Here is a 56,779-nt window from a genome sequence, read left to right as displayed (position 1 = left end):
CAAGCAGGCAGTCCACCAGAAGTACAACCGGAAAGGCAGGGGCCGCTGATGTTCGAACGGTTCAGCAGGTCGGCGCGTACGGCGATCGTCGTAGCCCAGGAGGACGCACGCGAGCTCGGAGCGTCGAATATCGAGGTGGAGCACGTGCTGCTCGGCTTGCTCGGGCAGACCGAGCCGGAGCTGACGGCGCTGCTGGCGGAGGTGGGGCTCACTCGCGAGGGCGTCCGCCGCGCGCTGGCCGAGCAGGGCAAGGGGGAACCGCTCGGCCCCGAGGACGCCGAGGCATTGCGATCCATCGGCATCGATCTGGACGCCGTCCGCGAGTCGCTGGAGGCGCACTTCGGCGAGGACGCCCTCGACCGCGCGGCGCCGGACCGTCGGCGCGGGCCGTTCCCGTGGGGTCGCGGCGGGTACTACGGGCACATCCCGTTCACCAAGCAGGCGAAGAAGGTGCTCGAGCTCTCGCTGCGTGAGGCGCTCGCGCGCAAGGACAAGACCATCGAATCCGGGCATATCCTGCTCGGCATCCTGCGCGCGCCGAACGAGACCACCGAGCGCCTGTTCGGCGGCTCGGCCGCGATCCATGACTTGCGCCCCAAGGTGCACGCCCTGCTGGACCGTGCGGCCTGAGCGAGCGGGCATGCGCCACCGTGGATCACGTTGTAAGTCGGCGCATGTCCGCCCATCCGGCCTAGCATTGGCCCATGCAGCTCGTGATTCGGTTGGTCATCAACGCGGTCGCCATCTGGCTGGCCGCCTTCTGGGTCGACAAGATCGACATCCTCGCTCCCGAAGGGGGCACCGCCGCGAAGATCGGCGTCGTGCTCGCCGTGGCCGCGGTGTTCACGGTGGTGAACGCGCTGGTCAAGCCGATCGTCAAGCTGCTGTCGTTGCCACTGGTGATCGTGACGCTCGGCCTGTTCCTGCTCCTGATCAACGCCCTCATGCTTTGGTTGACCGCCGAGATCACCGACGCGTTCACCGATTACGGCCTGCGCGTGGAGGGTTTCTGGGCCGCGGTGTTCGGCGGCATCATCGTCTCGATCGTGAACTGGGTGCTCGGCATCCTCGTTCCGGACGAGGACTAACCCAGCCCGACCGCGAGGGCGGTGACCGCCGACCAGACGAGCAGGGCGAGGCCGGAATCGCGCAGCGCCGGAATCAGTTCCAGGCCGCCCTTGCCGCCGCGCACCGGCGCGTTGGCGCGAACGGCCAGCGGAATGGCGACCAGCCCGGCCAGCGCCCACGGGGTGCGGGCGAGCAGGATCAGCGTCGCGACGAAGGGGACTGTGAGCAGCGCGAGATGCAGGGTGCGGGTGCGGGGGTCGCCGAGTTTCACAGCGAGAGTGACCTTCCCGGACTCGGTGTCGGTCGGGATGTCGCGCAGATTGTTCGCGACGAGCACGGCGCTGGAGAACGCGCCCACCGAGATGGCCAGCAGCGCTCCCACCCAGTCGATCCGGTTCGCCTGCACGAACTGGGTGCCGAGCACGCCGATCAGGCCGAAGAAGACGAACACCGCCAGCTCGCCGAATCCGCGGTAGCCGTAGGGCGTGCTGCCTCCGGTGTAGTACCAGGCACCGGCCAGGCAGGCCGCGCCGATCAGCAGCAGCCACCACGCGCTGGTGGCGACGAGCACCAGGCCGAATATCGCGCCGAGGGCAAGGCTGGCGATCGCGGCGTTCTTCACCGCGGCGGGGGAGGCCAGTTTCTGCCCGACCAGGCGCACGGGACCGACCCGGACGTCGTCGGTGCCGCGGATACCGTCGGAGTAGTCGTTGGCGTAGTTGACGCCGATGATCAGCGCCAGCGAAACCAGCAGCGCGAGAATCGCTTTCCACCACACCGCGCCGTCGATGGACGCGGCGGCGCCGGTCCCGGCGAGCACGGGGGCGATCGCGTTCGGCAGGGTACGCGGTCGCGCGCCCTCGATCCATTGCGCAGCAGTAGCCATGTCCGCAGCATAATGCGCGCAGTCGGACGGAGTCCGTCTTCAGCCCGCGCACGGCTGGAGCGAAGGCGGTGGTGCCGCCTGGTGCGCGCGCGGCGATCAGGGCGTTCGGGCCGTGGCCGCCTGCTGCAATCCGGCAAGTCCCTTCTCGAAGTCCCGGCCGACGAATTTGTCCATCGGGATGAGTTTGCCGATCAATCCCATCAGGCCGGTCTGCTGTCCGGTCATCCGCCAGGTCACCTCGGTGCCGGTCTCCACCGGGTCCAGGATGAAGGTCACCTGGTTGGTGGCCTTCATCGGCTTCAGGAATTCCAGGCGCACCCCGATCTGGCGCTCGGTGCTGCTGACGATCTCCATGCTGCCCGCTCCCGCCTTGCGGTTGCCGCTCCAGGCGTAGCGTGCGCCGACGCCGGAGTCCGCGCCGGAATAACTGCGCTGCAACTGGGGGTCGAGGTCCTCCCACGGCGACCACTTGACCCATTCGTGAAAGTCGTTGATCAGCGCGTGCACTCGCGCGGGTTCGGCCGTGATCACGGCCGACCGGACCACCTCGAACTCAGCCATGCGGCCAGCCTATGCGACCGACCACTCGGAATCGCGGCAAAAGAATCGTGTCGGCCCGGTCGGCCGTGCTCGCCTACGATGACCGCGGGATGTTTCCGGAGCACAACGGCCCGCACGGCCACAGTCGAGCAGTGACGACGCCCGCAGGCGAATCGGTCGTGGTGGCCTTGCTGGGCGAGGTGGCGCTGCGCCGCGACGGTGCGCTGACGCCGGTGCCCGGTGCGCGCTCCCGGCTCCTGCTCGCGGCGCTGGCCCTGCGGCCGGGGCGCAGCCGCAGCGCACAGGCCCTGATCGACGACGTCTGGGGCGAACAGCCGCCGCGGTCACCGATGAACGCGCTGCACACGCAGGTCTCCCGGCTGCGAGCCGCCCTGCCGGTCGGCGCGCTGGAGATCGGGCCCGCGGGCTACCGGCTGACGCTCGGTGCCGAGCAAGTCGACGTGGCCTTGGCCGGAGAAATGATGCGAGAGGCACGCCGGTGCCACACCGCGGGCGATCGAGCCGGGTGTCTCGCGGCGATCCGGCGAGCGCGGGCGCTGTGGCGTGGTGAACCCGGCGCTGATCTGCCGTCCGGCGACGTCGCCGATGACCTGCGCGCCATGGCCGGGCATCTGCTCGCCGAACTCGACGAGCTCGAGCTGACCGCGCGCGAGGACGGCGGTGACATCGATGGCGCACTGCGTCTGGCCCGCCGCCGCGCGGCCGCCGACCCACTGGACGAGACCGCCCAGCAGACCCTGATGCGTCTGCTCGCGGCGGCGGGGCGAACCAACGAGGCGCTGGAGTCTTTCGCGGCCTTCCGTTCCCGGCTGGTCGAGCAGCTGGGCGCGGACCCGGGACCGGCACTCGCCGCGTTGCACACGGCGATCCTGCGAGGGGAGCCCGTAGGCCGCGCCGCAGCGCAGCCCGGCCACACGGGTGTGCCTGGAACCGCTGGCGGCTCCCAGGGCGGTTTCGCGTCGGCCTCGACCGCTGTGCCCGGCATCGCCGCGGAATCACCGTCCGCGGTTGGTCGCGCACCGGCGCAGCCGGGCTCTGCCAGTGTGTCTGGTGTGGCTGTCGGCTCTCAGGACGGTTTCGGGTCGACCTCGGCGGATGGGGCCGGTATCGCTGTCGAGCAGCCGTCCGCAGTGGGTCGCACGTCACTGCCGTCCGCGGTTGGTCGCGCACCGGCGCAGCCGGGCTCTGCCGATGTGTCTGGAGCGACTGTCGGCTCCCAGGGTGGTTTCGCATCGGCCTCGACGGATGGGGCCGGTGTCGCGGCGGACCAATCGTCTGGAACCGGAGTCGCCGTGGAACCGCCACCGGCCGCCATCGGCCTGCGCGCCGCGCCCAACGCGCTGCTCGGCCGTGCGGCCGATCTCGCCGCGCTCGCCGATCTGCTGCGTGAGTCCCGCGTGGTGACCGTGCTCGGTCCGGGCGGCGCGGGCAAGACCAGGGTCGCCAATGAGATCGGCGCACGCGTGGCGGGCTCGCGTCCGGTGGTGCTGGTCGAGCTGGCCTCGGTCCGCGCCGAGGGCGCCGACGCCAGAGTCGAGATCGAGGCGGCGATCGCCGCGACGCTCGGACTCAGCGATGTCACCTTCGATACGGCCGCATTGCGCTCCCGGCAGATCATCGACGCGCGCAGACGGTTGCACGACGCGGTATCGGCCCGCTCGATGCTGCTCATCCTGGACAACTGCGAGCACCTGATCGACGCCGTCGCCGTGGTTGTCGCCGACCTGATCGGCGTCGCGAACCGGCTGACCGTGCTCACCACGAGCCGATCACCGCTGACGATCACCGCGGAGACCGTGTATCCCTTGCCGCCCTTGGCCATCGACGCCTCGGGCTCGCCCGCGACCGAGCTGTTCGCCGCGCGCGCCAAGGCGGTGCGGCCTGCCGTCCGGCTCGACCCGGACGTCGTCGCCCAGCTCTGCCACACTCTGGACGGACTACCGCTGGCCATCGAGCTGGCCGCCGCACGGGTGCGGGTGATGAGCGTCGAGGAGATCAACGAGCGGCTGGCCGACCGGTTCGCGCTGCTGCGCCACGGCGACCGCAGCTCGCCGGAGCGGCACCGCACCCTGCACGCGGTGATCGACTGGAGCTGGAATCTGCTCGACGCCGAACAGCAGGTCGCGCTGCGCCGATTGTGCCGCTTCCCAGCCGGTTTCACGTTGTCGGCCGCCGAGGCGGTCGCGTGCGGAGACGACCTGGACGACGTCGCGGCCGCCGTCGACGGCCTGGTCAGCCAGTCGCTGCTCACCGTGCTGGACGACGAGGTACTCGGCATCCGCTATCGAATGCTGGAGACGGTGCGCGAATTCGGCGAAGAGCGATTGACCGGCATCGCGGGCGAGCCGGAGGCGGTCGACAGCCGAATGATGCGGTGGGCCAGAAACTATGCCGACGACGTGGCGCGCCGGTATATCACCGGCGATCAACTGGAGCTCGCGCTCTCGGTTGCGGCCGAGTTGGACAACCTGCTCGCGGCGTTGCGCTGCGCGATCGAACGGCGTGACGCGGCAACGGCGTACACGGTTTTTCCCGTGGTGGGGACGCTGTGGATGATCCGCGGCTCGCACATGGAGGTGGTCGGCTGGGCCGAGCGGGTGATCGGGATGGATCCGATCGACTTCGGCCCGGACGCACCGCGCCCCGACCTCGTGCTCACCACCTACGAGATGATGTTCGTGCATCTCCTGTACACCGGCGGCGGCGCCCGCGATCTAGCCCGGCTGCGCCTGCGGGCGCGCCGCCTGCTGCGCCAACGCGCCGCCGATCTCACCGAGAACAACCGCTTCGTCGGCCGGGTCATGCTCACCAGGTTCGACGGACGCGGACTCGGCAGGCTGATCGCCAGCGCGCTGCGCTCGACCGATCCGGAGACCAAGGCGACCGCGCTGCTGCTGCGCGCCAATGTCCGGGAGAACCTCGGCGACGTGCGCGGCTCGACCGTCGACGCGATCAGAGCGCTGGAGATCTTCGGGCACAACAACATCTGGAGCGTGGCCATGGTGTGCCGACACCTCGGCCAGGTGTGCGGCCAGATCGCCCAGTACGCCGAATCGGTGACCTACTACCGGCGTTCGCTCGAGCTGCTGCAGCGGCTCGGTGCCTACGAGGACACCGTGGAGACCCGCAGCCTGCTGGTAGCTTCGCTGGTCGGCGCCGGTGAGCTGGCGCGGGCCGAGCGGGAACTCGACCTCGCGTTCGGCACGATGGACCTGGACATCTCGACCGGCGGGCGGAATCGGTTGCTGTCCACGGTCATGCAGAGTTCGGCCGAGTTGGCATTGGCATCAGGCGATATCGCGGAGGGTTTCGCTCGCTACCAGCGCGCATTGGAACTGTTCGGCTGGCCGGACCAGGCGTTCGGACCGGGGCCCGGCGCACTGATGCTCGCCGCGGCGGCGCTCGACGCGAAGGTCCTCTACGGCGCGGCCGATACCGACGCGGTCCTGGCCGCGGAACTGGCCGAGGTCATGGTGCCGATGATGACGCAGTATCAGGACCTGCCGCAGATCGGCGCCGTCGCCTGCGCGATCGGCTCGTATCTCATCGCCGTCGGCCACGACGTTTCGCGCGGTCTCGAACTGCTCGTCCTGGCTCCGAATGTGTTCTGCCGCCAAGACTTTCCCACGATGCGCTGGGACCGGCACCTGGACGCCGCGGTCGCGATGCTCGGCGCCGACCAGGTCGGCGAAGCGCGCGACCGGGTCGGCCGCTTGCGCCGCAGGGACTCCGCCGACCGGATTCTGCGGATGATCCAGGAACTGAACGACGTTCGCTGACCCCTTCGGCTACACGACCGCACGCCGGGCGACTGGTCGTGCCCGGCGTGCGGATCGTCGTGCGGTTCACGCCCGGCGCATGTACGCCTTGACGGTGAGCGGGGCGAAGATCGCGATCACGACCAGCGAGCCGATCAGCGACCAGGCCAGGTCGCTGCCGTAGGCGCCGCCGTTCATCAGCTCGCGGCACGCGTTCACCATGTAGTACACGGGATTGGCGTGGTTGAGTCCCTGCATCCAGCCCGGCATGGTGCTCACCAGCGCGAACGCGCCGGACATGAAGGTCAGCGGGAACATGATCATCATCGAGATGCCCTGCACGCCCGCCGCGCTCTTGCCGGTGACCCCGACCAGCGCCCAGATCCAGCTGATCGCGAACGAGCAGGCCACGATGACCAGACCCGCCGCGACGACGCCGAACACGCCGCCCTCGGGCCGATAGCCGATGCACAGACCGACGGCGATGGTCAGCACGGTCGCGATGACGTAGCGCACCATGTCCGCGATCAACGCTCCGGCCAGGGCCGAGATGCGGGCGATCGGCAGGGATTTGAACCGGTCGAAGACGCCCTTGTCCATGTCCTCGCGCAACTGGGTGCCGGTGACGACCGACGTGAGCACCACGGTCTGCACCAGGATGCCGGGGATCAGGATCGGCAGGTAATCCTGCACGCTGCCGCCGATGGCGCCGCCGAAGATGTAGGCGAACAAGGCGGTGAACAGGATCGGCTGAACCGTGACATCGAACAGCTGCTCGGGCTTGTGCTTGACCTTCAGCAAGCCGCGGTAGGCCATGGTGAACGAGTTCGCCACCGCCTGCCCGATCGGAATTCGGTTGCTCACTTCGGGAATCGGGGTCGGCGAGGCATGGCGCGCCGCGGTCTCGGTCGCGGTGATGGTGGTCATGCTGTGTCCTTTGTCGGCATGTGCGGGCCCTCCGTGGTCACGCAGGCTGCCGCCTGCGGGCCTGACGCTCATGCCGCGCTCCTCTCGGATTCGTCGTTGTTGTCGGCCGGGTGGCCGGTGATGGTGAGGAAGACCTCGTCCAGGCTCGGCTTGCTCACGGTGATCTCGTCGACCCCGATCTCCCACTCGCGCAGGCGGATCAGCAGATCGGCGGTGACACCGGCGTTGGGCAGCGGCGCGGTGAGCCGCCCCGCCTCCGGGGTGATCTGCGTTTCGGTGCCGAGGAAATCACTGATGATCCGGCGCGCCTCGTCCACCTGGTCGCGATCGACCAGGGTCAGGTGCAGGGACGAGCCGCCCACCGAGGCCTTGAGTTCGTCGGCCGTGCCGTCGGCGATGACCTTGCCGCGGTCGATCACCGCGATCCGGTCGGCCAGCTGATCGGCCTCGTCCAGATACTGCGTGGTGAGCAATACCGTCGCGCCCTCGCGGACCAGACGGCGGATCGTCTCCCACATCTGGGCGCGGGTGCGCGGGTCGAGGCCGGTGGTGGGTTCGTCCAGGAACAGCAGCGGCGGCGTCGCGATCAGGCTGGCGGCCAGATCGAGCCTGCGCCGCATGCCTCCGGAGAAGTTCCGCAGCGGCTTGTTCGCCGCCTCGACCAGATCGAATTCCTCCAGCAGTTCGTCCGTCTTACGCCGGGCGTCGATCCGGCTCAGGCCGAGCAGGCGGGAGAAGACGATCAGGTTCTCGGCGGCGGTCAAGTCCTCGTCGACCGAGGCGTACTGCCCGGTGACGCCGAGCAGCGAGCGGACCGCCGTCGGCTCGGCCACCACGTCGTGGCCGAAGATCCGGGCGCTGCCGCCATCCGGGCGCAGCAGGGTCGCCAGCATGCGGATGGTCGTGGTCTTGCCCGCGCCGTTCGGTCCGAGCACGCCGTACACCGAGCCCCGCGGCACCGCCAGGCTCACACCGTCGACGGCGCGCTGTTCCCCGAACACCTTGACCAGGCCGTCCGCCTCCACGGCGAGCGCTGAATATGGTGCGAAAGAAGTCATGCCGACGACTGTGCCGGTCTCTGCTTGCACGGCCCTTGCACGGCTCTGTCGTGCCCGATGGCTCGCTTTCTTCGTGCGGGGCGTCGCTCACACCGCGGGCGGGTTCAGGCGGGCGAAGTCCGGCAGGCGGTAGTACGGGTAGTAGGGGTAGGGCGGGGTGGTGGCGCTGGCCTTGTCCAGGCGGGCGATCTGGTCGGCGTCGAGCTCCCAGCCGATGGCGCCGAGGTTCTGGCGCAACTGGTCCTCGTTGCGGGCGCCGACGATGACGGTGGCGACGGTGGGGCGGCGCAGCAGCCAGTTCAGGGCGATCTGCGGGACCGTCTTACCGGTTTCGGCGGCCAGCTCGTCGAGGACGTCGACCACGTCATAGAGCTTCTCGTCGTCGACCGGCGGACCGGCCTCGGCGGTCCGATGCAGACGGCTGCCCGCCGGAAGCGGTTGGCCGCGACGGATCTTGCCGGTGAGCCTGCCCCAGCCCAGCGGGCTCCAGACGACCGCGCCGACGCCTTGGTCGCGCCCGAGCGGCATGAGCTCCCATTCGTAGTCGCGCCCGACCAGCGAGTAGTAGACCTGGTGCGCGACATACCTGGTGAGGCCACTGCGATCGGCCGCGGCAAGGGATTTCATCAGCTGCCAGCCCGCGAAGTTCGAGGCGCCGACGTAGCGGATCTTGCCCGCGCGCACCAGGTCGTCCAACGCGGCGACGACTTCCTCCACCGGGGTCCCCGCGTCGAAGGCGTGCAGCTGGAACAGATCGATGTAGTCGGTGCCCAGCCTGCGCAGCGACGCTTCGACCGCGCCGATCAACCTGGCCCGTCCGGAACCGGCGTCCAGCGGACCGGGGCCGGTCGGCAACGTCGCCTTGGTGGACAGCAGCACCTGATCGCGCCTGCCCTTGACGGCCGCGCCGAGTACCTCTTCGGAGGCGCCGTCGGAGTACACGTCGGCGGTGTCGAACATCGTGACACCGGCGTCCAGGCTGATGTCGACCAGCCGTCGGGCCTGCTCGGCGTCGGTGTCGCCCCATGCGCTGAACAGCTCGCCCCGTCCGCCGAAGGTGCCCGCGCCGAAGCTCAGGGCCGGGACGAGCAGACCCGATGCGCCGAGCCGCCGGTACTCCATCTGCGTGGCTGCCGTCTGAACGTTCACAGGACCGTCCTCCTACTGCGTGTCATGTCGTCCGGCTGCTCACCTGGTGCGCGTCGCCATGCGCAGGTGCACCGGACGGCTCCCCAAAAGGGTCTATAGTTCCGTTAACAACTCGGACAGTACACCTGCGCGGGCATAAATGAAACTGGAGTACCGTTATGGAGAACGAAGAGGCGGCACCGGGCTCGATTCGCCCTGGTGGACGGACCGCACGGGTCCGTGCGGCCGTGCTGCGCGTCGCGGGCGACATGCTCGCCGAACGTGGCTTCGCGCACCTGGATCTGGCCGAGGTCGCGACGCGCGCCGAGGTCGGCAAGACCACCGTCTACCGCCGCTGGCGCACCCCGGCCGGGCTGGTCGCGGATCTGCTGGCCGACATGGCCGAACAGTCGCTGCCGCATGCGGACACGGGTTCACTGCTCGGGGATCTCACCGCCAACGCTCATCTGGTCGCCTCGACGTTGACCGACCCTCGCCAAGGACGGCTGTTCCAGGCCGTCATCGCCGCCGCCACCGCCGACGAGACCGCGGCCACGGCGCTGAGCCGCTTCTACGACATCCGGCTCACCGAATGGGCTCCGTGTGTCGCCGCCGCCATCGAGCGCGGCGAGGCTCCTGCTGGCACCGACCCCCGCGCCGTCCTGTCGGCGGTATCCGGCCCGCTCTACTACAGGCTGCTCGCCAGTGGTGATCCCATCGACGACAACGCCGTCCGCACAACCGCGGCGGCCGCCGCCAGCGCGGCGCGGGCCGGAATATTCGTCACGCCTGCCGGTCACCCCGACAAGCCTGGCGTGACGCAGGTCAGGGCGTCCAGGCTGGGTCGCGCCCGGTGAGACCGACGACCCGATGCAGGACCGGCGCGTCGGCCGGAACCGGCACTATCGGGCCGAAGAGTCCCGGTGTGCCTTCGGGCGGCGTATCCGCCAGGAATTCGACGAGCGCCGCCAGATCGGCAGGGTCATAACGCGGTTCCTGGCCGGTCGCCTTGGCCAGATCCCAGCCGTGGATGACCAATTCGTCCAGCGCGACCATGGCCATGGCGGGAGCGGGCATCGTGACACCGCCCGCTTCGGTGACACCGTCCCATGCCGCCGGTTCGCGCCATGCGGAGACAAGGGCCTTCAGCTGCGCGGGAATCCTGCTCTGCCAATCCGGAACGAGAGACCGGTCCGGGCTGGTGCTCGGCGCGACCGAACGACCCACGGCCTCCTTGGTGGCGGCCTGCCGGAATGCCTCCGTGAGGTCGACGACGTGCACGAGGAGGCTTCGCACCGTGGTGTCGGCACATGGCGTCGGCAAGGTGAGTTGATCCTCGGTTATCCCGGCGACCACCGTCTCGAGCGCGGTAGCCGCAGGTTCGAAATCGAATTCCGGTTTCATCGAATCTCCTGAGCGTGGGGACGTCTCCATCAGGTGAGACGCGCGAGCCTCCCGGAATTAATCGGTCCTCGCGGGGACTCGTGGGCTGACATCGCGAATCCGCGCGCCGAGGTCAGCCTTTCGCCACGACGCGATCGGTCTGCTCCCGATGGACGGCGAGCGCGGTGTGCAGGAAGTCGAGGATCAGCGCGAGTTGATCGGTGTCGTAGCGGCCGAGCGCCTGCGCGCCCGCGCGGCCGACCGGTTCGAAGATCCGCTGCGCCACCTCGCCCGCGGCGTCGGTGGCGGTCACCAGGACTCGGCGCCGATTCGCCGGATCCTGAGCGCGAGCGACGAACCCGGCCCGTTCCAGGCGATCGATGACCGTAGTCGTTGCCGCGGGACTGAGTTTCAGCGCGGCACTCAGCTCACCGGCGGGCAGCGGACCGCGGCCGAGCACGACATCCAAGCACCGCAGGTCGGTGCGGTTCAACCCCAGATGAGCGGCGGCCGCCTCGTCGAAGAGGTCGAAGCTCTGCTGGAGCAGCCGCAACTGCGTACCGATCTCGCCGATGAGTTCATCTTTCGACATTCGAAACTTTCTGTTATCGTAGACTTCGTTCGCCGAAACGATAGCACGACAGGGGCCAGCGATGAACCAGACCACCGACCGGACCGCCACCGATGCCGCCCAGATCCGGGCGCTGTTCCAGGACCTCATGCGGGCCTGGACCGATAACGACGCCGTCGCCTACGCCGCGCTGTTCACCGAAGACTCCGACTACGTGTCCTACGACGGCACCCGCGCGATCGGCCGCGCCGAGCATCAGCGCAATCACGACAAGCTCTTTCGCGGCGTGCTGGCGGGCTCGGCGCTCGTCGGCGAGGTGGAGTCGATCCGCTTCGTCACTCCGGACGTAGCGATCCTGCACGGCACCGCGTCGGTGCTGATGCCGTGGCGTTCGCGGCTGCCCGAGCGCAGGCTCTCGCGCCAGACGCTGGTGCTGGTGCGCACTTCCGGAAACTGGCGGGTGAGCGCGATCCACAACGGCCGGATTCGCCCGGTCACCATCCCCGAGCCGGATTCCTTTCCGGCCGCGATGTCTCAGCTCATGGGCCGCATCGCGCGCAGGCTCGGACTCGGTCTGCGCCGGGCGGCGGCGTAGCCGTCCGCGCGCGACCGGGCCGTCTCGACCGCCGCTCGACACCGTTCGCGCCGCGCCGCCGTTATCCAGCCGTAGCGGCGAAAAGCGCTGGAAAAGCGGAGAATTGGAGGATGAAGGGTGATCGGGTGGAGATCGTCGTCGATGTCGGCGACGGGTCGCGCAATTACGAGATCGCGGCTACTCGGGCCGGGCGGCGGGTGGAGGTGCGGATCGCGCGCGGCGTGGTCGAAGTCAGTGAGGTGACCCGGTCGGGGACGGCGGTGCGCACCGCGCGGTTCATGGCCGGGCGCACGCTCGCACTGGTGGAGCATCCCGCGAGCGCGGCGGCCCCGCGTGCGGACGAGGCGGGGTGACGCACCTTGCGAGATGGTTGCCCCGCGGCCCGGCCACGGGCATCCTCGATGCTGTCGCCAGTTGTTCGTCCGCCTTGATTGCGGCGTGCCACGACGGGTATGCCGATCGCGAGGCCTACGCGGAGAGGAGCGCACGATGACAGATCCCCTTGCGGACGCGGTCCCCGAGGCCGATCTCGCGGAGCAGTCCATCCCGGCGTATCCGGAGGAGCCGGTCCTACCCGACGACGTACCGGAGGGGGAGGAAACTGCCGAGCGAGCGGTCATCGAGCGCGACGTATTCGACGCCAACCCGGCGGACGTGTTCGAACAGTCCATCCCGGTCCCCCTGGACGATGAAATCGAGGAGGACCTGGACTACTGACCAGGCCGCCTCTCGTTCAGGGCTGGATCTTCGCCCGCACCGTCGCATGCAGTTCACGCAGGCTCGACCGCTCGGTGGCTACCTCGAGCACCCGCATGCCGTGCGCGTGCCCGGTCAACTCGACGGCCAGCTGCTGTGGATCGACCTGCCGGTGCGGGATGCGGTAGGCGGCGCACAGCGCGGCCAGATCCATGCCGTGCGGCGTGCCGAAGACCCGTTCGAACACGCCCGCGTACTGCGGATCGCCCTGCTCGAGCAACTCGAAGATGCCGCCGCCGTCGTCGTTGGCGACCACGATGGTGAGGTCGGCCGGTCGTGGTTCGCCGGGGCCGATGAGCAGGCCGGACGCGTCGTGCAGGAACGTGAGGTCGCCGATCAGCGCGATGGTGCGGCCCGGGTGGTGTAGTGCCGCGCCGACGGCCGTGGACACCGTGCCATCGATACCGGCGACGCCGCGATTGGACAGCACCTTGATCCCCGGCCGGGGGTGGGAGACCAGCGCGGCGTCGCGCACCGGGTTCGACGCGCCGAGTAGCAGCTGGTCGCCGTCGCGCAGTGCGTCCATCACGACCGCGGCGACGTGCAGCCCGGTCGGCTTCGGGTGCCGCGCGAGTTCGGCGCGCACCACCTGGTCGGCTTTCGCGTTCAGTTCGCGGCAGTGATTCAGCCATTCGGCGCTCGGCTCGCCCGAGGTGACCGCGCGCGTTCCGGTGCCGACCACGTTGCCGGACACGTCGGGCCAGCGCGGGCCGGTGGTCAGCGCGTACACGCGGACATCCGGGTCGGCGAGCACCTTCGACACCTGGCGGTGCAGGGTCGGACGGCCGGTGATGATCGCTTGCCGGGGTCGCAGCAGCGGCAGCGCGAGCGGGTGCAGCGGGGGACCGTGCATGGGTGCGGTGGGCTCGGCGACGGTCGGCAGCGCCGCCAGTTCCGGCCGGAGTCCGGCGCCATGTCCGGAGATCACCACCGTGTCGGGGGTCAGATCGAGATCGAGCGGCACGTCCAGCGTCGCGTACTGGGTCTCGGTCCAGGCGCACTCGCCCGCGCGGCCCGCGGGAGCCGCCTCGTTGGGCACCGGGTCGGGGACCAGCGGCTCGCGCAGTGGGACGTCGAAGTGCACCGGGCCCGCGTTGCCGGAACGGGTGCCGCGCGCCGCCGCGAGCACCCGGCAGACCGTCGAGCGCCACTGGCTGTTCTGCTGACCGTAGGGCGGATGGTCGGCGTCGCCCGTCTCCTCTTCGGCGAGGCCGAGCGAGATGGTGGCGCGCACCTGGCTGCCGAACAGGCCGAACTGCTCGATGGTCTGGTTGGCGCCGGAGCCGAGCAGCTCGTAGGGACGATTGGCGCTGAGCACCACCAGGGGAACCCTGGCGTAGTTGGCCTCCAGCACGGCGGGTCCGAGGTTGGCCACCGCGGTGCCCGAGGTCATCACGACCGGAACCGGGAGCCTGCTCGCGACGGCGAGTCCGACGGCGAGGAAGCCCGCCGTTCGCTCGTCGATCCGCATGTGCAGCCGCAACCGCCCGGCCGCGTCGGCGGCCTGCAGGGCGAAGGCCAGCGGAGCGTTCCGGGAGCCGGGGCACAGGACGACATCCCGCACGCCCCCGCGCACGAGCTCGTCGACGACGACCTGCGCTTGTGCTGTAGACGGGTTCACGCCTCCAGACTGGCAGACAGTTCCGCCTGTTCGACGTCCGGGAGGGGCATGTCTCACTGTCTCTTCGGCCACGTACACCGCGTGGCCGGATTCGTGCTGCCCTGGGGCCGGGGCCGGGCGAGGTTGTTCGGCCACGTCCGCGGCGGCGGATTCGTGATGGCCTGGGACCGGCTCAGGCGGAACTGCTAGGCCATGTCCGGTGGTCCGTGCTTGTCACGCTCTGGGGGCGGCTCGAGCGGTGCTTTCGGGTCACATTCGGGGCGCGGTCGAGTTCGTGATGCTTACGGCGGGGCCGGGCGGTGCTGTGGGTCATGCCTGCCGCATGGTCGTGTTCGCCATGCTCTGGGGCGCGGCTCGGGGGTGCCGTTGGGTCACATCCGCACCGAGTTCGTGAAATCGGATCGGGGGGAGTCGGCCAGAGCCGCAGCGAAGGAGCCGCGATGCGTCGCGCTCGGGAAGGCAGTGGCATACATTTCGGCCCTGCGCTCTGCACTGGCCGCGCTCAGCAAAACCACACCGCAATAGCGGTTCGGCGTATCAGTCGATCTCGCTTGGTGCGGGATCGACAAGGTCGCGCGTGCGTCGCACATCGAGGGCCGGGCAGCCGAGACACCCCGATGTGCGACCTCGCAAATCAGTTGGCGTGCTTCTGGATCAGGTCGCCGACCCGCGGGAGCGCCTCGACGACGTTCTTCTTCGCCGACGAGCGCATCGAGGAGTAGACCTTCTTCAGAGCAGGCCGGGTGGAGGCCTCGGCGCGCGCGTCGGTGACCGCGAGCAGCGCCTCGGCGACCTCATCGGACTTGGCGACGAGCAGATCGGCGAACTTGCCGGAGCCCGACGCGGCGTACTCCTGCCAGAACGGCTCCAGCTGCGCGACGAGCTTGGGCGCCAACGACTCCAGCGCGTCGGACACGATGGTCGGGCTGATCTTCTTGACCGCCGCGTAGCCACCCTTCACAGCCAGGCCGGACGCACCACCCTTGTCCGAGACCTCGGCGTCGAGAACCTCGACGGCATCGGCAAGGAAAGCCGGGCGCTTGGCGTCGTCGAGCAGGGATTCAGACAGTGCTGCAACCACTTTCAGGTTCCTCCGGATCGATATCGATGAACGAGCGAGGGCAACTATACGCACCCGCGCCAGCGTTCACCCGGCTACGGCTGCCAGGGCAGCAACTGAACCATCAATCCCTCGCAGTCGGCGAGCAGATTGCCCTGCTCATCGAGCAATTCGGCGGTGATAAAAGTTTTTCGTCCTTCGATCCGGTCGACCCGCCCGCGAACGGTCAGCGCCGTCTCGAGCGGGGTGACCTTGCGATAGTTCACGTGGAGGAACGCCGTGCGGCTGATCGGCCGTCCGGCGTAGTGCACGATCATGCCGAGCAGGTCGTCGAACAGCAGGGGGAGCACGCCGCCGTGCGCGGCCCCGTTGCCGCCGAGGTGGAAGCGGCGGAACACGCCGGTCATCTCGATGCCGTCCGGTCCCGCCTCGACCACCCGCCACGGCAGCAGCAGAAGGCTGCCGCGCCCGGGCAATTCGACGGCCCGGCCCGCGGGACCCTGCAACTCCGGCGCGCGGTACGGCTCGAGCAGATCGATCAGCTCACGGGCTTTGGCCCGCGCCGCCCCGAAGACGTCGTCCGGCGCGTCCACGGAGACCGCGAGATCCTGGAGCGTCCGCATGTCATCGACGAACTCGCCGAAGTTCGGCCCCACCTTCGCCGCGGTGACCTTCGGGAATCCGCCGTGCTTCTCGTACCGGGATTCGTCCACCGCGCTCCGGTCGATAACAGGTTTCACTCGATCGCTCATACCTGCACGGTAACGCGTAGTTTTACACCGTCAAATCGAGACCGTGCGGACACAGCGGACACGCAGTGCGGCAGCCTCCGTCAGGCACCCACTTCGCCACCCGACCACACCGGCCCAGCTCCCGGTTTCGAGCGAAGCGAGACCGAGCATTGCCCATTCGCGGCCCGGCTCGGACGCGAGCCATAAGGGGGCCGCGAACACGCAGTGCCGCAGGCACTGCAAAATCAGACACAGCAATAATCACCGGGGTGACGTTCAATCCGAAGCTGTGGCGCCCCGTTCCGGGGTTCGAGAACCTGACCGACATCACCTACCACCGGCATATCGAGCAGGGCACCGTACGGGTCGCCTTCGACCGGCCGGAGGTGCGCAATGCGTTTCGCCCGCACACGGTCGACGAACTCTACCGGGCACTCGACCACGCCAGGATGACTCCGGACGTCGGCGCGGTGCTGATCACCGGGAACGGCCCGAGCCCCAAGGACGGCGGCTGGGCCTTCTGCTCCGGCGGCGACCAGCGCATCCGCGGACGCAGCGGCTACCAGTACGCCAGCGGCGACACCGCGGACACGGTCGACCAGGCCCGCGCGGGCCGCCTGCACATTCTCGAGGTGCAGCGGCTGATCCGCTTCATGCCGAAGGTGGTGATCGCGCTGGTGAACGGCTGGGCCGCGGGTGGCGGCCACAGTCTGCATGTGGTCTGCGACCTGACCCTGGCCAGTCGCGAGCACGCCCGCTTCAAGCAGACCGACGCCGACGTGGGCAGTTTCGACGGCGGCTACGGCAGCGCGTATCTGGCCAAGATGGTCGGCCAGAAGTTCGCCAGGGAGATCTTCTTTCTCGGCCGCCCCTACACCGCCGAGGAGATGCACCAGATGGGCGCGGTGAACAAGGTCGTCGACCATGCCGAGCTGGAAGACGTGGCGCTGGAGTGGACCGCCGACATCAACGGCAAGTCCCCGCAGGCGCAGCGCATGCTGAAGTACGCGTTCAATTTGGTCGACGACGGTCTGGTGGGCCAGCAACTGTTCGCCGGTGAGGCGACCAGGATGGCGTACATGACCGACGAGGCCGTCGAAGGCCGCGACGCGTTCCTGGAGAAGCGCAAGCCGGACTGGACCCCCTACCCCTGGTACTTCTGACATGGACATCCTCAGCAGCCGGATCATTCTGCGCCCCGCCGACTACGCGGCCACGCTCGCCTTCTACCGGGACGGGCTGGGGCTGGCCATCGCGCGGGAGTATCCCGGCGGCACGGTCTTCTTCGCCGGACAGTCGCTGATCGAGGTGGCGGCGCACGGCGGATCGGGCAGCTCCTCGTCGTTCGAGGGCGCGATCTGGCTCCAGGTCCGCGATGTGTCCGATGTCGCCGCGGAGCTGTCGCTCAAAGGCATCCCGATCGACCGTGCCCCGCTCGAGGAGCCGTGGGGCCTGGTGGAGATGTGGGTGCGCGATCCCGACGGCGTGCCGATCGTCTTCGTCGAGGTGCCGCCCTCGCATCCGATCAGACGGGATTCCCGCTGGTCACCGGCGTGACATCGGTTCCATTCGATAGTTCGGCGGGCCGCGCCGAGTTGCCAACGCGACAACCGGCGAGGACGATAACGCTCAGACGGCCACCCGACCGCCGATGTCCGGGTCGCCGTGTCCGCGTCCCGTCCGACGAGTGAATCGCAGTCCCGATGCCAGTCGTACTCGAGCCCCCATCCGTCCGGGTAGCCGCACCGCTCCCGCGCCACCCCAGCAAACCGACCCGTTCCGCGTGTGGTGACGCGGGCATGACACGATCCCTACTGTGAGGGAGCGCAGCGAGCGAGCCATGGGCACAGCGGCTCTTGGCACCACCGAGCCCGGCAAACGGCGAGGCAGGGCATGAGCGAGCGCAGCGAGCGAATCATCAACGCAGCGCGCATCGCGCATGACGGAGCCGAGCGCCAGCGAGGCGCGGTCATGAGCGGTCAGGCCTGGAGGAGGCAGCGGAGCGTGACCACGGAGGGCCCCGCTCATGCCCGGATGGATACGGCATGAGCAAGACACTGCGAACCTTGCCGATGCCGACCGGATCGGGTCTCGGCGACGTCATGCCGCACCTGCGGCAGGCGCTGGAGGGCAACGGGGCCGCGTGGCTGCCGATTCCCACCAGCGACCGGCGCGAGGCCAGACGACTGAGCGACGCGCTGTCGCCGGGTGAGCCGATCGACGACGAGGTCGCCTTGGTCGTGACCACCTCCGGCACCACCGGTGTGCCGAAAGGCGCGATGCTCAGCGCGGCGGCTCTGCGCGCCAGCGGCACCGCGACGCACGATCGGCTCGGCGGGCCCGGCAGCTGGTTGCTGGCTCTGCCCACCCATCACATCGCGGGCATCCAAGTGCTGCTGCGCAGCATTCTGGCGGGCACCGAACCCACGGTGCTGGACGTGTCGGGCGGATTCCTGCCCGAAGCGCTCGCGGGCGCCATCTCGGGCATGCGCGGCGAACGACGGTATACGGCGCTGGTCCCGACCCAGTTGATCAAGGCGCTCGACTCGCCGGTCGCCGCCGCGGCGCTGGCCGAGCTCGACGGCGTGCTCGTCGGCGGCGCGGCCACTCCGCTTCCGGTGTACGAGCGTGCCCGAGCCGCGGGCATCACCGTGGTCCGCACCTACGGCATGAGCGAAACCTGCGGTGGGTGCGTATACGACGGCGTGCCGCTGGATGGCACGCAGGTGCGCATCGAGGACGGCCGGGTGGTGATCGGCGGCGCCATGATCGCCTCCGGCTATCGCAATCAGCCCGACCATCCGGCCTTCGCCGAACCGGGCTGGTTCCGCACCGATGACGCGGGCAGGTTCGAGAACGGCTTGCTGACCATCACCGGACGGCTGGACCAGGCGATCACGACCGGCGGCCTGCTGGTGATCCCGCAGGTGGTCGAGGCGGTGCTGAGCACCCATCCCGCGATCAGCGAGGTGGTGGTGCTCGGGCTGCCGGACGAACGGCTCGGGGAGCGCGTCGCCGTGGCCGTGGTGCCCGCCCCCGGCGCCGCACCGAGCCTCGACGAACTACGCGAACACGTGATCGCCGAACTGGACACCACCGCCGCGCCACGCGAGCTGGTGGTGCTCGACGAGATCCCACTGCGCGGCCCTGGCAAGCCCGACCGCGCCAAACTCCGCGAATACCTGCTGGCCGACTAGCCACCGACCGGCACCGCGCGAACGGCCGCAGAACCCCGGGTGTTTCGAGGTCAGCCGTCGTGTTCGAAACCGAACTCCTGGTTCGGGCCGCGGTGGCGTCAGCTCAATAGACGTCGCGGACGTAGCGTTTTTCGGCGATCAACTGCTTCTTGAACGCCAGCGCGCCGTCCTCGTCGAGTTTGCCGTGGATGCGGGCGATCCGCAGCAGCGCGTCGTCGACGTCCTTCGCCATGCGGCTGGCGTCGCCGCAGACGTAGAAGTGGGCGCCGTCGCGCAGCCAGGACCACAGCTCGGCGCCGTGCTCGATCATCCGGTGCTGCACGTAGATCCGCTCGCGCTGGTCGCGGGAGAAAGCCAGGTCGAGCCGGGTCAGGAAGCCGGAGCGGAACATGTCCTCCAGTTCGGCGCGGTAGTAGAAGTTGTGCGCCGCGTGCTGATCGCCGAAGAACAACCAGTTGCGTCCGGTGCAGCCGAGGGCCCTGCGCTCCTGGAGGAACCCGCGGAACGGCGCGATGCCGGTGCCGGGTCCCACCATGATCATCGGCGTCGCCGAGTCGGCGGGCGGACGGAAGTGCGGGGCCCGCTGCAGGAAGATCGGCACCGCCGCGTCGGCGAGCTCGGCGCCCGCCCGGTCGGCCAGGAAGGTCGAGCACACCCCGCCGCGCCGCGCCGCCGAACCGATGGCCGAAGGGTCGCCGTAGCGGACGATGCCGACGGTCAGCTCCACCTCATCCGGGCTGACCAGCGGGCTCGACGAGATCGAATACTGTCGCGGTTGCAGCTTCTTCAGCGTGCCGAGCCACTCCACCAGATCGGCCCGCACTGGGAAATCACGCAGCACGTCGACGGCCTGCCGGTCCCACAGGTAGTTGGCCAGCTCGTTGCGATTGTCCCTGCGCAGCAGCTTGGCGAGCCTGCCGCTGGGATTGCGCTCGGCGAGGAAGCCGAGCAGGTCGTTGCTGACCTTGGTGATGTCGTAGTGCGTGCGCAGCGCCTCGGCGAGCGGTAGTTCGCGGTCGTCGACCTCGACCACCCTGCGGCCGTCCAGGCCGGTGGCGGTCAGCCACTCGGTGACCAGCGAGGTGCAGTTCACCGGCCAGACGCCGAGCGAATCGCCCACCTCGTATCCGGCCTCCAGACCGCGCAGATCGAACCCGAACCGGCGCACCTCTTTGGGCGAATCGCCGGTCGAGAGCACCTCGTTGCGCACCAGCGGGGCGCGCAGCGGCACGCTGCGGGTGAACGGCGCGGGAGCGGTGCGGGTGCGGCCGAGCGCGGGCGCGGCGGTCGGCCGCTCCATCGTGGCTACCGCACCGGTGTGCGTCGTCGTGCGCACTGAGCCGATACCGCCGCGTGCCGGCAGATCGACGGGGGAGCCGGGCTCGCCGGAAGGACCGTCGCCGAACGCGGCGAGCACGTCATCGAGCCAGCGCTCACCGGCGTCCTGGTAGTCGGGTTCGCTGTCGACGCGCGAGAGCAGCCTGGTCGCGCCCAGCTCGGCCAGCTTCTGGTCCAGTTTGCGGCCGTAGCCGCAGAAATCGTCGTAGGACGAGTCGCCGAGCGCGAACACCGCGTATCGCACACCGGTCAGCCGCACGGCGCTCTCGGCCAGCCGATCCCAGAAATCGGCTCCGTTGTCCGGCGGTCCTCCGTCGCCGAACGTGCTGCTGATCAGCAACACGTCACCGCTGATCGCGCCGAGATCGCAGGAATCCAGGTCGAGCAGCCGGGGCGCGAAACCGCCCTCGGCCAGGCGCGCGGCGGCTTTGGCGGCGAATTCCTCCGCGGTGCCGGTCTGCGAAGCCCACAGCACGGTGATCGCGCGCGCGGCGGCGCCCGCGCTCGGGGCGGTCACCGGGACCGCCGTGTCGCGCGAGTACATACCGGCGAGCAAGCCGTCGACCCACAGCCTGGCATGCGCGGACATCGGCGCCGACTCCGGAACGACCGGCTGCCCGGTCACCGGAAGCGCTTGCAGCGCGGCCAGATAGCCGCTGAGGTAGATCCGCTCGGTCTCACTGAGCGTGGGTGCGGTGCCGCCGTCCAGGCCGAGCACGGCCGCCAGCGGGTGCGCCGACTCCACCGTCGGCAGTGCCGGGGGAGTCTCCGGTCGCGGCGCGGCGGCGACCCGGCGCAGCGCCACCGCGCACGCTTTGAACTCCGGTTGCAGCGACGCCGGGTCGACCGCGTCGTTGGTGACCGCGTTGATGGTCAGGTATTCACCCTGCTCGTCGTTCCAATGGAACGGCACGAAGCAATCGCCCTGGCGAACCCGGTCGCTGACCTGCACCGGCAGGACGGCCCGGCCCCGGCGCGAGGCGATCTCCAGCTGGTCGCCCTTGCGCAGGCCGAGGCGCTCGGCGTCGGCCGGGTGCACCTCGACGAACGGCGTGCCGTTCAGCTTGGTCAGCTTGTCGATCTTGCCGGTCTTGGTCATGGTGTGCCACTGGTGTTGCAGGCGGCCGGTGTTGAGCAGGAACGGGTAGTCGTCGTCCGGCATCTCCCGCGGCAGCATGTGCGGTCGCGGCCAGAAGACCGCGCGGCGGCTCGGTGTGGCGAAGGCGAGCCGGGGCTGATGGCCGTTCTCGTCGACGAACAACGTCTGGCTGACCCCGTCGTTGAGATACCGGATCGGGTTGCGCCTGCGTTCGGGCTGCGCGCACGGCCACTGCATCGGGCCGTCGCGCAGCGCCTCGTAGCTCACGCCGCGCAGGTCGTAGCCCGTCGCGGGATTCGCGAACCGCTTGATCTCGTCGAAAACCTCGGCGCTGGACGCGAAGTCGAAACCGGGGAACCCCATCGCGGTGGCGACGTCGGCGATCAGCCGCCAGTCCGGCCGCGCGTCGCCGGTGGGCGGGACCGACTGCTGGAGCAGGGTGAGGTTGCGTTCGGAATTCACCATCACCGCATCGGCTTCCGCCCACAGCGTGGCGGGCAGCAGCAGATCGGCGTAGGCGTTGGTCGCGGTTTCGGTGTAGGCGTCCTGCGCGATCACCAGTTCCGCCGCCTCCAGGCCCGCGATCACCGTCTTCCGGTTCGACACGGTGGCAACGGGATTGGTGCAGATGATCCACGCCGCCTTGATCGTGCCCTCGGCCAATGCACGGAACATCTCGACCGTGCCCGGCCCGGCCTCGGTGCGCAGCGTGCCGGGTTCGAGGCCCCACTCGGTTTCCACGAACGCGCGGTCCTCGGCGGAGAGCAGGCTGCGCTGACCGGGCAGACCGGGCCCCATGTAGCCCATCTCGCGCCCGCCCATCGCGTTCGGCTGGCCGGTGAGCGAGAACGGCCCGCTGCCGGGACGGCAGATGGCCCCGGTGGCCAGGTGCAGGTTGCACAGGGCGTTGGTGTTCCACGTGCCGTGCGTGGACTGGTTGAGTCCCATCGTCCACAGCGACATCCACTCACCCGCCGCGCCGATCCACTGCGCGGCGGTGCGGATGTCGGCTTCGGCGAGTCCGGTGATCTCGGCGACCCGCGCGGGCGGGTAGTCGGCCAGGAACTCCGGCATCGCCTCCCAGCCCTCGGTGTGCTCGGCGATGAACTGCGCGTCGATGTCGCCGTTCTCGACCAGCAGGTGCAGCAGCCCGTTCAGCAGCGCGAGATCCGTGCCCGGGGCGATCTGGAGGAACAGGTCGGCACGTGCGGCGGTCTCGGTGCGGCGCGGGTCGACCACGATGAGCTTCGCGCCCGCCTTGAGCCGGTCGGCCATGCGCAGGTGGAGGATCGGGTGGCAGTCGGCCATATTCGCGCCGATCACGAAGAACAGATCCGCGTGCTCGAAGTCGTCGTAGGAGCCGGGCGGCCCGTCCGCGCCGAGCGACTGCTTGTACCCGGTACCCGCGCTGGCCATGCACAGTCGCGAGTTCGCCTCGATGTGCACCGTGCGCAGATAACCCTTGGCGAGCTTGGTCGCGAGGTACTGCGCTTCCAGCGACATCTGCCCCGAGACGTACAGGGCGATCGCGTCCGGACCGTGCTCGTCCAGGATCGCCCGCAGTCGGGTGGCGGCCTCGTGCACGGCCTCGTCGACGGGGAACGGCACCGGGACCTGGCCACGTTCCGAGCGACGGTAGGCGGTCTCCATCCGGCCGGAGGCGCCCATCAACTCCGCGTGCGTGGCGCCTTTGGTGCACAGACGACCCGCGTTCGCCGGGTGCAGCTTGTCGCCGCTGACCTTGGCGATCACCGGTTTGTCCCCCGGGCCGGAGCCGGTCTGCACGGTGATCCCGCAGCCCACGCCGCAGTACGAGCACGCCGTTCGGGCGATGCCGTCGCTGCGGCCGGTCACTGCGTCAGACATGCCTTCGATCATGCGGACCGCCGATTGCGCCGGATTTACCCCGCGTTATCGGCAGGTGACATTCCACCTCACCGCTGCGAAATCCGGCGGTGAGGTGTGATCGGGGTCTCGCGGATCAGCCGAGTTTGTACGCCCGATGCAAGGCGACGACGCCGCCGGTGAGGTTACGCCACTTCACCGACGACCACCCGTTGGCCGCGATCCGCATCGCCAGCCTGCGCTGGTTCGGCCAGTCCGGAATGGATTCGGCCAGGTAGACGTAGGCGTCGGGATTGCTGCTCACCACACGCGCCACCTTGGGCAGCGCCTTCATCAGATACTCCAGATACAGCGTGCGGAACACCGGGACCACCGGTGTGGAGAACTCACACACCACCAGCCTGCCGCCCGGCTTGGCGACCCGCAGCATCTCCCGCAGCGCGAGGTCGGTGTCCGCGACGTTGCGCAGCCCGAACGAGATGCTCACCGCGTCGAAGGAGTCGTCGGCGAACGGCAGCGCCATCGCGTCGGCCGCCACCATCGGCACGTCGCGGAACCGGCCCGCGGCGAGCATGCCCTTGGAGAAGTCGGCCGCCAGGCACCACGCGCCGGATTTGCGCAGCTCCATGGTGGATACGCCGGTCCCGGCCGCCAGATCGAGCAGCCGCTCACCCGGTCGCAGCGCGAGCGCCTTGCGGGTGGCCCAGCGCCAGTAGCGATCCTGCCCCGCGGAGATCACCGTGTTGGTCAGGTCGTATCGCCGGGCGACGCCGTCGAACATCGCCGCGACTTCCCGCGGCTGCTTGTCCAACGACGCCCGGTTCGATTGCGTTTTCGCCACGCCAAGACACTAACTCCAGCTCCGGGACGAACCGAGCATGGCACGACGATACGTCGGTCACGCCCGATCGCGGTTCACGCCGTATGCGGCAAGCGGATCCGCGTCCCGGTCACCTCGGCGTAGTGACCCATCAGTTGACCGCAAATGGCAGGCCAGGTACGCGACAGCACCGATTTCCTGGCCGCGCCCGCGAACCGGGTCCGCAGCGCGGGATCGTGCAGCGCCCCCACGGCGCTGGGCAGCAGTTCGCCGAACCGGTCCACCGGAAGGAGGTAGCCGTTGCGGCAGTGCGCGATCAGATCGCGCGGACCGCCCGCGTCCGGACCGATCACCGGGACGCCCGACGCCAGCGCCTCCTGCACGCCCTGGCAGAACGTCTCGTGCTCGCCCGCGTGCACCATCACGTCCAGGCTGGCGTACGCCCGGGCCAGCTCGTCGCCGCCGAGCTCGCCGGTGAACACCGCCGTCGGCATCATCCGCGCCAGCCGCTGGCGCTCCGGCCCGTCGCCGACGATGACCAGCTGGACGGCCGGGTCGGTGGCCAGCACGGCGAGCCGCTCGACGTGCTTCTCCGGCGCGAGCCGCCCCACGAAACCGACCAGCAGCCGATCCCGTCCGGCGCGCCAGGCGTCGCGCAGCGCCGCGGATCGGGCGCTCGGCGTGAAACGCGCGATGTCGACACCCCGGCCCCATCGGTGTACACGCGGGATACCGTGCCTGGCCAGGTCCTCCGCCGCTGCCCGGGACGGGGCGAGGGTGCGGGTGGCGCTCTCGTGGATGCGCCGGGTCCATCCCCAGGCCGCTCGGCTCGCCAGCCCGAGCCCATAACTCTTGGCGAAGCCCGCGACGTCGGTCTGGTACACCGCCACGGTCGGCAGGTCCAGGCGCAGCGCAGCGCCCAGGCCACCTGCCCCGAGCAGGAACGGCGAAGCCAGATGGACCACATCGGCGTCGAAGTCTTCGATGGCCGAGACGATGCCCGGTTGCGGCAGCCCGACCGGCAGCGAACTGACCTTCGGGACCATGACCGCGGGCACCCGGTGGACCGGGAACCGTCCGTGGCCGCGCGGTGCGGCGGGTAGCCCGCGCGGGGTGTCCGGCGCGACGATCAACGCGTCGTGTCCGTGCCGGTCCAGGTGCTCCAGCACCCGCAGCACGGAGTTGACGACGCCGTTCATGTTCGGCAGAAACGACTCCGCGACGATCGCTACTCGCACGCTTTCAGCCTGACCGCCACATCGCGCCGCGCCCCCACACCGAAGTGAAGCGCACGGAAAGTTCCGGCGAACTATCGGGGCGGCGAAATCGCGGGCAACAGCCCCGAGCGGGCAGCCGCCGGAACGCTCAGCCGACCGGCGTCGGCCTGCGTCCGCTCGCACGGTGCAGCAGCCACAACGCCGGAAGCGCGAGCAGCCAGACCACCACGATGACCGACAGCGCGGGCGGAATCGCGACGCGCACGTCGCGGCCCTCCACGCGCACCAGGTCGGGGTCGCTGCGGCTGTACTCCACCCGGATGCGCTCACCCGCGGTGAGGTTGGTCGGATACAGCACGCCGACCTTCGGGTTGTGCGTCTCACCGTCGGGCGTGACGTACATGACGGCCGAGCGCAGCCGCCCCGCCGAGAGCACCTCGGCCGTTGTGCTGCCCTTGTCCGAGCTGATCAGGTAGTCGTTGCGCCAGGCGGCCAGCACCAGCAGCGCGACCAGCACGCTGACGGCGGTCGCGGCGATCAGCACGCCGATCCCGGCCCGTCGCAGGCGGATCGGCCGCCCGGTGGACTGGCTGGTTTCCGACACCGCCACAGGCTACCGACCGGCTCGGCTACGGTGGCGGCCATGTCCCGAAAATTCAGCTTCACCGTGCCCTACACCGTCCCGGTCGAAGATCTCCACCGGGCACTCATCACCGACGACGTCTGGCAGGCCCGCTTCGCCGACGCCCCGACCGCGACGCTGCGGGTGTCGCATCCCGACGGCGCGGGAACCATCCGTATCCACATGACCGAAAAAGCCGCGGAGGACAAGGTTCCCGCGCTGGTGCGCAAGGTGCTCAAGAGCGAGCTCACCTTCTCCCGCACCGACAACTGGCAGCCCCTGGTCGGCGAGGTCGCCAAGGGCACCTTCGAGGCGAGCACCGGCGGCATCAACACCGCCATGTCCGGGACCTACGAAATACGTTCCACCGCGGAGGGTTCCGAGCTCGAGGTGGCAGGCACCGTGCAGGTGAAGGTGCCTTTGGTCGGCGGCGCCATCGAGCCGCTCGCCGAACAACTGCACCATCGGGTGCTCACCAGCGAGCGCAAATTCATCGAGGAGTGGCTGACCACCGAACCGACCGCCTGACGCATCCGTCCGTTGCCCCAGCGCGAGCCGGGGCAACTCCTCGATCGCCCGGTCGGGTACGACATGAAGTCCTTGCTATGCGACCTGGTTTACGAGCCGCTATCCAGCGGTACTAGTTGACGGCACGATTTCGATTCGCCGCCATGCAGCTCGGCTGCATCGCGGAATTGGCGAGGAGTGATTCCGATATGAACTACCAGTACGGCTGGCCAGGTGCGCCGGGCAGCTATCCGCCGCCCCCGCCTTCGGCGAGTGGTGGCACCGGAATCGCGTCGGCGCTGCTTGCGCTGCTGGGTGGGGGTTGGACGATATTCGGTCTCGTGTCACTGGGGACGCTCGCATCTCTCGACACCCTGGCAGGTCTTGCGCTGATCAGCGTGGCGGTGGCCGGATTCGTGGCGTTCCTGCTCGTGCTCGGCGGCATCCTGCTGCTGTGCCGGTCGACCGCGGGCCGGGTTCTGGTGATCATCGGCAGTGCGCTGAGTTTGATCAACATAGCGGTGGAGCTCGCGGTGTCGGGCCTTTTCGGCCTGCTGCCGATAATCGCCGGAGTGTTGACGCTGGCGACCCTTGTCCTCGCCGCCATCAGTCCGACCGGCCGGTGGATCGCGGCACGTCGTCAACCGACTCCGTCGTACGGCCCCCAGCCCGCACCGCCATATGGCCAGCCCGCGCCCGCGCCATACGGCCACCAGCCTCCCCAGCCTTACGGATTCACAGCCGCTCCACCCTCCGGCCATCCGGCTCCGCCGTACGGCCAGCCGCCATATCCGAACCGCTGAGCCGCTGGTCCGTTCGGGATCGCGGGGCCGGATTCCGCACGTCGGCGGGCGTGGCTCCTGGAGCGGCCGGATTCCTAGGCGAACGGCTGCCGCTCGTCGAAGCGCATCGACGTGCGGCCCGCCGCTCGCCAAGCCCGCGCGGTCAGGTCGACGTCCTCGTCGGTGACCAGGTTGCCCATCACGCGAACGGCCGTGCGCTGCAGGTACTTCGAGCGCATCACCGGAGGGCCGCCGAGCGGAACCATGCGCGGATGGGTCGCCAGGCCCGCGATCCGGCGCGCGACCGAGAAGGTGCGCCCATAGCGTGTGCGCAAGACCTGCGGCCAGATCGTCGTCAGGTCGGGCTCGTCCAGCAGGTCGGCGAGCAGATGGCCGCCTTCCAGGCCGTAGTCGATGCCTTCGCCGTTGAGCGGGTTCACACAGCCCGCGGCGTCGCCGACCAGCACCCAGTTGCGTCCGGCGACGTTCGAGACCGCGCCGCCCATCGGGAGCAGCGCCGAGGCCACCGCGCGCAGCGAACCCTCGAATTGCCATTCCTCCGTGCGCAACGCCGTGTAATGCGCCAGAAGCGGTTTCAGCGCGATATGCGAGGGCCGCCGCTCCGTGGCCAGCGATCCGACGCCGATGTTCACCTCGCCGTTCCCGAGCGGGAACACCCAGCCGTACCCGGGCACCAGCGCGCCGGAGGCGTCGCGCAACTCCAGATGCGAGGTGATCCACTGATCGTCGCTGCGGCCGGATCTGATGTAAGCCCGCGCCGCGGTGCCGTAGGCGTACTGCCGGTGCCAGGTGCGGCCGAGCAGCCGCCCGATCGGCGAGCGCACCCCGTCGGCGACCACCAGCGTGCGGCAGGCGATCGTTCGCACGGCATCGGCCGTGCGCACCGTCACGCCGGTGACCCGATCGCCCTCGCGGGTGACGTCGACCACCTTCGTTCCGTCCACCACGCGCGCCCCGGACTTCACCGCCGTCTCGCGCAGCTTGTCGTCGAGTTCGGTTCGCGGAACGGCGCTTCCGTAGGTCGGGAAGGAGCCGCCGGGCCAGCTCAGCAGCGCCTCGCGGCCGAAGCCGGTCATCCGTAAACCATGGTTGACGATGTGCGCCCGCACCCACTCGCCGAGGCCGAGCAGCTCCAGCTCCGCGGTCGCGCGCGGAGTCAGCCCGTCACCGCAGGTCTTGTCCCTCGGGAACACCGCGGAGTCGACGAGCACCACGTCCCGTCCCGCCCTTGCCGCCCACGCGGCGGACGCCGAGCCAGCGGGCCCCGCACCGACGACCAGCACCTCGGCTCGGCTGGGCAACGCGGCCTCGTCGCCGCCCGTGGGAGTCGCTTCCGGAGAACCCATGCGCTCCATACTCGCAGGGCCGTCTCGATCCTGTCGACGGCGGTCGCGCTCGGCCCGCCGAGCGCCATGACGACGAACGGCGACAAGACAGATCCGCCGCGGAGTGACGGTGTTCATGGGCCATCGGCCGGGGACACGCTAGGTTCTCTACCGTGGGGTCGGACGCATCGCTGGGAGAAGAAATGAGCAGATCGGCCATGAGTGAGCGCAGCGAGCGACTCACGGACGCGCACGACGGTGCCGGCAGCGCCGAGAGCACGGTGGTGGCCGGCGTCGATCTCGGTGACGACGAGCTCGCCGCCACGGTGCGCGACGGCCTGGAGAAGGTGGAAAAGCTCCTGGTCGACGAGCTGTCCGACGGTGCGGAGTTCCTCCAGGAAGCCGCCCTGCACCTGGCGAAGGCGGGCGGAAAGCGGTTCAGGCCGCTGTTCACCATCCTCACCGGGCAGCTCGGTCCGCGTCCGACCGATCCCGATTTGATCACCGCGGGCACCGTGGTGGAGCTGGTGCATCTGGCCACGCTGTACCACGACGACGTCATGGACGAGGCCCCGATGCGTCGCGGCGCCCCGAGCGTGAATTCGCGGTGGGGCAACAACATCGCCATCCTCGCGGGGGACTACCTGTTCGCGCACGCCTCCCGGCTCACCTCCACCCTCGGCCCCGACGCCGTGCGCATCATCGCCGAGACCTTCGCCGAACTCGTCACCGGTCAGATGCGCGAGACCATGGGCGCCCGCGAGTCCCAGGACCCGGTCGAGCACTACCTGCGCGTGGTGTGGGAGAAGACCGGTTCGCTCATCGCCGCCGCCGGACGTTTCGGCGGCACCTTCTCCGGGGCCGGCGCCGAGCACGTCGAGCGACTCGCCCGCCTCGGCGACGCGGTCGGCACCGCCTTCCAGATCTCCGACGACATCATCGACATCTCCTCGGCCTCCGAGCAGTCCGGCAAAACACCCGGCACCGACCTGCGCGAAGGCGTGCACACCCTGCCGGTGCTGTACGCGCTGCGCGAAGAGGGCGTCGAAGGCGACCGCCTGCGCAAGCTGCTCGCCCGCCCGCTGGAGACCGACGACGAGGTGGCCGAGGCACTCGATCTGCTCGCCCGCTCCCGCGGCATGGTGCTGGCCAAGGAGAAATTGCAGGGCTACGCCGATCTCGCCCACACCGAGCTGTCCGCGCTGCCCGGCGGCCCCGCCAACGACGCACTTCAGCGATTGGTCCGCTACACCATCGAACGCGTGGGCTGAAGTATTGGCCGCGCGGGCGCGGCGAACGGCGGTGCTCGGTCTCACTGCGCTCGAAAGTTGAGGTGGGGCCGGTGTGGTTGCGTGGCGCGGGGAGCCTATTCACGACCCAGTACGTGATCTCCGCGGGTAGCTTCCGGGCGGTGTGGATTCACGGAACTTTGCCCGGGGCTTCTATCGTTTATCTGCTGTAAGGCAGCTCGGTGAACGGGGGAGTGGCAAGGGAGACTTATGCACGGGCACGGCTTTGCGAATGGATTGAAAACCTTCGGGTTGATGGTGGGTCTTTCGGCCTTGATCGTGTTCGCGGGTGCCATGTTCCGCAGCCCGACGATCCTGGCGATCGCGATCTTGCTGGCGGTGGGCATGAACGCGTACGCCTACTTCAACAGCGACCGGATCGCGTTGAAGGCGATGCACGCCCAGCCGGTCAGCGAGCTGGAGGCGCCGGTCGTCTACCGGATCGTGCGGGAGCTGGCCACCACCGCCCGCCAGCCGATGCCGCGGCTGTACATCAGCCCGACGAACGCGCCCAACGCGTTCGCCACCGGACGTAGCCCACGGCATGCCGCGGTCTGCTGTACCAGTGGCATCCTGCAGATTCTCGACGAGCGGGAATTGCGCGCCGTGCTCGGCCACGAGCTCTCCCACGTCTACAACCGGGACATCCTGATCTCGTCGATCGCGGGCGCGCTGGCGGCCGTCATCTCCGGTCTGGCCAACCTGGCCTTCTTCGCGTCCATGTTCGGCGGGAACCGCAACGGTGAGGGCCCCAACATCCTCGGCGTGCTGCTGGTGTCGCTGCTCGGTCCGATCGCCGCCACTTTGATCAAGCTGGCCGTCTCCCGTTCGCGCGAATACCAAGCCGATCAGTCCGGCGCCGAGCTCACCGGCGACCCCCTGGCGCTCGCCTCCGCCCTGCGCAAGATCGAGCGCGGCGTCCACGCCGCTCCGCTGCCGCCGGAGCCGAAGCTGACGGCGCAATCGCACCTGATGATCGCCAACCCGTTCCGCCCGGGTGAGCGGGCCGCACGCTGGTTCTCCACGCACCCGCCCATCGCCGAACGCGTCGAACGGCTCGAGGAGATGGCGGGCGGTCCGCGCCGGTACTGATTTCCCGGCGCTCGCGTCAGTCGTCCATGGCCAACTGGTCTTCGTAGGCACGGAAGGTCTCGACGAACAATCGACGCTGCTCCGGTGTGAGCGGTTCCAGCACCGTTCGCCAAGCCCGCGCGCTGCGGCCCAGCCACTTGTGCACCGACTGCTCATGGGCAGCCGCGATGGCGACGATGGTGCGCCTGCGGTCGTCCGGGTCCGCGGCGCGCTCGAGCACACCCTGCCTGCTGAGTTCGCCGACCATCAGGCTCACCGTCGTCGGAGCCACCTCCAAGCGCGCGGCCAGATCGGTCACCGTGGTCGGCCCATCGAAGACCAGGTTGGCCAGCAGCGACAGGTGCCGAGGGGCGAGTGAGAAGGATTCCAGTTCCTGCGGAACACCCAGCTTCTTGGCCCGTCCGACCACCCGGGGCATGAGCAGCAGCAGAGTGCGGATGCCCTCATCGACGCCGAGCCCCGCTCGCTCCTCGCTTGACACGCCTCACACCTCCCAATAGCCTTTGATCACAAAATAATTTTGCTTGCAAAGCAAAATTCAATCTCGACACCAGGCTATAACCAGCGGTCGCGGCGAGTGTGCCGCGCCGGGAAGGGGCGTCGGCCATGACCGATCCGGAGCGCACCGGGCCAGCGGACTTCAACCGCGCGATCATCATGGAGTTCCGCGCCAACGCGGGCAAGGTCGGTGGAATGTTCGAAGGGGCGCCGCTCCTGCTGCTGACCACCGTCGGGGCCAGAACCGGCCGTCGGCACACCGTGCCGGTCGTCTACCGCCGCGACGGCGCGCGCGTCCTCGTGTTCGGGTCCAACGCCGGCGCCGACACCCATCCCGCCTGGTTTCACAACGTGCGGGTGAATGCGGACGTGACCGTGGAGATCGGCACGGGGGATCGGATCGAGACCTATCCCGCCCATGCCCGAATCCTCGAAGGCGCCGAACGAGATCGCCACTACGCCGCACAGGCGAGCGACGATCCGGCCTTCGCGGCATACCAAGCGGCGACCGAGCGAATCATCCCGGTCGTCGCACTGCAACCGGTACCGGAGCCGAAGCTGCGCAGGCGGCGCTTCCTGGCGGGCGCGGGCGCCACCGCGGCAGTCGCGGGCGCAGCCGCGGGGGTGCTCATGAGCGGCTCACCGGATGCGGCCGCGCCTGCTCAGCAGCGTGCCGCGGCCATCGGCGATCACCTCCGCCAGGTGCATGCCCAGTTGCGCCGCGACCTCGCCACCATCCGCACGGGTCTCGACGAATACCTCCGCGCACCCGGCTCCAGGGCGGAACCGGCATTCCCGCAGGATCTGCGTGCCCACTGCGTCGCTTTCTGCGGCGCGCTCGGCGAGCACCACACCAGCGAAGACGGGGTCTTTCCGGCTCTGGTCCGGCTGCGGCCCGAACTCGCGCCGGTGGTGGAGCGACTGCATCGCGAACACGGCGTGGTGGCCGCGGCGCTGACCGAGCTACGGGCCCTGCTCGACGCATCGGAACCGGCCGACCCGGCTCGGCTGCGCACCGAATTCGACCGCCTGGCAGCGGAACTGGAAACACACTTCGACTACGAGGAAGACACCCTGGTCGAAGCCCTCAACGTGACCGAACCTGCCGCGCTGCGACCCGCGGTCAGCGGTAATTGACGAACTGCAGCGCGATGCCGAAGTCCTCGCCCTTCAACAGCGCGATGACCGCCTGCAGATCGTCCCGCTTCTTGCTGCTCACTCGCAGCTCATCACCCTGAATCTGCGCCTTCACGCCCTTGGGGCCCTCATCGCGGATCTTCTTCGAGATCTTCTTCGCGTGCTCGGAATCGATGCCCTGCACCAGCGAACCAGTGATCTTGTACACCTTGCCGGACGCCACCGGCTCGCCCGCGTCGAACGCCTTCAGCGAGATGTCCCGGCGGATCAGCTTCTCCTTGAACACCTCCAGCGCGGCCTTCACCCGCTCCTCCGCCTCGGCGGTGAGCACGATCTTGTCCTCCCCGGACCACTCGATGGACGCGCCGGTGCCACGGAAGTCGTAGCGGGTGTTGAGCTCCTTCTCCGCCTGATGCAGGGCGTTGTCGACCTCCTGCCGGTCGACCTTGCTCACCACATCGAAAGACGAATCAGCCACGCTGCGCTCCTGTTCTGACGGACGACAGGTCATCTGAACCGGAGGCTTCCGGCCCTCGTCAGTTCTACCCGCCAGGGCCGAGGGTAGTCGCGCCGCACGGCCGATAGCCAGCCGGTTTGCATTCAGGGTGCAGGTTCGATGTATTCTGCTCAGCGCGCACAAACAATGCGCGAACGGCAGGTTGCCCGAGCGGCCAATGGGAGCAGACTGTAAATCTGTCGGTGAAAGCCTACGTAGGTTCGAATCCTACACCTGCCACGGCGTTCGCTAGGTGAGCCCTGTACGCGGAAAGCGCGTACAGGGCTCACTTTGTGTGTCTTGTGGGGGTGCAACCCCCACACCCCGCCCGGAGGGGCTTCGCCCCCCCGGACCCCCCTTCCAGTGGTTGCGTTGGTGGGCGTGTGTCCGGGTCGTGGGTATGCCGGTGATGGTTGGTTGCGTGTGTTCTCTTTGGCTGGCGCGGTGGAACCAATCGCAAAACACTTTGTGTCGTCAGTGTCACAGTATGCAAGGCGTTCGATGCGAGGCGTTAGTTCATCCCTCGTTTTTGTGAAGCGAGACCGGGCATTTTCGGTTCGCGCACCGGTATGCGTCCGAGCTACCCGGGTTCGCGACGAAGTCGCCATCGGTGGTCGCCCGGGCATGAGCGTGAAATCGTTGCCGACACGCCGCGTTCGCGCGGTCGAAAATACCCCTCTGACCACGCGGTTTGGTGCTGAGACCGGTGAGTGTGTAACCTCGTTCAAGACTTCACCGCGCTGGGGTCGAGCGTTTGGGGCTCGGTGCGGGAGTAGTCATGCCCCCTTAGCTCAGTCGGCAGAGCGTTTCCATGGTAAGGAAAAGGTCAACGGTTCGATTCCGTTAGGGGGCTCGCCGGATTGCCGGTGGTGACCGACTCGGCATCGCTCCCGTACGCGGGTTGGGCTCGGCACCATGGCAATGCGACGCCGTGGCGGTGTAGCTCAGTCGGTAGAGCAAACGACTCATAATCGTTGTGTCGCCGGTTCAAGTCCGGCCATCGCTACCACAACCGATCAAGCCCATCAGGTACCGGAAAGAAGGCATATCGTGGCCGCGAAGTCCACCGATGTCCGGCCAAAGATCACCTTGGCCTGCGAGCAGTGCAAGCACCGCAACTACATCACGAAGAAGAACCGGCGCAACGATCCCGATCGGCTCGAGCTGAAGAAGTTCTGCCCGAATTGCGGCACGCACCGGGCGCACCGCGAATCCCGCTAGTTCTCCACGCGTGAACTGCCGCGGGGAAATGACGCCGGGAGTCGCATCCCGGTATCTCGGGCCGTGACACCGCGAGGGCCGGACATTTGTCCGGCCCTGACGCATTTTCACGGTGTGGTGCGGTGGTGAGCGCTCCACCGACTCCGTGGCATCGGGGTCAGATAGGTACAGTCCTCCCGTGACAATCAACACCGGTACAGACGAAGCGGTCCAGACGGGCGAGGCGCTCGACCCGGCGGCCCACGCCGCGGCGATGGTCGGTCACCACTACCGCGTCGACGACTACTACGAGGTCGGCCGCGAGAAGGTGCGGGAATACGCCCGCGCCGTGCAGGACTACCACCCGGTGCACTGGGACGAGGACGTGGCCCATGATTACGGCTACGACAACCTGCTCGCGCCGGTCACGTTCATCTCCCTGGTCGGCATCCTTGCCCAGCGCAAGCTGTTCGAACAGATCGTCACCGGCTACGACCTCAGCCAGATCATGCAGACCGACCAGATCCTGGAGTTCCACCGCCCGATCAAGGTCGGCGACCAACTCACCTGCGACGTCTACCTGCACTCGTTCCGGCAGGCCTTCGGCGGCGACATCATCGTGACCAAGAACATCGTCACCGCCCAGAACGACGAACTGGTGCTCACCACCTACACCACGCTGGTGGGCCGCAGCGGCGGCGACATCGACCCGAACCTCACCGCCGCCGTCCGCAACGTGCTCATGCACGGCATCGGCGAGGACGCCCCGGACCACCGCCCGCGCAGCGAAGCCACACCGAGCCAGACCCCCGCGCCGGTCGCCCCCACCGCAGAGGGGATCCGCACCAAGCACGCCATCCGCTTCGAGGACGTCTCCGTCGGCGACGAGCTGCCTCCGCGTACCGTCCGGCTCACTCGCGGCGATCTGGTCAACTACGCGGGCGTCTCCGGCGACGCCAACCCGATCCACTGGAGCGACGAGGTCGTCAAGCTGGTCGGCCTGGACAACGTCGTCGCCCACGGCATGCTCACCATGGGCCTCGGCGGCGGTTTCATCACCTCCTGGCTGGGCGATCCCGGCGCGGTCAAGGAGTACAACGTTCGCTTCACCAGCCCGGTCTACGTGGGTAGCGACGAGGCCGCCGAGATCGAGTACACCGGTAAGGTGAAGTCGGTGGATCCGGAGGCCAAGACCGCGGTCGTGGCCATCGTGGCGAAGTCGGCGGGAAAGAAGATCTTCGGCCGCGCGACCGCGACGGTGCAACTGGCCTGACCTGGTCGGCCGACCCTGATTCGCTATTGGCGCGCACGGTAACGTACACTCGGGTTTCTGGGGTCACCAGCCGCTGCGCGCTGCTCTGTAGGGCTGGTTCCAGGCGGTTCGCGAGGATCGCCGACGGGGCCGGCAACTGCCGGAGTGGCGCGCGTGTTGTGTGACACCAGCGCACAACTGAATATCGACGAGTGGTCGGACAGCACACACCGTCCGACCGAAGGGGCGTAGCTCAACTGGCAGAGCAGCGGTCTCCAAAACCGCAGGTTGCAGGTTCAAGTCCTGTCGCCCCTGCCCTGGATGCCAGCGACGAGAGAGGATCGACGTGGACGAGCGGGACACTCGCCGCGGCGCACATGCCGACGAAGGCGATGGCACCGCCGCAGCGACTCGGCCGAGCGGCAAGCGGTCCGCCCGGCGGACTCGCACGTCCTCGGCGACCGACACGGGCGCGATCGCCACGCTCGACCGCCCGTCGCGGAAGGCAACCAAGACAACCGATCGGGCCGAACGCAAGCCGGGTAATCCGTTCAAGCGTTTGATCAAGTTCCTGCGTGAGGTCATCGCGGAACTGCGCAAGGTGATCTGGCCCAACCGGAAGCAGATGGTCACCTATACGAGCGTTGTTCTGGTGTTCGTGATTTTCATGGTCGCGTTCATCAGCGGGTTGGATCTGGCGTTCATCAAGGGTGTCAACTGGCTGTTCGGCTAGCTGAACGCGCCGACGCCGGTAGCCGATCCCGGGGCGGACACGGGCGGAAGCAATTCGCCGCGCCCGGCCCGGCACGCAGAGGATGTACGTGACGACACAGGAAGCGAGTGCCCCAGTGAGCACCCCGGAGAACGACACACACGACAAGTTCCCGGCCGACGACGCGGTGGCCGAGCCCACCGACTCCGTCGAGGAGTTCGCGACCGACGAGTCCCCGGTCGAAGAATCGGAGCCCGCTGAGTCCGCCCCCACCGCTGCTGTCGACGCCGAGCCCGCCGATCCCGTCGCCGAGATGAAGGCCGCGCTGCGGCGCGCCCCTGGCGAGTGGTATGTCATCCACTCCTACGCGGGCTACGAGAACAAGGTGAAGGCGAACCTCGAGACCCGCGTGCAGAACCTGGACCTGGAGGACTACATCTTCCAGGTCGAGGTGCCCACCGAAGAGGTCACCGAGATCAAGAACGGCCAGCGCAAGCACGTCAACCGCAAGGTGCTGCCCGGCTACATCCTGGTCCGGATGGAGCTCAACGACGAGTCGTGGGGCGCCGTGCGCAACACCCCCGGCGTCACCGGATTCGTCGGCGCCACCTCGCGCCCGTCCCCGCTGTCCATCGACGACGTGGTGAAGTTCCTCGTCCCGGCCGCGCAGCAGCAGAAGAAGCCGGCCGCGGCCGCAGCCGCGGCGACCACCGAGGCCGCGGGCGGCGAGGTCGCGCCGAAGCCGGTCATCGAGGTCGACTTCGAGGTCGGCGAGTCGGTGACGGTCATGGACGGCCCGTTCGCGACGCTGCCCGCCAGCATCTCCGAGGTCAACGCCGAACAGCAGAAGCTCAAGGTGCTCGTGTCGATCTTCGGCCGCGAGACGCCGGTCGAGCTGGCGTTCACCCAGGTGGCGAAGATCTAGATCCGGCCCGTCGGCGGACGGGATGCATCGCCCGCGCCAGCGGGTCGGTCCCCACGACTTGCAAAGAGCAAGGACACCAAACCCCTAGGAAAGAAAGATGCCCCCCAAGAAGAAGAAGCTCGCCGGGATCATCAAGCTTCAGATCCAGGCCGGCCAGGCGAACCCGGCCCCTCCGGTCGGCCCCGCGCTCGGTCAGCACGGCGTCAACATCATGGAGTTCTGCAAGGCGTACAACGCCGCGACCGAGTCGCAGCGTGGCAACGTCATCCCGGTCGAGATCTCGGTGTACGAGGATCGGTCCTTCGACTTCAAGCTGAAGACCCCGCCCGCCGCCAAGCTGCTGCTCAAGGCCGCCGGCGTGCAGAAGGGCTCGGCCGAGCCGCACCGCAACAAGGTCGCCAAGGTGACCATGGACCAGGTGCGCGAGATCGCCAAGACCAAGCAGGAAGATCTGAACGCCAACGATCTCGATCAGGCGGCCAAGATCATCGCGGGTACCGCGCGTTCGATGGGCATCACCATCGAGGGCTGAGCGCACTCGCCGCATGGTGGGAGGGCCGGCCAGGCCCGATAACCACGTCTGAACCACACACAAGGACAGAGAATCATGGCAAAACGAAGCAAGGCATACCTCGCCGCGGCCGAGAAGGTCGATCGCACCAAGCTCTACTCCCCGCTGGCCGCCGCGCGCCTGGCGAAGGAGACCGCCACCACCAAGACCGACGCGACCGTCGAGGTCGCCGTGCGTCTCGGTGTGGACCCCCGCAAGGCTGACCAGATGGTCCGCGGCACCGTCAACCTGCCGCACGGCACCGGTAAGACCGCCCGCGTCATCGTGTTCGCGGCGGGCGAGAAGGCCGCCGAGGCCGAGGCCGCCGGCGCGGACGCCGTCGGCGCCGAGGACCTGATCGAGCGGATCCAGGGCGGCTGGCTGGACTTCGACGCCGCGATCGCCACCCCGGACCAGATGGCCAAGGTCGGTCGCATCGCGCGTGTCCTCGGCCCGCGCGGTCTGATGCCGAACCCGAAGACGGGCACGGTCACCACCGACGTGACCAAGGCCGTCAACGACATCAAGGGCGGCAAGATCAACTTCCGCGTCGACAAGCAGGCCAACCTGCACTTCGTCATCGGCAAGGCGTCCTTCGACGACACCAAGCTGGTGGAGAACTACGGCGCCGCGCTGGACGAGATCCTGCGCGCCAAGCCGTCGACCGCCAAGGGCCGCTACGTCAAGAAGGTGACGGTCTCGACGAACACCGGACCGGGCATCCCGGTGGACCCGAACCGCACCCGCAACCTCCTCGACGAGGACGCGTAAGCAGCACCTGAGCACCACCGTGGTGGCGGGAACGCGTTTCGCGTTCCCGCCATCGCTGTTTCCGGACTAATTCGCCCGGCACCGTGGTTGGGTTCGATGTGACAGTCGTCCTGTTGATATCCGGCAGCACTCGCGCCGCGTCCACCAATTCCGCCGCATTGCGCACGGTCTCGGCGATCGCCCAGGACGGGATCAGAACCCGGTGGTACGACGGCCTCGCGGCATTGCCCGCTTTCAACCCGGACGACGACGGCTCGGCGCATCCGCCGGTTCTCGCACTGCGGGAACAGCTCTCGGGATCGGATGCGGTCCTGTTCTGCACTCCGGAATACGCGGGCACGCTGCCAGGCAGTCTGAAGAACCTGCTCGACTGGACAGTGGGCACCGGTGACCTCTACGAGAAGCCGGTCGCGTGGATCACGGTCGCGCCGCACGGCCGGGGCGACGGCGCGTCCGCGACGCTGCGCAGCGTGCTCGGGTACGTAGGCGCCGACATCGATCTCGACGCCTGCGTGCGCCTGCCGGTGCTTCGCGAGGACGTCGGACCGGACGGACTGATCGCCGACGCCGAATTCCGGTCCGGTGCGTCCGCGGTGCTGCGCCGACTCGTCCGGCATGCGCAGCGCGCAACGTCCTGAGAACGCCACGCGCCGGTACACGGACGGGCGATCCGTGTACCGGCGCCCCGCCGCCCGTATCCAGCCCAGGCGCGGCATCCTGGGCCGGCGGCGGTGTCCAGTCGGCGCTATCGCGCCGGATCCTCCTGCGGCTCCGCGGATTTCCGCCATCCGAGCAGGACGGAATCGCGGTCCTGCACGCCCCAGGGCAGGAAGATCGCTACGAGGACCGCGCACCCGACGACCGCGCTCGCGGCCACCAGCGACGCGGCATGCGAACCCTGGAGCATCGCGGTCTTCATGGCGATGATCAAGTTCTCCCGCTGGGTCTCGAAGAACGGCGCCAGCGGTCGTTTACGCATTTCGATGACGCTGAGCAGGCTGGCTTTCACCAGGCCCTTCTCGGTGTCGTTCATCAGCCCGGCCGGTACCGCATCGATGCGCGGCCCGATCCGGGTGCTGTAGTACGAGGCCACGATCGAGCCGAGCACGGCGACGCCGAGCGTGCCGCCGATCTCGCGGGTGGTGTCGTTGACCGCCGACCCGGCGCCCGCCTCGTTCAGCGGGAGCGAGCCCATGATGGATTCGGTGGCCGGGCCCTGCACGATGGCCAGGCCGAGCGCCATCGAGACCATGGACGGCAGCACATCGGTCAGATAGGCGCTGTCCACGGTCACCTGTCCACCGAGATACAGGCCGAGACCGGTCAACAGCAGACCGAACACGATGACGGACGTGGTGCCGAGCCGCTGTGCGAGCAGCGTGGCGATCGGCGCGCCGAGCGCCACCGAGAAGGCGAAAGGCAAAGAGGCGATGCCGAATTCGAGCGGCGTGTACTCCCGGACACCTTGAAAGTACTGGGTGATCAAGAAGAGGAATCCGAACATCGAGAAATAGCAGACCGCGATGGCCAACGCGGGCATCGAGAAACGACGGTTGCGGAACAGTCGCATATCGAGAATCGGTGCGGCCACGCGTAATTCCCACGCGACGAATGCGGCGATCAGCGTGACGCCGAACGCACCGACGCCGAGTGTGGTCGCCGACAGCCAGCCATGGCGCGGCGCTTCGATAATCGACCAGACCACCAGCGTGATGCCCGCGATGGACAGCGCGATGCCGGGCACATCGAGCCGCCCCACCCGATCCGAGCGCGACTCGGGCACCCAGATCAGCGTGGCGGCGAAGGCGATGAGCGCCGCGGGCACGTTGATCCAGAACACCGCGTGCCAGGTGAAGTGCTCGAGCAGCCATCCGCCCGAGATCGGGCCGATGGCGATCGCGAAGCCCGCCATGGCCGTCCACGCGGCGATGGCGAGCGCGCGCTCCCTGCGGTCGGTGAAGAGGTTGATGATCAGGGCGAGCGTCGCGGGGAAGACGGCGGCGGCGAAGACGCCCATGGCGGCGCGTGCCGCGATGACCGCTCCCATGGAGTTCGACAGCGCGCCGCCGATGGACATGACGGCGACCCCGATCAGGCCGATCATCATGACGCGGCGGCGGCCATAGCGATCACCGAGGTTGCCGAAGGCCAGCAAGAGCCCGGCGAAGCTCAGCGTGTACGCGTCGACGACCCATTGCAGGCCGCTGATGCCGGTGCCGAGTTCGACGCCCAGGGAGGGCAGCGCCACGTTGACGATGGTGTTGTCCAGGACGACCAGCAGTTCCGCCAGGCAGATCACGGCCAGAGCGACGAAGCGCGCGGTACGTCGTTCCAGCAGCATCGGTGGATCGACTATGGAGGTTGCCATAGCCCGAAGCCTAGGCAGTAAATGTCACTCGGAGTAACATATTCTTGGGCGATCTTCGCCACAGCCAAGAGGAAATGTGATGCCGGGCACAGTTATGCAAGTGTGGCGGGGTAGTGATTCGCTCCGCGCGGGGGCCGTTTTGGCAGATGGGAACCCGTCCGGGTACATTGGACTGCAGTTATCGACACGTTCGATCGCTACCCAATCCGTTCTACCGAAGACCGTTGGTCGCCGATCCCGCATGGGTTCGGTCGAAGGTCCGGCGACATTGCCGGCGGCCCACGCAGGGAGAGCCGAGGCTGGGAATTGATCCGGTGCGCGCAAGCGCCTCCCGGACCGGTTTTCTGTTGCGCCCCGGAACGCTCTGCGTTCGGGGCGTTTGTTTTGTCGCCGACCCTGATCGGTAGTTCGCGTGTACGAACCGACCATCAGAGAGGAGGCGAAGTATGGCAAAACCCGAGAAGGTCACCGCGGTCGCGGAGATCGCGGAGCAGTTCAGGAGCTCGACGGCCACCGTCGTCACGGAATACCGTGGCCTGTCGGTCGGCAAGCTCACCGAGCTGCGGCGCGCGCTCGGCGCCGACGCCACGTACTCCGTCGCCAAGAACACCCTGGTCAAGCGGGCTGCCGCCGAGGCGGGCGTGGAAGGCCTCGACGATCTTTTCGTCGGCCCTACCGCGATCACCTTCATCAGCGGTGAGCCGGTCAACGCGGCCAAGGCGCTGAAGACCTTCGCGAAGGACAACAAGGCGCTCGTCATCAAGGGCGGCTACATGGACGGTGCTCCGCTGTCCGTGTCCGAGGTCGAGCGCATCGCCGACCTGGAGACCCGCGAGGTCCTGCTGGCCAAGCTCGCCGGCGCCCTGAAGGGCAATCTGGCGAAGGCCGCCGGTCTGTTCAACGCTCCCGCTTCGCAGGTGGCCCGCCTGGCCGCCGCGCTGCAGGAGAAGAAGCAGGCCGAAGAGGGCGGAACTGCCGCCGAGTAAACCCGTGCGGCACGACTCGCCCGCATAGACATCACTACCGAAAGGAACACAACAATGGCCAACGTTGACGAACTGCTCGAGGTCTTCGGCAACATGACTCTGCTCGAGCTGTCGGACTTCGTGAAGAAGTTCGAGGAGAAGTTCGAGGTCACCGCCGCCGCTCCGGTCGCGGTCGCCGCCGTGGGTGGTGCCGCCGCTCCGGCCGAGGCCGTCGAGGAGCAGGACGAGTTCGACGTCATCCTCGAGGGTGCCGGCGACAAGAAGATCCAGGTCATCAAGGTGGTCCGCGAGATCGTCTCCGGCCTGGGCCTGAAGGAAGCCAAGGACCTGGTCGAGAGCGCCCCGAAGCCGATCCTGGAGAAGGTCGCCAAGGAAGCCGCCGAGGCTGCCAAGGCGAAGCTGGAAGAGGCCGGCGCGAAGGTCGCGGTCAAGTAATTCCAGACCGAAACACACGAACGGGCGGTCCCAATGCGGGGCCGCCCGTTTGTAATTTTTCCGGAAATCTCTGCTCTTTTTTGGGACTCGGCATTGTTGCGGAATACAAACCGCTTTGCGGAGTTACTCTTCAGTCAAGTCGGGGGTGTGCCCCGTCTCTCTGATGGGTTACAGTGACCGCACCCACTGTGACGAGACACACCGCGAAGACCGAGCGCGCGGTTTTGCCGGTGGGTTGCTCGCTGAGAAATTGTGGAGGTTGGCGTGGGCGTCGAGGTCAGGACCGAGGGTGTAACCAAGTCCTTCGGTTCGCAGCGAATTTGGCAGGACGTGTCCCTGACGTTGCCGTCGGGCGAAGTGAGCGCGCTGCTCGGCCCGTCGGGCACCGGTAAGTCGGTATTCCTGAAGTCGCTGATCGGTCTCCTGCGCCCGGAGCGCGGCTCCATCTATATCGACGGCACGGATATCACCACCTGCTCCAACAAGGAGCTGTACGAGATTCGCAAGTTGTTCGGCGTGCTGTTCCAGGACGGCGCGCTGTTCGGTTCGATGAACCTGTTCGACAACGTGGCCTTCCCGCTGCGCGAGCACACCAAGAAGAGCGAATCCGAGATCAAGAAGATCGTGATGGAGAAGCTGGAGCTGACCGGTCTGCTCGGGGCCGAGGGCAAGCTGCCCGGCGAGATCTCCGGTGGTATGCGCAAACGCGCCGGGCTGGCCCGCGCCCTGGTGCTGGATCCGCAGATCATCCTCGTCGACGAGCCCGACTCGGGTCTGGACCCGGTGCGCACGTCCTATCTGAGCCAGCTGCTCATCGACATCAACGCGCAGATCGACGCCACGATCCTGATCGTCACGCACAACATCAACCTGGCCCGTACGGTGCCGGACAACATCGGCATGCTCTTCCGCCGCCAGTTGGTCATGTTCGGCCCCAGGGAGGTGTTGCTGACCTCGGAGGAGCCGGTGGTCAAGCAGTTCCTCAACGGCCGGATGATCGGCCCGATCGGCATGTCCGAGGAGAAGGACGAGGCCCAGATGGCGCGCGAGCAGGCGCTCGTCGACGCCGGGCACCACCACGGTGGCGCCGAGGAGGTCGAGGGGATCATTCCGCAGATGCGCGCCACGCCGGGCATGCCGGTGCGTCAGGCGGTGCTGCGGCGTAAAGAGCGCGTCCGGGAGATCATGCACACCTTGCCGCACGCGGCTCAAGTCGCGATTCGCGAATCACTTGCCGAGAACGACGATACGCAGGTGATGGCGTATAACAGCGGCGACCTGGCGAATTATCCAGGCGGCGCGTACGACGCCACCGCTCGACACAACACAACTAACGGGTAACATCTGCGATCGTGAATTCCACCCTGGCGCGATTGCGTACTCCACTGGAGTCGGGGTTTGCCCAGGCCGGCAACATCTTTGCGCTGTTCATCGACGTCCTTCGCAAGACATTCCGCCGGCCCTTCGAGTGGCGGGAGTTCATCGAGCAATCGTGGTTCATCGCGAGTGTTTCGATCCTGCCCAGCGCACTGGTCGCGATTCCGTTCGGTGCGGTCGTGGCATTGCAAACCGGCTCTCTGATCAAACAACTCGGCGCCGAGTCCTTCACCGGCGCGACGAGTGTGCTGGCTACCGTTCAGCAGGCGGCTCCGGTCGTCACGGCGCTGATCATCGCGGGCGCCGCCGGGTCGGCGGTGGCCGCCGATCTCGGCTCACGCACCATCCGCGAGGAAATCGACGCCATGGAGGTGCTCGGCGTCGATCCGGTGCGCAAGCTCGTCGTCCCGCGCGTGCTCGGCATGATGCTGGTGGCGTTGCTGCTCAACGGCCTGGTGTCGGTGGTCGGCATCGCGGGCGGCTATTTCTTCAACGTGCTGCTGCAAGGCGGAACGCCCGGCGCCTACCTGGCGTCGTTCTCCGCGCTCGCTCAGCTGCCGGACCTGTGGATCGGCGAGATCAAGGCAGCGGTGTTCGGCCTCATCGCCGGTGTGATCGCCGCGTACAAGGGGTTGCATCCCAAAGGGGGTCCGAAAGGAGTCGGTGACGCGGTGAACCAATCCGTGGTGATCACGTTCATGGTGCTGTTCTTCGTGAATCTCATCCTGACCCTGGTGTACCTGCAAGTCGTCCCAGCCAAGGGTTCCTGATCGATGGCCACGTCATACCGCACCCCAGTCGCAAGGTCGATGCGCCGGGCGGGGGAAGTAATCCGCATGCCGCTGAACGTCATCGATCGCGCGGGCGACCAGATGTCGTTCTACTCCCGGGCCATCGCCTGGATTCCGCGCACCGCCGTGCACTACCGCAAGGAGGTCATGCGGCTGCTGGCCGAAGTCACCTTCGGCACCGGCGCGCTCGCGGTGATCGGCGGAACCATCGGCGTCATCGTGTTCATGTCCGGTTCGGTCGGCGTCGTCGTCGGCCTGCAGGGCTTCAAGGCGCTCGACGCACTCGGCAGCTCCGCGCTCACCGGCTTCCTCACCGCCTACATCAACACCCGCGAGATCGCACCGCTGGTCGCGGCACTGGCGCTGTCGGCGACGGTCGGCTGCGGTTTCACCGCGCAGCTGGGCGCCATGCGGATCTCCGAGGAGATCGACGCGCTCGAGGTGATGGCGGTGCCCGGCATCCCGTTCCTGGTCACCAGCCGCGTGATCGCCGGATTCCTCGCGGTGATCCCGCTGTACATCGTCGGCCTGCTCGGCACGTTCCTGGCTTCTCGAATGGTCAGCATCTGGTTCAACGGGCAGTCCAGCGGGTCCTATGACCACTACTTCAATCTGTTCCTGCCACCGGAGGACGTGCTCTACTCGTTCCTCAAGGTGCTGGTCTTCGCCTTCGTGATCATCATGGTGCACTGCTACTACGGCTTCCATGCCACCGGCGGACCCGCTGGTGTCGGCGTCGCGGTCGGGCGCGCGGTCCGCGCCGCGATCGTGCTGGTGAACATCCTCGACTTCTTCCTCAGCCTCGCGATCTGGGGCACCACGACGACGGTGCGGGTGGCCGGATGAGCCGCGGGACACAGACCTGGCGTTCGACCGAGAAGGTGCGCGTCAGGGCGCTCGGCATCGCGTTCTTCGCCGTGGTGGCGCTGTTCCTGTGGACCACGGTCGCGATCTACGACAAGCAGTTCGTGCGAAGCGTGCAGGTTGATCTGATCACCGACACCGTGGGCAACGCGCTGACCCGCAACGCGGACGTGAAGGCCCGCGGCGTCACCGTCGGCGAGGTGCGCTCGAGCCGTTACGAGGGTGGTGAGGTGACGTTGCGCCTGGCCATCGATCCGGACAAGGCGCAACGGATTCCGGTCAACGCGACCGCGCGGCTGCTGCCCAAGACGCTGTTCGGTGAGCGCTACGTGGACCTGGTGATCCCGGAGGACCCGAGTCCGCGGCACCTGACCGACGGCGTGACGCTGCACCAGGACGTCAGCGGCAACGCCATAGAGCTGAGCAAGCTGCTCGACGACCTGCTGCCGCTGCTGCAGGCGATTCCGCCGCAGGATCTCGCCGCCACTCTGGGCGCGTTGTCCCAGGCGCTGGCCGGTCAGGGCACCACGCTCGGCCAGACCGTTGACAAGCTGGACGAGGTCTTCCGCCAGGTCAACGGCGTGCTCCCCGATCTGCGAGCCGACCTGCGCAGTTTCGCCGAGGTCGCCGCCACGTACTCCGACGCGGCCCCGCAGCTGATCCAGGCGCTGGACAACCTGCGCACCACCAACGCGACGATCGTGCAGCGGCGCACCGACATCGATGTGCTCTACGCGACGCTGACGCCGTCGTCGGCGACCACCACGGAGTTCCTGGTCGCCAACCGCGACAACATCATCGACGTGGCCGCCGACTCGCGTCCGGCGCTGGAACAGCTGGCCTACTACTCGCCGAACTACGCCTGCTCGCTGGCGAACTTCGCGCAGTTGAAGCCGCGCATCGACAAGATCTTCGGCAAGGGCACCGATCGGCCCGGCTCCCGGGTCACCATCGAGCTGACCAACACTCGCGGCAAGTACCTGCCGAACCAGGACGAACCGCGCTGGCTGGACACCAGGGGACCGTGGTGCATCCCCGAGATGCCGTTGGGCGTCGACCCCGGCCAGTACACCGGAGGCCCGAACAACGACGGCTCCTACGCTGTGCCCAGCCGCAACCCCGGTGACCAGGAGATCGGCAAGCTGGAGCCGCCGCAGTTCGGCGTCTATCCGGCGAGCAAGATGCCCACGATCGCGGGCTCGCCGATGGAGCGGCAGTCGCTCGGCGCGATCTACGGCGCGGCCACTGGCGTCGCGCCGGATCAGGTGCCGGGCTGGGTGACCAGGGCCGGTGCGCCCGCGTTCCGCGGAAGCGAGGTGAGCGTGCGATGAGGCAGCCGTTGCGTGGCCTGGGCGCACCGTTGGCCAAGCTGATCATCTTCGTGGTGGTGACCTTGTTCGTGACCACCATGCTCGGGTTGTCGATCGCCAACTACAGCCGCGGCGGGACCGGGTTCAAGGCCAGGTTCACCGACGTCACCGCGCTCAATCGCGGTGACGAGGTGCGCATCGCCGGGGTGCGGGTCGGCAAGGTCACCGATGTGCGGATCGTGGACAAGCGCCTGGCCGAGGTGAAGTTCGACCTCACCGACCGGGACTGGTTGCCCGCCTCGACCACCGCGACGATCAGGTACCGCAACCTGGTCGGCCAGCGCTACATCGCCTTGGAACAGGGGACCGGGGCGCAGGGCCGCAAGCTGACCGAGGGCGCCACCATCCCGCTGGAGCGCACCAAGCCCGCGTTGAATCTCACCACCCTGTTCAACGGCTTCCGTCCGCTGTTCCGCACGCTGACCGCCGAGGACGTGAACAAGCTTTCCTTCGAGATCATCCAGGTCTTCCAGGGCGAGCAGGGCACCATCCACGACCTGGTGGCGACCACGGCGAATCTGACCAACAAGATCGCGGACAAGGACGCCGTGATCGGTGAGCTGACCCGCAACCTGACCGCCGTGCTGGACACGGTCAACCAGCGCGACGACCAGTTCGACCAGTTGATCGTGAACACCGAGGCGCTGATCAGCGGCTTGGCCGCCGAACGCGACACCATCGGGCGGTCGGTGACCTCGCTCGCCGACCTGACCTCGGCCACGTCCGATCTGCTGGTGCCGGTCCGCCCGACGCTGCAGGGCTCGATCGCGGGCCTGAGCCAGCTGACCGGCACCCTCGACGAACGCCAGGACGATGTGAACGAAGCGCTGTACAACCTGCCGATCAAGATGGAGAAACTCGGCCGCGTCGGTAGCTACGGCTCCTGGTTCCAGTTCTATCTGTGTGGCATCGATATCGTCGTCGGTCCGGGCGCGGTCGACGCGCCGCAGCTCAACCTGCCCGCCGGCCTGCCGACGATCAACCAGCCGCTGTACACCAACGCGGCGCCGCGCTGCCAGGGGAAGGCTCGCTGATGGAAGATCGCAACCTACTCGGCAAACGCAGCCCGGCGTTCATGGGCGTGCTCGGCGTCGCCATCGTGCTCCTGGTGACGGTGTCGGCGTTCTTCCTGGACCGGCTGCCCATCATCGGGGCGGGCACCAAGTACACCGCGGAGTTCACCGAGGCCGCGGGCCTGAAGAAGGGCAACGAAGTCCGGATCGCGGGCGTCAAGGTCGGTTCGGTGTCCGATGTCCGGCTCGACGGCGACCGCGTCGTCGTGGACTTCCGCACCCAGGACGCGTGGATCGGCAACGAGACCACCGCGTCCATCCAGATCAAGACCCTGCTCGGGCAGAAGTACCTGGCGCTGGACCCGAGAGGGTCGAAGCCCGCCGACCCGGACACGCGAATCCCGCTGTCGCGCACCGTCTCTCCGTACGACGTGGTGGACGCGTTCACCGACGCGGCCCGCAATATCGATCAGATCGACACCGCGCAGCTGGCCACCAGCATGCGGGTGCTGTCGGAGGCGTTCGCGACGACACCGCCGGAGATCCGCGGGTCCATCGACGGTGTGGCCCGGCTGTCGGAGACACTCGCCAAACGCGACCAGGAGCTGAAGAAGCTGTTCGCCGCGACCAGGCAGACCACGCAGATCCTCGCCGACCGCAACGCCGAGTTCGAGCGGCTGCTGGCCTCGGGCGGTCAGCTGCTCGCCGAGCTGAACATCCGCCAGCGGTCCATCGCTCAGCTGCTGGACGGAGCCAGGACGGTGTCGGCCGAGCTGACCGCGCTGGTACATGACAACGAGGAGCAGATCGGGCCCGCGCTGACCAACCTGCGCGCCTCGATCGACCTGCTCAACGCCAACCAGCAGAACATCTCCAAGACACTGGAGTTGGCGGCGCCCTTCTACGGCCTCTACGCCAACGTGCTCGGCACCGGCCGCTGGTTCGACGCGGTGATCGTCAACCTGGTGCCGCCCGCGCTGCCCGAGATTCCCGGCAACCGTCCGCCGGTCCGCACCCTGGGAGGTAACTGACGTGGCGGAGAACTGGCGCAGCGATCCCGTCGGCGCGGTGCGCGATTCCAGCCGGGGCGCCAAGGTGGCCATCGCGTTGGTCGTCGTCGTCGCCGTACTGCTGGCCGGGGTGCTGTGGTGGCTGTTCAACCGGCTGACCACCACCAAGATCACCGCGTACTTCGATCGCTCGGTCGGCATCTACGAAGGCTCGGACGTGCGCATTCTCGGTGTGCCGGTCGGTTCGGTGGATTCGGTGGAGCCGCAGGGCGATCAGGTCAAGATCGTCATGAGCGTGGATCGCAAGTACGACGTGCCCGCGGGCGCGCGGGCCGCGCAGATCACGCCGTCGATCGTGTCCGACCGCTACATCCAGCTGACCCCGGTCTACACGGACGGACCGAAGATGCCGCGCAACGGGACCATCCCGCGCGACCGCACGGTCACCCCGGTCGAAGTGGACGAGCTGTACAAGAGCATCACCGAGCTGTCGGACGCGCTCGGTCCCAAGGGGGCCAACGCCGATGGCGCGGTGAACGACCTGGTGCGCACCGGCGCCGCGAACCTGGCAGGCAACGGCGAGGCGCTGGCCAACAGCCTCACCCAGTTGTCCCGGGCGGCGCGGTACCTGTCGGACGCTCGCGGGGACATCTTCGACACGGTCAAGAATCTGCAAGCCTTCGTCACCATGCTGGCCCAGAACGACCAGCAGGTGCGGCAGTTCAACGTCCAGTTGGCCGACCTGTCCACGTTCCTGGCCAACGAACGCGAAGATCTCGGCGCCGCATTGCATCTGCTGTCGATCGCCCTGGGTGACGTCGCTCGCTTCATCGACGACAACCGGGATCTGATCGCGAGCAACGCCGAAGGGTTGACCACGCTCACCAAGACATTGGCCGATCAACGCAACGACCTGGCCGCCCTGCTTCCGGTGCTGCCGCTGGCGCTGAGCAATCTGATCAACGTGCACAACGCCGAATCCGGCACGCTCGACATGCGCGCCAACTTCACCGACCTGCAGGACCCGTTCGGCGTGGTCTGCAAGATGCTCGATCTGTCCAAGCTGATGCCGGGCGACCCCAAGTTCGAGGCGCTCGGCAGGCAGATGCGGCCGATTCTCGACCACTGCAAGGACATCACCGACCAGATCACCGCCGGAGTGAAGACCCCGACGCTGAACCTGCCGTTCGGCATTCTCAGCGGCGAGAACCAGCAGCGTGACCCCGTGCCGGGCACGGTGCCCGGTACCGAGTCGGACCGGCTTCCGCCGTCGCAGGGAGGGGACCGATGACCGCTCGAATCCGTTCCGTCACCCGGGGTATGGGCGCCGCGCTGGCGCTGGGCTTGTCGGCCGCGCTGGTCACTTCGTGCGCCGCCGACGGCATCTACAGCGTCCCGCTGCCCGGTGGCGCCGATGTCGGCGAGCACCCGATACACATCGACATCCAGTTCGACGACGTGCTCGACTTGGTGCCGCAGTCGGCGGTCAAGGTCGACGGCGTGCCGGTGGGCCGGGTCGAGGAGATCACCATCGGCAAGGATCAGTGGACCGCGACCGTGCGCACCGTGGTGCAGTCGTCGGTGGACCTGCCCGCGAACGCGCGCGCCGAGGTCAGGCAGTCGAATCTGCTCGGTGAGAAGTTCATCGAGCTGTCCCGGCCCGCCGCCGACCCGGACTCGCGCCGCCTGAGCAACGGCTCGGTGATCCCGATCGACCGCACCAGGCACGCCACCGAGATCGAGCAGGTGCTCGGCGCGCTGTCGCTGCTGCTCAACGGCGGCGGCGTCGCGCAGTTGCAGCCGATCGTCACCGAGTTGAACAAGACCTTCGGTGGGCGCGAGGATCGCGTGCGCTCGCTGATCGAACAGGCGAACACGCTGATCAACGGCCTGAACGACCAGGTGGACGACATCACGAGGGCGCTGGACGGCCTCGATGTGCTCAGCAGCAGGGTCAGCACGCAGACCGAGCAGATCGGCAAGATCCTCGAGCAGCTGCCCCAGGGCATCAAGATCCTGGAAGAGCAGCGACCGCAACTGATCGGCCTGCTCGCGCAGCTGGACCGGCTCGGCCAAGCCGGTTTCGACGTGCTGAACACCTCGAAGGACGACTTGATCCGCGACCTCACCTCGCTGCGGCCCACGCTGCAGGAACTCGGACGCTCGGCGCCGGATCTGGTGAGCGCGTTCCCGCTGATCCCGACCTATCCGTTCCCCGACTCCGCGCTGGAGAGCACCTTCGGCGGTCAGGTCAACACCTGGTTGTCGGTGGACCAGCAGATCGGCGTCACGCTCAGCAATCTCGGCGTGGGCAAGCCGGATCCGGTCTACATCCCGCCGGTCGGTCCGCCGGTACCGGTGAACCCGACGAACCCGTACTACGGCGGCAACGGCCCGCGGCCGGGCTGGCCGACGGTGTCGATCCTGCCGCTGCCGCCGCTCATGGCGCAGCCGCCCGCGCCGGGCGTGCCCGCGGGTCCGGTCGGGGCGATCCTCGAACAACTCGGGGTGGGCGGCGGGACACAACAGAGCGTAGGGAGTGGTCCGCGGTGACGCGTCTGGTCCGGTGGCAGCTGATCACGTTCGTGGTGATCGCGGTGCTCGGTGTGGTCTTCGTCGGCGCCAAGTACATCCGGCTCGACCAGATGTTCGGCTTCGGCCAGTACACGGTGAAGGTGCAGGCCGAGCAGACCGGCGGTCTCTACAAAGGCGCCGAGGTGACCTACCGTGGCGTTCCGGTCGGCCGGGTCGGCGAGCTCGAGCTCACCGACGACGGCGTGGTGATGAACCTGATCATCGATTCGAGTTCGCCCGATATCCCGGCCTCGGCGAAAGCCGTGGTCGCCAACCGATCCGCGATCGGTGAGCAGTACCTGGATCTGCAACCCACCTCCGATCAGGGTCCGTATCTGCACGACAACTCGGTGATCACCACGGTGACCACGCCGATTCCGGTGGAGAAGCTGGTGGCCAGTGTGGACAACTTCACCCGGTCGGTGGATCTGAACGCGCTCAACACCACGGTGCGCGAACTCGGCAAGGCGTTCGACGGCAAGGGCGACGATCTGCAGGTGCTGATCGAATCGCTGAACCAGTTCACCGAGACCTTCCACGCGACGCTGCCGCAGACCATCCAGCTGATCCAGGACGGCAAGATCGCGCTCGGCACCCAGGCCGAGCAGTCCGCCGCCATCCGCGAGTTCAGCGACGGTCTGGACAAGCTCACCGCTCAGTTGCGCTCCAGCGATCCCGACGTGCGCAGGCTGATCGGCACCGGAACCGACGCGGGTGAGCAGATCGGCGCGCTGATCAACGAGAGCGGCGGCGCGCTTACCCAGGACCTGGCGAACCTGCGCTCGACGCTGCAGACCATCTCGCCGAAGTTCTATGCCATACGACCGCTGCTGCAGTTCCTTCCGCAGCTGTCGGTCGGCGGGTCCTCCACCGCGCCCGGGGACGGCACCAGCCACTTCGGCTTGGTGCTGGAGACCAACAATCCGCCCGCCTGTACCGTGGGCTACGAGGGCACGTATCGGATCCTCGAACAGATGAAGGCGCAGAACCCGGATTTCGACGACACGCGCGACGAGTTCCCGTTCAACAAGGACGCCAAATGCCTTGTGCCCTTCGGTAATCCGACCGCGGTCCGGGGCGGCGAACGCGCCGAGCTCGCCGATCCCGCCATCGCGCAGCCCTGGGACAGCAATCCCAAGACCGATCCCGAAAAGCTGAACCTGACCCCGGTCGCCGTGCAGCTGTCGACCCTGCTGGGGGTCACGCCGAAGCGGTGACCAGGAGCAATGACGTTAGGGTGTCTCGCGTGAGTGATTCCGCGCAGAAAACGTCCGAGGCCGCGGAGGCCTCGGCGGAAACGACCGCGGAGCCGGTCGACGTGCCCGCCGCCGCATCCGCGCCGGACCGGGCCGGGGCCACCGCGCAGCGCTCCGCCGCCGTGCCGGTGCTCGGCAGGGTGGCGTTCCTCGGCTCGGCCGCGCTGCTGGTGGTCGCCCTGGTCGCCGCCGCGTGGTTCGGCACGGGCTGGGTCCGCGCCGCGCTCACCGACGGCCCGCGTGCCGACGCGCGCGACACCGCCTTGGACGCCGCACGCCAGGCCGCGCTGAACATGACCTCGATGAACCTCGACGACGTGCCCGGCTCGCTCGCCCTGGCCAGGTCGTCGATGACCGGCGCGCTGCTGGACTCGGCCACGAAGAACAAGGACCAGGCGGAGAAGCTGGCCCAGCAGAGCGGCGTCGCGATGACCTCGAAGGTGCTCGGCGCCGGGCTCACCTCGCTCAACAGCGAGCAGGACAAGGCGTCCGCGCTGGTCGTGCTGCAGGTGACCGAGAAGGCCAAGGACAAGCCGCCCGCGGAGTACCGCTACAGCTGGACCGTCGACGTGGCCAAGGACGGCGAGGTGTGGAAGGCCGAGCAGATCTCCTCGCTCGGCCAGCCGGTGCTGCTCAGTGGCGGCCCCGGCCAGCAGACGCCCGCGCCGGCGGGGGATCAGCCCGCCGCGCCGAAGCCGGGATCGTAGGAGGACTTCCATGACGTCTCGCCGACCGGTCAATCGGGTCACCTCCAAGCGTCGCCCGACCGCCGAACAGCCGTCGCGCACCACCCGGTCCGAGCGCACCGCGCCGGGCCGCAAACCACGCGTGGCGGGCGTTTCCCGGCCCGCCGCGGAATCCGGTGCCCGCAGCGCCGAGCAGCGCCCAGCGGAGAACGCCGGACTGGCGCGATTGCGCGGGATGGTGCCGTGGAAGGCGGACCGTCCGCAGCGCCGAGAGGCCGGACGTCCGCGCTGGGGTGTGGTCGCGGGATTGCTGGTCGCCGCGCTGTTGCTGGGCGGCTTCGCGTGGCTCGCCGCGCAGCGGCCCGGCGTGGACACCTCGAACCAGGCCTACGTGAACAACGAGGCCACCCAGGAGGTGCGCGCGGCCGCCGACCACGCGCTGCGGACCGTCTACGCCTACGACGTGAAGAACATCGACGGCTACCGGGACACCGCGAAGCAGGTGCTCACCGGCAAGATGCTCGCCGATCTGGACAAGTACGCCGCGACCACCATTTCGGCGGTCAAACAGGCGCAGACCAGCGCCGACGCCAAGGCGGACCCGATTGCCGTGACGTTGCTCACCGATGATCGCGCCGAGCTGCTCGTCAATCTGGTGGTGAGCGCCACCAAGGACGGCGTTGCGCAGCAGAGCGTCGCCGGTCCCGTCGTCCTGCACATGCAGAAGGTGGACGGTCGCTGGCTGGCCAGCGACATCGTCGACCAATGACGACCGGTGGATCGCCCGCGATAGCCCAGCGCGGCAGGCGATCTCGCTAGGGTCTCGGCCGGGCCTGCCACTTGACGAGTTTCGCCCGACCCGTCACGCTATTCACAACAGCGGCAGCTGTCAGGAGTGGCTTCCAGCGCATTGCGGCACCGGACGCGGCCAGCGAATTCGGCCCGGCGCGGCAGCCACGTGGAGGATCACGCGGGTGGTACTTTGACACCTCCGTGTACATGGGTGTAGGTTTGGACGTTGCGCTGGCTGCCTCCTGTCCATACCTCGATTTGCACACGTAAGTTCACCCTTCCGGTGTTACTTCCGTTGTTGCCTGTTCGAGTTTCGTTCGGGTCGTAACCAGCGGAATTCGTAGCAGACAAGCGACGGTCGCGGAAACCACCACGCGACGCGCGTGAGGTGCTGGAAGGACGCATCTTGGCAGTCTCCACCCAGACCAAGGCAGTTGCCGGAATCCCCGGAGCTCCATCCCGGGTGTCTTTCGCGAAGATCCGTGAGCCCTTGGAGGTGCCCGGACTTCTCGATCTACAAACGGAATCGTTCGCCTGGTTGATCGGTTCGCCGGATTGGCGCGAGCGTGCGGCCGCTCGCGGCGACGTCGGCCTAGTCGGTGGCCTCGAGGAGGTGCTCGAGGAGCTCTCCCCGATCGAGGACTTCTCCGGCTCCATGTCCCTGTCCTTCTCCGATCCGCGCTTCGAAGAGGTCAAGGCCTCGATCGATGAGTGCAAAGACAAGGACATGACCTACGCGGCTCCGCTGTTCGTCACGGCGGAGTTCATCAACAACAACACCGGTGAGATCAAGAGCCAGACGGTCTTCATGGGTGACTTCCCGATGATGACCGACAAGGGCACGTTCATCATCAACGGCACCGAGCGCGTCGTCGTCTCGCAGCTGGTGCGTTCGCCGGGCGTCTACTTCGACCACAGCGTCGACAAGGGCACGGAGAAGGACCTGCACAGCGTGCGCGTCATCCCGAGCCGCGGCGCGTGGCTGGAGTTCGACGTGGACAAGCGCGACACCGTGGGTGTGCGCATCGACCGCAAGCGTCGCCAGCCGGTCACGGTGCTGCTCAAGGCGCTGGGGTGGACCACAGAGGAGATCGTCGAGCGCTTCGGCTTCTCCGAGATCATGATGTCGACCCTGGAGAAGGACAACACCGCCGGCCAGGACGAGGCGCTGCTGGACATCTACCGCAAGCTGCGTCCGGGCGAGCCGCCGACCAAGGAGTCGGCGCAGACCCTGCTGGAGAACCTGTTCTTCAAGGAGAAGCGCTACGACCTGGCGCGCGTCGGTCGCTACAAGATCAACAAGAAGCTCGGCATCCACCTGGGCGAGCAGGTCGTCGGTTCGGTGCTGACGAAGGAAGACATCGTCAACACCATCGAGTACCTGGTCCGCCTGCACGCGGGCGACAAGACCATGACCGCCCCCGGTGGCGTCGAGGTGCCGGTGGAAGTGGACGACATCGACCACTTCGGCAACCGTCGCCTGCGCACCGTCGGCGAGCTGATCCAGAACCAGATCCGGGTCGGCCTCTCCCGCATGGAGCGCGTGGTCCGCGAGCGGATGACCACCCAGGACGTCGAGGCGATCACGCCGCAGACCCTGATCAACATCCGCCCGGTCGTGGCCGCGATCAAGGAGTTCTTCGGAACCTCCCAGCTGTCGCAGTTCATGGACCAGAACAACCCGCTGTCGGGCCTCACCCACAAGCGTCGCCTCTCGGCGCTCGGCCCTGGCGGTCTGTCCCGTGAGCGCGCCGGCCTCGAGGTCCGCGACGTGCACCCCTCGCACTACGGCCGCATGTGCCCGATCGAGACCCCGGAAGGCCCGAACATCGGCCTGATCGGCTCGCTGTCGGTGTACGCGCGGGTCAACCCGTTCGGCTTCATCGAGACGCCGTACCGCAGGGTCGTCGACGGCCGGGTCACCGACGAGGTGGTCTACCTGACCGCCGACGAAGAAGACCGCCACGTCCGCGCCCAGGCCAACTCGCCGGTCGGCCCGGACGGTCGCTTCCTCGAGGAGCGCGTGCTGTGCCGCCGCGGCAATGAGGAGAACGAGCTCGTCGCGCCCAGCGAGATCGACTTCATGGACGTTTCGCCGCGTCAGATGGTGTCGGTCGCGACCGCGATGATCCCGTTCCTCGAGCACGACGACGCCAACCGCGCTCTGATGGGCGCGAACATGCAGCGTCAGGCCGTGCCGCTGATCCGTTCCGAGGCGCCGATCGTCGGCACCGGTATGGAGCTGCGTGCCGCGGTGGACGCCGGTGATGTGGTGGTGAACGAGAAGGCCGGTGTGGTCGAGGAGGTTTCCGCCGACTACGTCACCGTCATGCACGACGACGGCACCCGCAAGTCCTACCGGATGCGGAAGTTCAACCGCTCCAACCAGGGCACCTGCTCCAACCAGCGTCCGATCGTGGACGAGGGTCAGCGCGTCGAGCAGGGGCAGGTGCTGGCCG

At 68.1% G+C, this 56,779-nt stretch carries 55 protein-coding genes and 4 tRNA genes (1 of these 59 cut by a window edge); 41 read left to right on the top strand and 18 right to left on the bottom strand.

Annotated elements, in window-relative coordinates:
* The 3 genes from ON34_RS25230 to ON34_RS25220 all read left to right on the top strand — a co-directional run.
* A protein-coding gene (locus ON34_RS25230; protein WP_040783879.1) for a helix-turn-helix domain-containing protein crosses the window boundary here: on the top strand, window positions 1-49 show its end. 173 nt of this gene lie to the left of the window's left edge; 49 of the gene's 222 nt are visible here — the last part of the coding sequence; the start codon falls outside the window, past its left edge; the stop codon is at window positions 47-49.
* On the top strand, window positions 49-630 hold the full coding sequence (locus ON34_RS25225) for a Clp protease N-terminal domain-containing protein (RefSeq protein ID WP_040783877.1): 582 nt from the start codon (window positions 49-51) through the stop codon (window positions 628-630). Before ON34_RS25230 ends, ON34_RS25225 begins: the two co-directional genes overlap by 1 nt.
* Window positions 631-704: 74 nt before the next feature.
* Entirely contained in the window at window positions 705-1,088 is a 384-nt protein-coding gene (locus tag ON34_RS25220; protein ID WP_040783874.1) for a phage holin family protein, read from the top strand.
* Here the strand turns inward: ON34_RS25220 and ON34_RS25215 are convergent.
* Both ON34_RS25215 and ON34_RS25210 read right to left on the bottom strand, forming a co-directional pair.
* The gene (locus ON34_RS25215; RefSeq protein WP_040783871.1) at window positions 1,085-1,954 is read right to left on the bottom strand and encodes a 1,4-dihydroxy-2-naphthoate polyprenyltransferase; all 870 of its coding nucleotides are present in this window, start codon (window positions 1,952-1,954) and stop codon (window positions 1,085-1,087) included. The two genes, ON34_RS25220 and ON34_RS25215, sit on opposite strands and share 4 nt — an antisense overlap.
* Window positions 1,955-2,050: 96 nt before the next feature.
* A complete protein-coding gene (locus ON34_RS25210; protein ID WP_040783868.1) occupies window positions 2,051-2,515 on the bottom strand; it encodes an SRPBCC family protein in 465 nt (154 codons plus the stop codon).
* Window positions 2,516-2,646: 131 nt separating this feature from the next.
* On the opposite strand from ON34_RS25210, the gene ON34_RS25205 reads away from it, so the two are divergent.
* On the top strand, window positions 2,647-6,294 hold the full coding sequence (locus ON34_RS25205) for an AfsR/SARP family transcriptional regulator (RefSeq protein ID WP_245548184.1): 3,648 nt from the start codon (window positions 2,647-2,649) through the stop codon (window positions 6,292-6,294).
* Between the two features lie 66 nt (window positions 6,295-6,360).
* On the opposite strand, the gene ON34_RS25200 is transcribed toward ON34_RS25205, so the two are convergent.
* The 3 genes from ON34_RS25200 to ON34_RS25190 all read right to left on the bottom strand — a co-directional run bounded on the left by ON34_RS25200 (window position 6,361) and on the right by ON34_RS25190 (window position 9,380).
* Entirely contained in the window at window positions 6,361-7,200 is an 840-nt protein-coding gene (locus tag ON34_RS25200) for an ABC transporter permease (RefSeq protein ID WP_083889754.1), read from the bottom strand.
* A gap of 68 nt (window positions 7,201-7,268) precedes the next feature.
* The gene (locus tag ON34_RS25195; protein WP_040784191.1) at window positions 7,269-8,258 is read right to left on the bottom strand and encodes a daunorubicin resistance protein DrrA family ABC transporter ATP-binding protein; all 990 of its coding nucleotides are present in this window, start codon (window positions 8,256-8,258) and stop codon (window positions 7,269-7,271) included.
* An 87-nt stretch (window positions 8,259-8,345) separates the two neighbouring features.
* Window positions 8,346-9,380 (bottom strand): aldo/keto reductase, encoded by a 1,035-nt coding sequence (locus tag ON34_RS25190; RefSeq protein ID WP_040783865.1) that lies wholly within the window; start codon window positions 9,378-9,380, stop codon window positions 8,346-8,348.
* A gap of 185 nt (window positions 9,381-9,565) precedes the next feature.
* Between ON34_RS25190 and ON34_RS25185 the strand changes: the two genes are divergently transcribed.
* A complete protein-coding gene (locus ON34_RS25185; RefSeq protein ID WP_051023080.1) occupies window positions 9,566-10,243 on the top strand; it encodes a TetR/AcrR family transcriptional regulator in 678 nt (225 codons plus the stop codon).
* Here the strand turns inward: ON34_RS25185 and ON34_RS25180 are convergent.
* Together ON34_RS25180 and ON34_RS25175 are read right to left on the bottom strand one after the other, a co-directional pair.
* A complete protein-coding gene (locus ON34_RS25180; protein ID WP_040784188.1) occupies window positions 10,212-10,790 on the bottom strand; it encodes a TIGR03086 family metal-binding protein in 579 nt (192 codons plus the stop codon). The genes ON34_RS25185 and ON34_RS25180 overlap by 32 nt on opposite strands.
* 112 nt (window positions 10,791-10,902) lie before the next feature.
* Entirely contained in the window at window positions 10,903-11,361 is a 459-nt protein-coding gene (locus tag ON34_RS25175) for a MarR family winged helix-turn-helix transcriptional regulator (protein ID WP_040783863.1), read from the bottom strand.
* Between the two features lie 61 nt (window positions 11,362-11,422).
* On the opposite strand from ON34_RS25175, the gene ON34_RS25170 reads away from it, so the two are divergent.
* The 3 genes from ON34_RS25170 (at window position 11,423) to ON34_RS25160 (ending at window position 12,652) form a co-directional block, all read left to right on the top strand.
* A complete protein-coding gene (locus ON34_RS25170) occupies window positions 11,423-11,935 on the top strand; it encodes an SgcJ/EcaC family oxidoreductase (protein ID WP_040783860.1) in 513 nt (170 codons plus the stop codon).
* Window positions 11,936-12,045: 110 nt separating this feature from the next.
* Window positions 12,046-12,288, top strand: a complete 243-nt coding sequence (locus ON34_RS25165) for a DUF8836 family protein (protein ID WP_040783858.1) — start codon at window positions 12,046-12,048, stop codon at window positions 12,286-12,288.
* A 136-nt stretch (window positions 12,289-12,424) separates the two neighbouring features.
* Window positions 12,425-12,652 (top strand): Rv3202a family protein, encoded by a 228-nt coding sequence (locus tag ON34_RS25160; RefSeq protein ID WP_040783855.1) that lies wholly within the window; start codon window positions 12,425-12,427, stop codon window positions 12,650-12,652.
* A 16-nt stretch (window positions 12,653-12,668) separates the two neighbouring features.
* Here the strand turns inward: ON34_RS25160 and menD are convergent, their stop codons facing one another.
* From menD to ON34_RS25145, 3 genes are all read right to left on the bottom strand, one after another.
* Complete coding sequence (gene menD, locus ON34_RS25155) at window positions 12,669-14,312, bottom strand: 2-succinyl-5-enolpyruvyl-6-hydroxy-3-cyclohexene-1-carboxylic-acid synthase (RefSeq protein WP_040783852.1); 1,644 nt, start codon at window positions 14,310-14,312, stop codon at window positions 12,669-12,671.
* A gap of 634 nt (window positions 14,313-14,946) precedes the next feature.
* Entirely contained in the window at window positions 14,947-15,393 is a 447-nt protein-coding gene (locus ON34_RS25150; RefSeq protein ID WP_040783851.1) for a DUF6918 family protein, read from the bottom strand.
* A gap of 74 nt (window positions 15,394-15,467) precedes the next feature.
* Entirely contained in the window at window positions 15,468-16,124 is a 657-nt protein-coding gene (locus tag ON34_RS25145) for a PaaI family thioesterase (protein ID WP_040783848.1), read from the bottom strand.
* 248 nt (window positions 16,125-16,372) lie between these two features.
* Between ON34_RS25145 and ON34_RS25140 the strand changes: the two genes are divergently transcribed.
* The 3 genes from ON34_RS25140 to menE all read left to right on the top strand — a co-directional run bounded on the left by ON34_RS25140 (window position 16,373) and on the right by menE (window position 19,300).
* On the top strand, window positions 16,373-17,266 hold the full coding sequence (locus ON34_RS25140; RefSeq protein ID WP_040783847.1) for a 1,4-dihydroxy-2-naphthoyl-CoA synthase: 894 nt from the start codon (window positions 16,373-16,375) through the stop codon (window positions 17,264-17,266).
* A 1-nt stretch (window position 17,267) separates the two neighbouring features.
* A complete protein-coding gene (locus tag ON34_RS25135) occupies window positions 17,268-17,660 on the top strand; it encodes a VOC family protein (RefSeq protein WP_040783845.1) in 393 nt (130 codons plus the stop codon).
* A 488-nt stretch (window positions 17,661-18,148) separates the two neighbouring features.
* Entirely contained in the window at window positions 18,149-19,300 is a 1,152-nt protein-coding gene (gene menE / locus ON34_RS25130) for an o-succinylbenzoate--CoA ligase (protein ID WP_040783843.1), read from the top strand.
* A 103-nt stretch (window positions 19,301-19,403) separates the two neighbouring features.
* On the opposite strand, the gene ON34_RS25125 is transcribed toward menE, so the two are convergent.
* The 4 genes from ON34_RS25125 to ON34_RS25110 form a co-directional block, all read right to left on the bottom strand.
* On the bottom strand, window positions 19,404-23,603 hold the full coding sequence (locus tag ON34_RS25125; RefSeq protein ID WP_245548183.1) for a bifunctional nitrate reductase/sulfite reductase flavoprotein subunit alpha: 4,200 nt from the start codon (window positions 23,601-23,603) through the stop codon (window positions 19,404-19,406).
* Window positions 23,604-23,718: 115 nt separating this feature from the next.
* Window positions 23,719-24,423 carry a demethylmenaquinone methyltransferase gene (locus tag ON34_RS25120; RefSeq protein WP_040783841.1) on the bottom strand — a complete coding sequence of 235 codons (705 nt, stop codon included), beginning with the start codon at window positions 24,421-24,423 and terminating at the stop codon, window positions 23,719-23,721.
* Window positions 24,424-24,497: 74 nt separating this feature from the next.
* Window positions 24,498-25,640: a glycosyltransferase family 4 protein gene (locus ON34_RS25115; protein WP_083889752.1), complete on the bottom strand. Its 1,143-nt coding sequence runs from the start codon at window positions 25,638-25,640 to the stop codon at window positions 24,498-24,500.
* A gap of 127 nt (window positions 25,641-25,767) precedes the next feature.
* Window positions 25,768-26,223, bottom strand: coding sequence for a DUF3592 domain-containing protein (locus ON34_RS25110; RefSeq protein WP_051023112.1), 456 nt, complete (start codon window positions 26,221-26,223; stop codon window positions 25,768-25,770).
* 39 nt (window positions 26,224-26,262) lie between these two features.
* On the opposite strand from ON34_RS25110, the gene ON34_RS25105 reads away from it, so the two are divergent.
* Together ON34_RS25105 and ON34_RS25100 are read left to right on the top strand one after the other, a co-directional pair.
* Window positions 26,263-26,769: a DUF2505 domain-containing protein gene (locus ON34_RS25105; RefSeq protein WP_040783838.1), complete on the top strand. Its 507-nt coding sequence runs from the start codon at window positions 26,263-26,265 to the stop codon at window positions 26,767-26,769.
* Between the two features lie 188 nt (window positions 26,770-26,957).
* Window positions 26,958-27,551 carry a hypothetical protein gene (locus ON34_RS25100; RefSeq protein ID WP_157172426.1) on the top strand — a complete coding sequence of 198 codons (594 nt, stop codon included), beginning with the start codon at window positions 26,958-26,960 and terminating at the stop codon, window positions 27,549-27,551.
* Window positions 27,552-27,625: 74 nt separating this feature from the next.
* On the opposite strand, the gene ON34_RS25095 is transcribed toward ON34_RS25100, so the two are convergent.
* Window positions 27,626-28,897, bottom strand: coding sequence for a geranylgeranyl reductase family protein (locus ON34_RS25095; protein WP_040784184.1), 1,272 nt, complete (start codon window positions 28,895-28,897; stop codon window positions 27,626-27,628).
* 197 nt (window positions 28,898-29,094) lie between these two features.
* Between ON34_RS25095 and ON34_RS25090 the strand changes: the two genes are divergently transcribed.
* Window positions 29,095-30,147 carry a polyprenyl synthetase family protein gene (locus ON34_RS25090; RefSeq protein ID WP_051023079.1) on the top strand — a complete coding sequence of 351 codons (1,053 nt, stop codon included), beginning with the start codon at window positions 29,095-29,097 and terminating at the stop codon, window positions 30,145-30,147.
* A gap of 228 nt (window positions 30,148-30,375) precedes the next feature.
* Window positions 30,376-31,257, top strand: a complete 882-nt coding sequence (gene htpX / locus ON34_RS25085; RefSeq protein WP_040783836.1) for a zinc metalloprotease HtpX — start codon at window positions 30,376-30,378, stop codon at window positions 31,255-31,257.
* A gap of 16 nt (window positions 31,258-31,273) precedes the next feature.
* Here the strand turns inward: htpX and ON34_RS25080 are convergent, their stop codons facing one another.
* On the bottom strand, window positions 31,274-31,738 hold the full coding sequence (locus ON34_RS25080; RefSeq protein WP_040783835.1) for a MarR family winged helix-turn-helix transcriptional regulator: 465 nt from the start codon (window positions 31,736-31,738) through the stop codon (window positions 31,274-31,276).
* A gap of 125 nt (window positions 31,739-31,863) precedes the next feature.
* Here ON34_RS25080 and ON34_RS38350 point away from each other — a divergent pair, with 125 nt between their 5' ends.
* Window positions 31,864-32,892 carry a nitroreductase/quinone reductase family protein gene (locus ON34_RS38350; RefSeq protein WP_040783834.1) on the top strand — a complete coding sequence of 343 codons (1,029 nt, stop codon included), beginning with the start codon at window positions 31,864-31,866 and terminating at the stop codon, window positions 32,890-32,892.
* Here ON34_RS38350 and ON34_RS25070 read toward each other — a convergent pair.
* A complete protein-coding gene (locus tag ON34_RS25070; RefSeq protein ID WP_040784182.1) occupies window positions 32,879-33,370 on the bottom strand; it encodes a YajQ family cyclic di-GMP-binding protein in 492 nt (163 codons plus the stop codon). The genes ON34_RS38350 and ON34_RS25070 overlap by 14 nt on opposite strands.
* Window positions 33,371-33,545: 175 nt before the next feature.
* Between ON34_RS25070 and ON34_RS25065 the strand changes: the two genes are divergently transcribed.
* The 11 genes from ON34_RS25065 to ON34_RS25015 all read left to right on the top strand — a co-directional run bounded on the left by ON34_RS25065 (window position 33,546) and on the right by ON34_RS25015 (window position 39,436).
* Window positions 33,546-33,628: transfer RNA gene (locus ON34_RS25065), tRNA-Tyr, on the top strand.
* A gap of 540 nt (window positions 33,629-34,168) precedes the next feature.
* A tRNA-Thr gene (locus ON34_RS25060) sits at window positions 34,169-34,241 on the top strand.
* Window positions 34,242-34,321: 80 nt separating this feature from the next.
* Window positions 34,322-34,397, top strand: a tRNA-Met gene (locus ON34_RS25055).
* 41 nt (window positions 34,398-34,438) lie between these two features.
* A complete protein-coding gene (rpmG, locus tag ON34_RS25050) occupies window positions 34,439-34,609 on the top strand; it encodes a 50S ribosomal protein L33 (protein WP_011211653.1) in 171 nt (56 codons plus the stop codon).
* Window positions 34,610-34,793: 184 nt separating this feature from the next.
* Window positions 34,794-35,861, top strand: coding sequence for a fused (3R)-hydroxyacyl-ACP dehydratase subunits HadA/HadB (locus ON34_RS25045; protein ID WP_040784181.1), 1,068 nt, complete (start codon window positions 34,794-34,796; stop codon window positions 35,859-35,861).
* A 221-nt stretch (window positions 35,862-36,082) separates the two neighbouring features.
* Window positions 36,083-36,155: transfer RNA gene (locus ON34_RS25040), tRNA-Trp, on the top strand.
* Between the two features lie 31 nt (window positions 36,156-36,186).
* Window positions 36,187-36,573, top strand: coding sequence for a preprotein translocase subunit SecE (gene secE, locus ON34_RS25035; protein ID WP_040783832.1), 387 nt, complete (start codon window positions 36,187-36,189; stop codon window positions 36,571-36,573).
* A 115-nt stretch (window positions 36,574-36,688) separates the two neighbouring features.
* Window positions 36,689-37,477 (top strand): transcription termination/antitermination protein NusG, encoded by a 789-nt coding sequence (gene nusG, locus ON34_RS25030; RefSeq protein ID WP_040783830.1) that lies wholly within the window; start codon window positions 36,689-36,691, stop codon window positions 37,475-37,477.
* A 97-nt stretch (window positions 37,478-37,574) separates the two neighbouring features.
* Window positions 37,575-38,009, top strand: coding sequence for a 50S ribosomal protein L11 (gene rplK, locus ON34_RS25025; RefSeq protein WP_040783829.1), 435 nt, complete (start codon window positions 37,575-37,577; stop codon window positions 38,007-38,009).
* A gap of 75 nt (window positions 38,010-38,084) precedes the next feature.
* Entirely contained in the window at window positions 38,085-38,798 is a 714-nt protein-coding gene (rplA, locus tag ON34_RS25020; RefSeq protein WP_040783827.1) for a 50S ribosomal protein L1, read from the top strand.
* A 98-nt stretch (window positions 38,799-38,896) separates the two neighbouring features.
* Window positions 38,897-39,436 carry an NADPH-dependent FMN reductase gene (locus ON34_RS25015; RefSeq protein ID WP_040783825.1) on the top strand — a complete coding sequence of 180 codons (540 nt, stop codon included), beginning with the start codon at window positions 38,897-38,899 and terminating at the stop codon, window positions 39,434-39,436.
* A 107-nt stretch (window positions 39,437-39,543) separates the two neighbouring features.
* On the opposite strand, the gene ON34_RS25010 is transcribed toward ON34_RS25015, so the two are convergent.
* Window positions 39,544-41,166 (bottom strand): MFS transporter, encoded by a 1,623-nt coding sequence (locus ON34_RS25010; RefSeq protein WP_245548182.1) that lies wholly within the window; start codon window positions 41,164-41,166, stop codon window positions 39,544-39,546.
* A gap of 446 nt (window positions 41,167-41,612) precedes the next feature.
* Between ON34_RS25010 and rplJ the strand changes: the two genes are divergently transcribed.
* The 14 genes from rplJ to rpoB all read left to right on the top strand — a co-directional run.
* Window positions 41,613-42,152 carry a 50S ribosomal protein L10 gene (gene rplJ / locus ON34_RS25005; RefSeq protein WP_040783820.1) on the top strand — a complete coding sequence of 180 codons (540 nt, stop codon included), beginning with the start codon at window positions 41,613-41,615 and terminating at the stop codon, window positions 42,150-42,152.
* 54 nt (window positions 42,153-42,206) lie between these two features.
* A complete protein-coding gene (rplL, locus tag ON34_RS25000) occupies window positions 42,207-42,587 on the top strand; it encodes a 50S ribosomal protein L7/L12 (RefSeq protein ID WP_040783817.1) in 381 nt (126 codons plus the stop codon).
* Window positions 42,588-42,851: 264 nt separating this feature from the next.
* A complete protein-coding gene (locus ON34_RS24995) occupies window positions 42,852-43,928 on the top strand; it encodes an ABC transporter ATP-binding protein (RefSeq protein WP_174372074.1) in 1,077 nt (358 codons plus the stop codon).
* Between the two features lie 11 nt (window positions 43,929-43,939).
* Complete coding sequence (locus tag ON34_RS24990; RefSeq protein WP_051023076.1) at window positions 43,940-44,734, top strand: MlaE family ABC transporter permease; 795 nt, start codon at window positions 43,940-43,942, stop codon at window positions 44,732-44,734.
* A 39-nt stretch (window positions 44,735-44,773) separates the two neighbouring features.
* Entirely contained in the window at window positions 44,774-45,601 is an 828-nt protein-coding gene (locus ON34_RS24985; RefSeq protein ID WP_085997135.1) for an MlaE family ABC transporter permease, read from the top strand.
* Window positions 45,598-46,950: an MCE family protein gene (locus ON34_RS24980; RefSeq protein ID WP_040783812.1), complete on the top strand. Its 1,353-nt coding sequence runs from the start codon at window positions 45,598-45,600 to the stop codon at window positions 46,948-46,950. The genes ON34_RS24985 and ON34_RS24980 overlap by 4 nt, the downstream gene beginning before the upstream one ends.
* Complete coding sequence (locus ON34_RS24975) at window positions 46,947-48,023, top strand: MCE family protein (protein ID WP_174372073.1); 1,077 nt, start codon at window positions 46,947-46,949, stop codon at window positions 48,021-48,023. The genes ON34_RS24980 and ON34_RS24975 overlap by 4 nt, the downstream gene beginning before the upstream one ends.
* Window positions 48,023-49,033 (top strand): MCE family protein, encoded by a 1,011-nt coding sequence (locus ON34_RS24970; protein WP_040783810.1) that lies wholly within the window; start codon window positions 48,023-48,025, stop codon window positions 49,031-49,033. The genes ON34_RS24975 and ON34_RS24970 overlap by 1 nt, the downstream gene beginning before the upstream one ends.
* A gap of 37 nt (window positions 49,034-49,070) precedes the next feature.
* The gene (locus ON34_RS24965; protein WP_040784174.1) at window positions 49,071-50,303 is read left to right on the top strand and encodes an MCE family protein; all 1,233 of its coding nucleotides are present in this window, start codon (window positions 49,071-49,073) and stop codon (window positions 50,301-50,303) included.
* Entirely contained in the window at window positions 50,300-51,565 is a 1,266-nt protein-coding gene (locus ON34_RS24960) for an MCE family protein (protein WP_373291978.1), read from the top strand. The genes ON34_RS24965 and ON34_RS24960 overlap by 4 nt, the downstream gene beginning before the upstream one ends.
* Window positions 51,562-52,803, top strand: a complete 1,242-nt coding sequence (locus tag ON34_RS24955) for an MCE family protein (RefSeq protein WP_040783808.1) — start codon at window positions 51,562-51,564, stop codon at window positions 52,801-52,803. The genes ON34_RS24960 and ON34_RS24955 overlap by 4 nt, the downstream gene beginning before the upstream one ends.
* A 29-nt stretch (window positions 52,804-52,832) precedes the next feature.
* Window positions 52,833-53,549, top strand: coding sequence for a hypothetical protein (locus ON34_RS24950; protein WP_174372072.1), 717 nt, complete (start codon window positions 52,833-52,835; stop codon window positions 53,547-53,549).
* Window positions 53,550-53,559: 10 nt separating this feature from the next.
* Window positions 53,560-54,297 (top strand): hypothetical protein, encoded by a 738-nt coding sequence (locus ON34_RS24945; RefSeq protein WP_040783805.1) that lies wholly within the window; start codon window positions 53,560-53,562, stop codon window positions 54,295-54,297.
* Between the two features lie 411 nt (window positions 54,298-54,708).
* On the top strand, window positions 54,709-56,779 hold a 2,071-nt coding region (rpoB, locus tag ON34_RS24940), incomplete at its 3' end, for a DNA-directed RNA polymerase subunit beta (RefSeq protein WP_040784170.1).

Origin of the sequence: Nocardia pneumoniae NBRC 100136 (assembly GCF_000308755.1) — a bacterium.
Classification (GTDB): domain Bacteria; phylum Actinomycetota; class Actinomycetes; order Mycobacteriales; family Mycobacteriaceae; genus Nocardia; species Nocardia pneumoniae.
This window is presented reverse-complemented; position numbering and strand designations above follow the sequence as displayed.

Excerpts from the sequence above, each read along its gene's own strand:
- ON34_RS25200 (WP_083889754.1), bottom strand. The coding sequence starts at position 7,200 with ATGACCACCATCACCGCGACCGAGACCGCGGCGCGCCATGCCTCGCCG.
- ON34_RS25195 (WP_040784191.1), bottom strand. The coding sequence starts at position 8,258 with ATGACTTCTTTCGCACCATATTCAGCGCTCGCCGTGGAGGCGGACGGC.
- ON34_RS25135 (WP_040783845.1), top strand. The coding sequence starts at position 17,268 with ATGGACATCCTCAGCAGCCGGATCATTCTGCGCCCCGCCGACTACGCG.
- rplA (WP_040783827.1), top strand. The coding sequence starts at position 38,085 with ATGGCAAAACGAAGCAAGGCATACCTCGCCGCGGCCGAGAAGGTCGAT.
- ON34_RS38350 (WP_040783834.1), top strand. The coding sequence starts at position 31,864 with ATGACCGATCCGGAGCGCACCGGGCCAGCGGACTTCAACCGCGCGATC.
- rplL (WP_040783817.1), top strand. The coding sequence starts at position 42,207 with ATGGCCAACGTTGACGAACTGCTCGAGGTCTTCGGCAACATGACTCTG.
- ON34_RS25175 (WP_040783863.1), bottom strand. The coding sequence starts at position 11,361 with ATGTCGAAAGATGAACTCATCGGCGAGATCGGTACGCAGTTGCGGCTG.
- ON34_RS24980 (WP_040783812.1), top strand. The coding sequence starts at position 45,598 with ATGAGCCGCGGGACACAGACCTGGCGTTCGACCGAGAAGGTGCGCGTC.
- ON34_RS25125 (WP_245548183.1), bottom strand. The coding sequence starts at position 23,603 with ATGTCTGACGCAGTGACCGGCCGCAGCGACGGCATCGCCCGAACGGCG.
- ON34_RS25105 (WP_040783838.1), top strand. The coding sequence starts at position 26,263 with ATGTCCCGAAAATTCAGCTTCACCGTGCCCTACACCGTCCCGGTCGAA.
- ON34_RS25190 (WP_040783865.1), bottom strand. The coding sequence starts at position 9,380 with ATGGAGTACCGGCGGCTCGGCGCATCGGGTCTGCTCGTCCCGGCCCTG.
- ON34_RS25180 (WP_040784188.1), bottom strand. The coding sequence starts at position 10,790 with ATGAAACCGGAATTCGATTTCGAACCTGCGGCTACCGCGCTCGAGACG.
- htpX (WP_040783836.1), top strand. The coding sequence starts at position 30,376 with ATGCACGGGCACGGCTTTGCGAATGGATTGAAAACCTTCGGGTTGATG.
- ON34_RS24985 (WP_085997135.1), top strand. The coding sequence starts at position 44,774 with ATGCGCCGGGCGGGGGAAGTAATCCGCATGCCGCTGAACGTCATCGAT.
- ON34_RS25100 (WP_157172426.1), top strand. The coding sequence starts at position 26,958 with ATGAACTACCAGTACGGCTGGCCAGGTGCGCCGGGCAGCTATCCGCCG.
- ON34_RS25210 (WP_040783868.1), bottom strand. The coding sequence starts at position 2,515 with ATGGCTGAGTTCGAGGTGGTCCGGTCGGCCGTGATCACGGCCGAACCC.
- ON34_RS24970 (WP_040783810.1), top strand. The coding sequence starts at position 48,023 with ATGGAAGATCGCAACCTACTCGGCAAACGCAGCCCGGCGTTCATGGGC.
- rplK (WP_040783829.1), top strand. The coding sequence starts at position 37,575 with ATGCCCCCCAAGAAGAAGAAGCTCGCCGGGATCATCAAGCTTCAGATC.
- ON34_RS25225 (WP_040783877.1), top strand. The coding sequence starts at position 49 with ATGTTCGAACGGTTCAGCAGGTCGGCGCGTACGGCGATCGTCGTAGCC.
- ON34_RS25220 (WP_040783874.1), top strand. The coding sequence starts at position 705 with ATGCAGCTCGTGATTCGGTTGGTCATCAACGCGGTCGCCATCTGGCTG.
- ON34_RS25185 (WP_051023080.1), top strand. The coding sequence starts at position 9,566 with ATGGAGAACGAAGAGGCGGCACCGGGCTCGATTCGCCCTGGTGGACGG.
- ON34_RS24960 (WP_373291978.1), top strand. The coding sequence starts at position 50,300 with ATGACCGCTCGAATCCGTTCCGTCACCCGGGGTATGGGCGCCGCGCTG.
- ON34_RS25170 (WP_040783860.1), top strand. The coding sequence starts at position 11,423 with ATGAACCAGACCACCGACCGGACCGCCACCGATGCCGCCCAGATCCGG.
- ON34_RS25215 (WP_040783871.1), bottom strand. The coding sequence starts at position 1,954 with ATGGCTACTGCTGCGCAATGGATCGAGGGCGCGCGACCGCGTACCCTG.
- rplJ (WP_040783820.1), top strand. The coding sequence starts at position 41,613 with ATGGCAAAACCCGAGAAGGTCACCGCGGTCGCGGAGATCGCGGAGCAG.
- ON34_RS24945 (WP_040783805.1), top strand. The coding sequence starts at position 53,560 with ATGACGTCTCGCCGACCGGTCAATCGGGTCACCTCCAAGCGTCGCCCG.
- ON34_RS25165 (WP_040783858.1), top strand. The coding sequence starts at position 12,046 with ATGAAGGGTGATCGGGTGGAGATCGTCGTCGATGTCGGCGACGGGTCG.
- ON34_RS25090 (WP_051023079.1), top strand. The coding sequence starts at position 29,095 with ATGAGTGAGCGCAGCGAGCGACTCACGGACGCGCACGACGGTGCCGGC.
- menE (WP_040783843.1), top strand. The coding sequence starts at position 18,149 with ATGAGCAAGACACTGCGAACCTTGCCGATGCCGACCGGATCGGGTCTC.
- ON34_RS25145 (WP_040783848.1), bottom strand. The coding sequence starts at position 16,124 with ATGAGCGATCGAGTGAAACCTGTTATCGACCGGAGCGCGGTGGACGAA.
- ON34_RS25160 (WP_040783855.1), top strand. The coding sequence starts at position 12,425 with ATGACAGATCCCCTTGCGGACGCGGTCCCCGAGGCCGATCTCGCGGAG.
- ON34_RS25010 (WP_245548182.1), bottom strand. The coding sequence starts at position 41,166 with ATGGCAACCTCCATAGTCGATCCACCGATGCTGCTGGAACGACGTACC.
- ON34_RS24975 (WP_174372073.1), top strand. The coding sequence starts at position 46,947 with ATGAGGCAGCCGTTGCGTGGCCTGGGCGCACCGTTGGCCAAGCTGATC.
- ON34_RS25095 (WP_040784184.1), bottom strand. The coding sequence starts at position 28,897 with ATGGGTTCTCCGGAAGCGACTCCCACGGGCGGCGACGAGGCCGCGTTG.